At 47.3% G+C, this 57,671-nt stretch carries 48 protein-coding genes (1 of these 48 running past the window's edge); 37 read left to right on the top strand and 11 right to left on the bottom strand.

Features of this window, described 5'->3' with window-relative positions; genetic code table 11:
* Positions 1-303: the 3' portion of a VanZ family protein gene (locus AC3WRW_RS21455; RefSeq protein ID WP_492548334.1), read on the top strand. Its footprint begins 264 nt before the window's first position; only the last 303 of its 567 coding nucleotides appear in the window; its start codon lies off the left edge, out of view; it ends in the stop codon at positions 301-303.
* 67 nt (positions 304-370) lie between these two features.
* Here the strand turns inward: AC3WRW_RS21455 and AC3WRW_RS21450 are convergent, their stop codons facing one another.
* Entirely contained in the window at positions 371-1,135 is a 765-nt protein-coding gene (locus tag AC3WRW_RS21450; RefSeq protein WP_492548333.1) for an SDR family oxidoreductase, read from the bottom strand.
* Positions 1,136-1,381: 246 nt separating this feature from the next.
* Complete coding sequence (locus AC3WRW_RS21445) at positions 1,382-1,597, bottom strand: hypothetical protein (RefSeq protein WP_492548352.1); 216 nt, start codon at positions 1,595-1,597, stop codon at positions 1,382-1,384.
* Between the two features lie 218 nt (positions 1,598-1,815).
* On the opposite strand from AC3WRW_RS21445, the gene AC3WRW_RS21440 reads away from it, so the two are divergent.
* Together AC3WRW_RS21440 and AC3WRW_RS21435 are read left to right on the top strand one after the other, a co-directional pair.
* Entirely contained in the window at positions 1,816-2,454 is a 639-nt protein-coding gene (locus tag AC3WRW_RS21440) for an HD domain-containing protein (RefSeq protein ID WP_492548332.1), read from the top strand.
* Positions 2,455-2,563: 109 nt separating this feature from the next.
* Positions 2,564-3,487: a LysR family transcriptional regulator gene (locus tag AC3WRW_RS21435; protein ID WP_492548331.1), complete on the top strand. Its 924-nt coding sequence runs from the start codon at positions 2,564-2,566 to the stop codon at positions 3,485-3,487.
* Here the strand turns inward: AC3WRW_RS21435 and AC3WRW_RS21430 are convergent.
* Positions 3,471-3,890 carry a GNAT family N-acetyltransferase gene (locus AC3WRW_RS21430; protein WP_492548351.1) on the bottom strand — a complete coding sequence of 140 codons (420 nt, stop codon included), beginning with the start codon at positions 3,888-3,890 and terminating at the stop codon, positions 3,471-3,473. The two genes, AC3WRW_RS21435 and AC3WRW_RS21430, sit on opposite strands and share 17 nt — an antisense overlap.
* 275 nt (positions 3,891-4,165) lie before the next feature.
* Here AC3WRW_RS21430 and lepB point away from each other — a divergent pair, with 275 nt between their 5' ends.
* From lepB to AC3WRW_RS21405, 5 genes are all read left to right on the top strand, one after another.
* Positions 4,166-5,944 carry a signal peptidase I gene (gene lepB, locus AC3WRW_RS21425; RefSeq protein WP_492548330.1) on the top strand — a complete coding sequence of 593 codons (1,779 nt, stop codon included), beginning with the start codon at positions 4,166-4,168 and terminating at the stop codon, positions 5,942-5,944.
* Positions 5,945-5,992: 48 nt separating this feature from the next.
* Positions 5,993-6,547 carry a nucleoside/nucleotide kinase family protein gene (locus AC3WRW_RS21420; RefSeq protein WP_492548329.1) on the top strand — a complete coding sequence of 185 codons (555 nt, stop codon included), beginning with the start codon at positions 5,993-5,995 and terminating at the stop codon, positions 6,545-6,547.
* Between the two features lie 204 nt (positions 6,548-6,751).
* Positions 6,752-7,354: a histidine phosphatase family protein gene (locus AC3WRW_RS21415; RefSeq protein ID WP_492548328.1), complete on the top strand. Its 603-nt coding sequence runs from the start codon at positions 6,752-6,754 to the stop codon at positions 7,352-7,354.
* A 245-nt stretch (positions 7,355-7,599) separates the two neighbouring features.
* Complete coding sequence (locus AC3WRW_RS21410) at positions 7,600-9,213, top strand: copper amine oxidase N-terminal domain-containing protein (protein ID WP_492548327.1); 1,614 nt, start codon at positions 7,600-7,602, stop codon at positions 9,211-9,213.
* 254 nt (positions 9,214-9,467) lie between these two features.
* Positions 9,468-10,595: an NADH:flavin oxidoreductase gene (locus tag AC3WRW_RS21405; protein WP_492548326.1), complete on the top strand. Its 1,128-nt coding sequence runs from the start codon at positions 9,468-9,470 to the stop codon at positions 10,593-10,595.
* Between the two features lie 70 nt (positions 10,596-10,665).
* Here AC3WRW_RS21405 and AC3WRW_RS21400 read toward each other — a convergent pair whose 3' ends face one another.
* Positions 10,666-11,082, bottom strand: a complete 417-nt coding sequence (locus tag AC3WRW_RS21400; RefSeq protein ID WP_492548325.1) for a tautomerase family protein — start codon at positions 11,080-11,082, stop codon at positions 10,666-10,668.
* 186 nt (positions 11,083-11,268) lie between these two features.
* On the opposite strand from AC3WRW_RS21400, the gene AC3WRW_RS21395 reads away from it, so the two are divergent.
* The 4 genes from AC3WRW_RS21395 to AC3WRW_RS21380 all read left to right on the top strand — a co-directional run bounded on the left by AC3WRW_RS21395 (position 11,269) and on the right by AC3WRW_RS21380 (position 17,215).
* Entirely contained in the window at positions 11,269-11,862 is a 594-nt protein-coding gene (locus tag AC3WRW_RS21395) for a TetR/AcrR family transcriptional regulator (RefSeq protein WP_492548324.1), read from the top strand.
* Between the two features lie 77 nt (positions 11,863-11,939).
* Entirely contained in the window at positions 11,940-13,421 is a 1,482-nt protein-coding gene (locus AC3WRW_RS21390) for a copper amine oxidase N-terminal domain-containing protein (protein ID WP_492548323.1), read from the top strand.
* A gap of 161 nt (positions 13,422-13,582) precedes the next feature.
* Positions 13,583-15,121: a sulfatase family protein gene (locus tag AC3WRW_RS21385; RefSeq protein ID WP_492548322.1), complete on the top strand. Its 1,539-nt coding sequence runs from the start codon at positions 13,583-13,585 to the stop codon at positions 15,119-15,121.
* A gap of 72 nt (positions 15,122-15,193) precedes the next feature.
* Entirely contained in the window at positions 15,194-17,215 is a 2,022-nt protein-coding gene (locus AC3WRW_RS21380) for a beta-galactosidase (RefSeq protein ID WP_492548321.1), read from the top strand.
* A 73-nt stretch (positions 17,216-17,288) separates the two neighbouring features.
* Here the strand turns inward: AC3WRW_RS21380 and AC3WRW_RS21375 are convergent, their stop codons facing one another.
* Positions 17,289-18,146 (bottom strand): helix-turn-helix transcriptional regulator, encoded by an 858-nt coding sequence (locus AC3WRW_RS21375; protein ID WP_492548320.1) that lies wholly within the window; start codon positions 18,144-18,146, stop codon positions 17,289-17,291.
* 155 nt (positions 18,147-18,301) lie between these two features.
* On the opposite strand from AC3WRW_RS21375, the gene AC3WRW_RS21370 reads away from it, so the two are divergent.
* From AC3WRW_RS21370 to AC3WRW_RS21340, 7 genes are all read left to right on the top strand, one after another.
* Positions 18,302-20,533 (top strand): AraC family transcriptional regulator, encoded by a 2,232-nt coding sequence (locus tag AC3WRW_RS21370; RefSeq protein WP_492548319.1) that lies wholly within the window; start codon positions 18,302-18,304, stop codon positions 20,531-20,533.
* A 151-nt stretch (positions 20,534-20,684) separates the two neighbouring features.
* Positions 20,685-21,566: an ABC transporter permease gene (locus AC3WRW_RS21365; protein ID WP_492548318.1), complete on the top strand. Its 882-nt coding sequence runs from the start codon at positions 20,685-20,687 to the stop codon at positions 21,564-21,566.
* Between the two features lie 11 nt (positions 21,567-21,577).
* A complete protein-coding gene (locus AC3WRW_RS21360; protein WP_492548317.1) occupies positions 21,578-22,441 on the top strand; it encodes a carbohydrate ABC transporter permease in 864 nt (287 codons plus the stop codon).
* Positions 22,442-22,461: 20 nt separating this feature from the next.
* Positions 22,462-24,030 carry an extracellular solute-binding protein gene (locus tag AC3WRW_RS21355; RefSeq protein WP_492548316.1) on the top strand — a complete coding sequence of 523 codons (1,569 nt, stop codon included), beginning with the start codon at positions 22,462-22,464 and terminating at the stop codon, positions 24,028-24,030.
* A gap of 24 nt (positions 24,031-24,054) precedes the next feature.
* Positions 24,055-25,416: a sulfatase family protein gene (locus AC3WRW_RS21350; protein WP_492548315.1), complete on the top strand. Its 1,362-nt coding sequence runs from the start codon at positions 24,055-24,057 to the stop codon at positions 25,414-25,416.
* Between the two features lie 190 nt (positions 25,417-25,606).
* On the top strand, positions 25,607-27,586 hold the full coding sequence (locus AC3WRW_RS21345; RefSeq protein WP_492548314.1) for an RICIN domain-containing protein: 1,980 nt from the start codon (positions 25,607-25,609) through the stop codon (positions 27,584-27,586).
* A gap of 57 nt (positions 27,587-27,643) precedes the next feature.
* Complete coding sequence (locus AC3WRW_RS21340) at positions 27,644-30,235, top strand: LamG-like jellyroll fold domain-containing protein (protein WP_492548313.1); 2,592 nt, start codon at positions 27,644-27,646, stop codon at positions 30,233-30,235.
* A 35-nt stretch (positions 30,236-30,270) separates the two neighbouring features.
* On the opposite strand, the gene AC3WRW_RS21335 is transcribed toward AC3WRW_RS21340, so the two are convergent.
* Together AC3WRW_RS21335 and AC3WRW_RS21330 are read right to left on the bottom strand one after the other, a co-directional pair.
* Positions 30,271-31,650 carry a sensor histidine kinase gene (locus AC3WRW_RS21335; RefSeq protein ID WP_492548312.1) on the bottom strand — a complete coding sequence of 460 codons (1,380 nt, stop codon included), beginning with the start codon at positions 31,648-31,650 and terminating at the stop codon, positions 30,271-30,273.
* Complete coding sequence (locus AC3WRW_RS21330) at positions 31,643-32,290, bottom strand: response regulator transcription factor (RefSeq protein ID WP_492548311.1); 648 nt, start codon at positions 32,288-32,290, stop codon at positions 31,643-31,645. Before AC3WRW_RS21330 ends, AC3WRW_RS21335 begins: the two co-directional genes overlap by 8 nt.
* A 181-nt stretch (positions 32,291-32,471) precedes the next feature.
* On the opposite strand from AC3WRW_RS21330, the gene AC3WRW_RS21325 reads away from it, so the two are divergent.
* From AC3WRW_RS21325 to AC3WRW_RS21290, 8 genes are all read left to right on the top strand, one after another.
* Positions 32,472-34,808 carry a glycoside hydrolase gene (locus tag AC3WRW_RS21325; protein WP_492548310.1) on the top strand — a complete coding sequence of 779 codons (2,337 nt, stop codon included), beginning with the start codon at positions 32,472-32,474 and terminating at the stop codon, positions 34,806-34,808.
* Between the two features lie 260 nt (positions 34,809-35,068).
* Positions 35,069-36,037, top strand: a complete 969-nt coding sequence (locus AC3WRW_RS21320) for a formylglycine-generating enzyme family protein (RefSeq protein ID WP_492548309.1) — start codon at positions 35,069-35,071, stop codon at positions 36,035-36,037.
* Between the two features lie 42 nt (positions 36,038-36,079).
* Positions 36,080-37,885 (top strand): cache domain-containing sensor histidine kinase, encoded by a 1,806-nt coding sequence (locus tag AC3WRW_RS21315; protein WP_492548308.1) that lies wholly within the window; start codon positions 36,080-36,082, stop codon positions 37,883-37,885.
* The gene (locus tag AC3WRW_RS21310) at positions 37,882-39,513 is read left to right on the top strand and encodes a response regulator transcription factor (RefSeq protein WP_492548307.1); all 1,632 of its coding nucleotides are present in this window, start codon (positions 37,882-37,884) and stop codon (positions 39,511-39,513) included. The genes AC3WRW_RS21315 and AC3WRW_RS21310 overlap by 4 nt, the downstream gene beginning before the upstream one ends.
* Before the next feature lie 165 nt (positions 39,514-39,678).
* Complete coding sequence (locus tag AC3WRW_RS21305) at positions 39,679-41,010, top strand: ABC transporter substrate-binding protein (protein WP_492548306.1); 1,332 nt, start codon at positions 39,679-39,681, stop codon at positions 41,008-41,010.
* Positions 41,011-41,093: 83 nt separating this feature from the next.
* Positions 41,094-41,978 carry a carbohydrate ABC transporter permease gene (locus tag AC3WRW_RS21300; RefSeq protein WP_492548305.1) on the top strand — a complete coding sequence of 295 codons (885 nt, stop codon included), beginning with the start codon at positions 41,094-41,096 and terminating at the stop codon, positions 41,976-41,978.
* Between the two features lie 12 nt (positions 41,979-41,990).
* On the top strand, positions 41,991-42,881 hold the full coding sequence (locus AC3WRW_RS21295; RefSeq protein WP_492548304.1) for a carbohydrate ABC transporter permease: 891 nt from the start codon (positions 41,991-41,993) through the stop codon (positions 42,879-42,881).
* 30 nt (positions 42,882-42,911) lie between these two features.
* The gene (locus tag AC3WRW_RS21290) at positions 42,912-44,264 is read left to right on the top strand and encodes a sulfatase family protein (RefSeq protein WP_492548303.1); all 1,353 of its coding nucleotides are present in this window, start codon (positions 42,912-42,914) and stop codon (positions 44,262-44,264) included.
* A gap of 230 nt (positions 44,265-44,494) precedes the next feature.
* Here the strand turns inward: AC3WRW_RS21290 and AC3WRW_RS21285 are convergent, their stop codons facing one another.
* Both AC3WRW_RS21285 and AC3WRW_RS21280 read right to left on the bottom strand, forming a co-directional pair.
* A complete protein-coding gene (locus tag AC3WRW_RS21285) occupies positions 44,495-45,727 on the bottom strand; it encodes a dipeptidase (RefSeq protein WP_492548302.1) in 1,233 nt (410 codons plus the stop codon).
* A gap of 39 nt (positions 45,728-45,766) precedes the next feature.
* Positions 45,767-46,711 carry an alpha/beta fold hydrolase gene (locus AC3WRW_RS21280; RefSeq protein WP_492548301.1) on the bottom strand — a complete coding sequence of 315 codons (945 nt, stop codon included), beginning with the start codon at positions 46,709-46,711 and terminating at the stop codon, positions 45,767-45,769.
* Positions 46,712-46,883: 172 nt separating this feature from the next.
* Here AC3WRW_RS21280 and AC3WRW_RS21275 point away from each other — a divergent pair, with 172 nt between their 5' ends.
* The 6 genes from AC3WRW_RS21275 to AC3WRW_RS21250 all read left to right on the top strand — a co-directional run bounded on the left by AC3WRW_RS21275 (position 46,884) and on the right by AC3WRW_RS21250 (position 53,273).
* The gene (locus tag AC3WRW_RS21275; protein WP_492548300.1) at positions 46,884-47,711 is read left to right on the top strand and encodes an IclR family transcriptional regulator; all 828 of its coding nucleotides are present in this window, start codon (positions 46,884-46,886) and stop codon (positions 47,709-47,711) included.
* A gap of 28 nt (positions 47,712-47,739) precedes the next feature.
* Positions 47,740-49,395 carry an ABC transporter substrate-binding protein gene (locus tag AC3WRW_RS21270; RefSeq protein ID WP_492548299.1) on the top strand — a complete coding sequence of 552 codons (1,656 nt, stop codon included), beginning with the start codon at positions 47,740-47,742 and terminating at the stop codon, positions 49,393-49,395.
* Between the two features lie 66 nt (positions 49,396-49,461).
* Positions 49,462-50,409 (top strand): ABC transporter permease, encoded by a 948-nt coding sequence (locus tag AC3WRW_RS21265; protein WP_492548298.1) that lies wholly within the window; start codon positions 49,462-49,464, stop codon positions 50,407-50,409.
* 10 nt (positions 50,410-50,419) lie between these two features.
* Positions 50,420-51,301, top strand: coding sequence for an ABC transporter permease (locus AC3WRW_RS21260; protein ID WP_492548297.1), 882 nt, complete (start codon positions 50,420-50,422; stop codon positions 51,299-51,301).
* A gap of 20 nt (positions 51,302-51,321) precedes the next feature.
* The gene (locus AC3WRW_RS21255; RefSeq protein ID WP_492548296.1) at positions 51,322-52,305 is read left to right on the top strand and encodes an ABC transporter ATP-binding protein; all 984 of its coding nucleotides are present in this window, start codon (positions 51,322-51,324) and stop codon (positions 52,303-52,305) included.
* On the top strand, positions 52,302-53,273 hold the full coding sequence (locus tag AC3WRW_RS21250) for an ABC transporter ATP-binding protein (RefSeq protein WP_492548295.1): 972 nt from the start codon (positions 52,302-52,304) through the stop codon (positions 53,271-53,273). Before AC3WRW_RS21255 ends, AC3WRW_RS21250 begins: the two co-directional genes overlap by 4 nt.
* A 67-nt stretch (positions 53,274-53,340) precedes the next feature.
* On the opposite strand, the gene AC3WRW_RS21245 is transcribed toward AC3WRW_RS21250, so the two are convergent.
* Positions 53,341-53,601, bottom strand: coding sequence for a hypothetical protein (locus AC3WRW_RS21245; RefSeq protein WP_492548294.1), 261 nt, complete (start codon positions 53,599-53,601; stop codon positions 53,341-53,343).
* Positions 53,602-53,619: 18 nt separating this feature from the next.
* A complete protein-coding gene (locus AC3WRW_RS21240; protein WP_492548293.1) occupies positions 53,620-53,847 on the bottom strand; it encodes a hypothetical protein in 228 nt (75 codons plus the stop codon).
* A gap of 121 nt (positions 53,848-53,968) precedes the next feature.
* On the opposite strand from AC3WRW_RS21240, the gene AC3WRW_RS21235 reads away from it, so the two are divergent.
* The 4 genes from AC3WRW_RS21235 (at position 53,969) to AC3WRW_RS21220 (ending at position 57,635) form a co-directional block, all read left to right on the top strand.
* Positions 53,969-54,826, top strand: coding sequence for a hypothetical protein (locus AC3WRW_RS21235; protein ID WP_492548292.1), 858 nt, complete (start codon positions 53,969-53,971; stop codon positions 54,824-54,826).
* 64 nt (positions 54,827-54,890) lie between these two features.
* Positions 54,891-55,367 carry a nickel-responsive transcriptional regulator NikR gene (nikR, locus tag AC3WRW_RS21230; RefSeq protein ID WP_492548291.1) on the top strand — a complete coding sequence of 159 codons (477 nt, stop codon included), beginning with the start codon at positions 54,891-54,893 and terminating at the stop codon, positions 55,365-55,367.
* 23 nt (positions 55,368-55,390) lie between these two features.
* Entirely contained in the window at positions 55,391-56,590 is a 1,200-nt protein-coding gene (locus tag AC3WRW_RS21225) for a M20/M25/M40 family metallo-hydrolase (RefSeq protein ID WP_492548290.1), read from the top strand.
* A 79-nt stretch (positions 56,591-56,669) separates the two neighbouring features.
* Complete coding sequence (locus AC3WRW_RS21220) at positions 56,670-57,635, top strand: ABC transporter substrate-binding protein (protein ID WP_492548289.1); 966 nt, start codon at positions 56,670-56,672, stop codon at positions 57,633-57,635.
* Positions 57,636-57,671 lie beyond the last annotated feature (36 nt).

The raw sequence follows: 57,671 nt of genomic DNA, 5'->3' as shown, positions 1-57,671 counted from the left end.
ATTCCTTTTGGTACTTATTTGTTATTATTCAAAAAGGACAAAAGAATAATCCCCAATCTGTTGGTTATATTTTTTGTGAGTTTATTTGTTGAAATCACTCAGGGGCTTTTGGGCATCGGAACATCAGACATTGATGACATCATTTTAAATGGTTTGGGTGGATGGATTGGTATTTTAGGGTATAAGTTTTTAGCGTTAATATTACGCGATGAAAATAAAGTACGTACCGTAATCACAATCCTATCTGCTATCGGATTACCTGTTATATTCTATTTATTATTCATGGTGAGATTGAGACTCTGAATTGCTGTATAATTAAGTGAGGGTTCGAAAGCCTTGCTCTTCAGCGAGGCTTCCGAACCCGTTTTATTTACAGATGAGATCCACCGCTTGCATCAATCATTTGGCCGGTTATCCAACGACTATCCGATGAGGCGAGAAAAGCGGCAATATCGGCCACATCTTCCGGCTCCCCCCACCTTTTGAAAGTTGAAAGACCCGCGGCAGACTTTTGTCCATTCGGATCTTGGAGCGCCCCCGCATTCATCTCTGTATTAATAATGCCAGGCTGGATGGCATTCACCGTAATATTCCGGCTGCCAAGTTGTTGAGCCAACATGTGCGTAAATGTGTCGATTGCTCCTTTTGACATGCTATAGGCAAAAACACTCGGTGAAGCCACTCTTGTAACAAACGATGAGATATTGATAATGCGACCCCCATCTTTCAGACGCGGCAAAGCTTGTTGGGTAACAAAAAGCGGTGCTTTAACATTAATGTCCATGACCTCGTCAAAAGATTGCTCCGTCATCTCTTCTATTGAAATAATTTGACCGATTCCTGCGTTATTCACAAGAATATCGAACCGGTCGCTGCCTGTACGTTCCCGAAGATTTTCATCCAACGCCGTATATAAATCATGTATACCGTTAAGAGTGCTTATGTCCGCACCAATTGCGAATGCGTCCCCGCCACTTTGTTGAATGGTACGAACCACTTCCTCCGCTTCATTCCGTCTTTTTCCATAATGCACGGCGACACATGCGCCGTCCTGAGCCAGACGCAGCGCAATGCTCCGGCCGATCCCCCGGCTTGCACCTGTTACTAGAGCGACTTTCCCTTTCAAACGACTCATTCTCTCATCTCCTTGTTCTGAATTCATATCTAGTTATATCACAGGGGGACTTTTGAAATGTTGCTCTCTAAATTATGACTTAGAGATTGGCCAATTTTAGCCTCGATTGTTTAATATTCACTTATGTTAGCGTTTTCAAAAATCATCTAGAATGTTAGTGATGTGGTTAAGCAGCCATAAAAACAAGTGAAAGGAGGTTATAAAGAAAGAGCATTATGCGTTTGTACATTTACTGGCTTATTAAGATCAAATAGGAGGAAGTGCGAATGACAAGCAGAATACATGATATCTGTCCATAAGATCGCAGCCTCTTGCCGGATCCATATCATGAGAAGCATAGATGTAAACTTTGCCGTCCTCCCAGACGTGGGCAGAGGGATCAGCGGTGAATATCGTCGTAATTATGGGATTCTGTGATGTTTCCTTCAGGAAATCTGCTGGAATGCCTGTATGTCTAATCATTATGATCCTCCAGTAATTTTCGAATTTGCTTTTCTCAGCATAACTCGAATTATACGGTGGATACCATGGGGCGTTATTAAACTTTATAGGCGGATTAAATACATATTTATCATGCGTAATATCTATCGTTATTATAGAAATGATAACATTGATCAATAGTTCATCTGCGTTATACAATCAAGGTGCAAGCAAATTGAAACGCCAAGGAGGATGAAGATATGGGGAGTACTGTCGCAGATATTAAAATTCCGGACAGCAAGTTGGCGGCGGGGGCAGCCGAACTGCTTCGCGAGCACGGCAATGATTTATTATGGAACCACTCCCACCGCGTATTTTTATTTGGCGCCCTGCAAGGGCAAAATGCCGGGGTCAAATTTGATTCCGAGCTGCTTTACATCAGTGCTCTATTCCATGATTTGGGTCTGACTAAGCATTACAGCAGCCCGGACAAACGCTTTGAGGTAGATGGTGCGAATGCCGCTCGCAGCTATCTTCAGTCGCATGGGGTTTCGGCGGAGTCGATCCAATTGGTATGGGATGCAGTAGCTCTTCATACGACTATCGGCATTGCCCAGTATAAAGAGCCTGAGGTTGCGCTGATTTATTCCGGTGTCGGCTACGATGTAATGGGAGAAAATTTTGATAGCCTCACTAAGGATATTCGGCAGCAAGTTGTGACGGCATTTCCTAGAGACAACTTCAAACACAAGATATTGCCTGCATTTCTCGAAGGCTTCAAGCATAAACCGGAGACCACCTTCGGCAACATCAAGGCCGATGTGTGCGCTATGCTGATGCCGGGCTTTCAGAGAACGAACTTCTGTGATTGCGTTTTGCATTCGCCTTGGAAAGAATAATGACGAGACCGGAAAAAACATCCAAAATACCGGGTGTTTTTTCCGGTCTCGTCATGCCAATGATTGGTGTCATAAACCTGGAGATACTGCCGTTTAGGGGGACTTATAGATGGAAATTAGACAATTGGAATATTTTATGGCCGTATGCAAGGAGCTGCACTTCACCCGCGCGTCCGAGCAATTAGGGGTAACCCAGCCGACGCTAAGCCATCAGATCAAGGCATTGGAAATCGAAATGGGGGTGCCGCTATTCGACCGGATTGGGAAGAAGACCGCCTTGACAGAGGCGGGCAAAATTTTGTTCCGGCACGGCACGCAAATTTTTCAGAGCATCCAGAGCGCTATGGAGGAAATTCACGAGCTTCAGGAGGTGAAGTACGGGAAGCTGTCGATCGGTGTGTTGAAAGGGGAGCTTAACCAACTTGTATCTTCCTTGCTGTTCTCTTTTCACCAACAATACCCCAATATTCATCTTACCGTGGTTGGTAAGGATGATAGCGTAGATGGCATCATTCAAAATGAAATCGATATCGCTCTGACGATTGTCCCGATCCATGACGAGCGGCTGACAATTGTTCCTTTATATGAGGAGGAATTGTATGTGACCGTTTCACACCGACATTCCCTGGCGGATCAGCAAACGATCCGATTGGAGCAGATCAAAGATGAGCCGTTCATCCTTTTTCCGAAAAATTATCAGTGCCGCCAGCAGATTGATGCGGCCTTCAAACAGATCGATGCACCGCTTCGCCCGATTATTGAAACAGATGCGGCGGAGTCCATCCTTAATCTTGTGCTGGCGGAAGCGGGGGTATCGATTCTATCGAAAACGCTGCTGCACATGTGGGGCAATGATAAGCTCAGAATGATCAAAATTGAAAACCCGTCTGTCCGCAGGCAGATTGGGCTTATCTATCATAAAGAGAAATATATCGGCTTCGCGGCGCAGCAATTCATTCGGCTGCTAAAACAAACCATTGCCGATCAAGGTCTGGGTTCGAGCGACGGGGCTGGGATTAATTGTATTCCATAACCCAATATTTTTCGCCCGGACTACCTTCTTCAACGACTTTATTCCAGCCCTTACTCTCATAAAATTTCATCGCCGCATGATTTTCGGAAACGCACTTCAATCGGATCGGTTTTTTCATTTTTTCTATAGAGGCATGGAGCAGCAGACCCCCAACACCTTTACCGGAGAAATCGGGGTGGACGAATAAATTATGGATAAAGTTATCCGGCAAATACAGAGAAGCAAATCCGAGGATTTGATTATTCTCCTCAACTAATAAGATATACTCTTCTTCCGTATGCTTATCAAAATCCTCCAATGTCATTGCTTCTATATCCGCCCAATGAAAACTTTTACGACGGGATTCCAAATATATGTTTCTTAAAACTGGATAGTCGGATTCATTTGCTGCTCTAATATTCACATCTTCACGCTCGCTTTCTTTATATGGTTTTTTAAAAAAACGTGACAACTTGTCTGATTCATAGATGCTATTATAGACAACAAAGATGACTTGTTCAAATAACGGAGAACGATAGTTCGATAACAGATATTTTTTAATGTGTGGTAAAATCTTGTAGAAAGCTACTACGAAACGATAGAGGTGCTATGATGCTGCGGTATTTCAAGTTAGGAATCTTTCTATGTCTACTCCAGTTTTGTCTGGCTCCCGCCGTGCATGCGGATGAACCAGTTAGGGTGTTCGTCAATGAATATCAGGTCATTTATGATCAACTTCCTATAGTTGAAGAAGGAAATACACTCGTTCAATTTCGGCCTTCTTTCGAAGCGCTTGGCTTCGCCGTACAGTGGGAACAGACGAGCTTGTCCGTGACGGGCACCGCACCGAATATGAAGGTTCAAATGCAGGTGGGCAGCCGCAAAGCCTATATCAATGGAGTGGAGAAGGAACTGCCCGCTGCGCCCCGCCTCGTAAATGGCTCGACGTATGTGCCCATCCGGTTTCTGGGGGAAGCGTCAGGGGGAGACGTTACGTGGGACCCGGCTACGAATCATGTCAATATCGTGACGGATAAAAGTTACTACGTGTACCGAGAGGTGATCGCGAATAACCTCGAAAAGGTCAAATATTGGCTCGAGAACGGGGGCGGACCCAACTTTGCCAATAGAAACGACGGTATCTCTTCAATGGAGATGGCGTCATTTAACAATAATATCGAGATGGTAAAGCTTTTGCTGGATTACGGAGCTATCCCGGATATGCCCAATCCAGTTTACTCTTTTGCGCCAAATGAGATGGAAGTGGCCATATACGAGAAAAAGCCCGAGTTGGTAAAGCTATTCGTTCAGCATGGAGCCGATCCGAATAAGAAAGACCGGGAAGGCCAGACATTAGTCGAACAGGTCAAGCAGCAGTTGGATAAAGCACAAACCGAGGATGTTCCGGCTCTGAAAGCGATTCTAGCCACTCTCGAATCCGCCAAGGATCTGTCGAAAACAAATCGTTACACACGTTTTATCGCGCAGGATAATTCCATGATGCCGACCATCGCGGACGGGGAGCGGACATGGGTGGACAAGCAATATAACCAGCTTCATCCTGTTTCGAGAAACGACCTGATCGTGTTTGAAGGGCTGGACGGCAAGCTGTCGATGAAGCGGGTGATAGGGCTTCCGGGAGAAACGATTCGCATAGATCGGGAGAATGTGAATGTGAACGGCGAACGCTTAACGTCCAATATGCTTCCGGGGAACAAGATCGATCAGGCGGAGATGGCCCTAGGCATCGATCAAGTGTTCGTGATCGGCGACAATTACAATGACAGCATCGACAGTCGTTCTTCAACGGTCGGCCCTGTCACACTGAAGCAAATTGTTGGGAAAATTATTCACGTCGAGCATAAATACACCCCGAGCGAGGTAGAGCATCCGCCTCAAGGAACGAAGCAGGCGAACCCGGACCCAGCTCCGCTGGCGGACAAAACCTATAAGAGCTCACCCGCCATGACCATCGACACTTCGAAAAAGTATCAGGCTCAAGTACATACGAACAAAGGCGACTTCACCATCGAAATGTTCGCCGATACGGCGCCGAAGACGGTGAACAACTTTGTTTTTCTAGCGAGGCAAGGATTTTATAACGACGTTATTTTCCACAGGGTGATCAAGTCATTCATGATCCAGGGGGGCGACCCAACAGGCACGGGACGAGGAGGACCGGGCTATGCCTTCGAAGACGAGCTGAAGACTTCTTACACTTACGAGCCGGGGATTGTTGCGATGGCGAATGCCGGGCCGAATACGAATGGAAGCCAGTTTTTCATTTGCACGGGAGAAGACAGCCGTAATCTGGACCAATACCCGAACTACACCATATTCGGCAAGGTGACAAATGGATTTGATACAGTGCTGGCGATTGCTGATGTTCCAGTCGGGCTGCAGGACAATTATAACGAAAAAAGCAAACCGAAAGAGAATGTGGTTATTCAAGGCATCGATATCGTGGAATCTGAATAGTTCGGTTTTATTAGTGGAGCGACAGTTCCAAAGGTAGGTGTAAATATTGTGAAAAGAAGCCCACTTGTAATATCAATTGCATCTGTTTCTGGTGGAGGAAAGACAACAACAACCAAGCACTTAAGTGGTCAGTTAAACAACTCAAAGGCATTATTTTTTGATGACTACGATTTTGAGCAGTGTCCAGATGACATTTGTGAGTGGGTTGATCGAGGAGCAGATTACAATGAATGGAATCTCACCCCGTTAATTCATGATATTCAGTCACTTTATTATGACCATGCCCTACCTCTTCATTATATTTTGCTTGACTATCCTTTTGCTTATTTGAATAAAGGAATAAGCGGCTTCGTTGATTTCTCTGTATATATTGACACTCCATTGGATGTTGCAATGGCAAGACGAATACTAAGAGATTTTTCCGAAAGTCCAATTGACAATGTAAGAAAAGATTTAATGAACTATCTATCACGTGGAAGGGAAGCATATTTAGAAATGGAAAGGACAGTCAAACTCAATTCAGACATTGTGATTGATGGTTCATTACCAACTTCAATAATCGTAAATCACATACTAGACGAAATCAAAAACAGAGACAAATAAATGGGGACGGTTTAGCTTCCTTTGGAGGAAAACGATTATAGCCATTTGATACGAGAATTCTATAATGGTTTGGAGTGATTGTTTCCTTATTTTAACGGCAGATTAATTTATTTTTATCTTTCCAATCATCCAGAACAATTGTATTATCTAATTAGATGGATGGCTAATTAGATGTATATTAAAGTGTTTAAGAGGAGGGATAAAATGAGCACTGATTTTTACCTTGTTAGACACGCTATTAAAGAAAAAGATGTTGGTGATGTCTTTATCTCAGCAGAAGGTTTAGAGCAAGCCAATGTGACGGCAAGCCATTTTAATAAAATACCCCTATCTAGAATATTCAGCAGTCCACTTAACAGAGCAAAACAAACCGCTCAAATTATTGGAGATGCGACCCAAATACCAATCGTTGAGGATATTCGCTTACGAGAGCGTGCCAATTGGGGAGACATACCGGGGCAAACTTTTGAGGAGTTTGTTGATCTATGGAATCAATGCACGAGGGAAAGAGATTTTATGCCTCCTGTCGGTGATTCCGCGAGAAGGGCTGGCGATCGATTGTCTTCATGCTTAATCGAATTATCAGTTCAATTTCCACATGAAAGTATTGCAATAGTTACTCACGGCGGATTGATTACAGACTTTTTGTTAAATGAAATTTCTCATGATGAGCTGAATCGTACACGCCCGAATTTTATAACTGAACAAAGCAATTTGGTGGCAGAATGCTCTATAACTAAAATTAGATGTGATGCCAAGAAATTTAAATTGATTGAATTTGCTGAGACTTCCCATTTATATAATTAAGCTCTAACGGAGAGCGTTAGCACAATAAAGACAAATGAGGCAGACGACCATAATCGGCTGCCTTTTCTATGTCAAAGGGCAGTAACATAGATTTACGATTTAACTAACATTCCGTGTAAAAAGGAAAATTTTCCAGTGTGTCGAATACATTAACTCTGGATGTCATTTCAGTATCTATTTTAGAGAGAGGGACAGGTGAGTCTGTGAAGGAGCGGAGTTGGACAAAGAGAATTTCTGTATTATTCGTGGCATTGGTAATTATGATAAGCGGGTGCAAGTCCATTGGAGACTTCGACGTTAACAAAGCGCTGACGGAGGCTGTTATCGCGAAATCTATGGAAGGCACAGGCGAGTTCTCGCTCAATCTCATACGGGATGAAAAGGCTAAAGTTCCAGCAGAAGAACAGGCCATGCTTAAATTATTTGAAACAACGAAGCTTAAATTCGATTCGATCAAGATGGAAAGCTCCACACGGGTTTCAATTAAGGGTTTGGCGTCTATCAGCACATATAAAATCCCTTTCCAAGCTTCAGTGACGGAAGAACAAATAGTTCTGCAAATCGATGGAGGCAAAAAGCCGATCGTCTTCCAGCTTCAAGATGAAGCTTCCAACGCTTCGATGAAATCGTTCGTAACCGAGCTGCAGACGAAGTTTAGCGACGGGAAACTGTCGAACAGCATCATGTCATATTTGATCAAACAGTTACCCAACCCAAGCAAGCTGAATGTAGACAATGTGGTCGAAACGATCAACGGGGAGCAGGTATCCTTACATAAGCTGCATGGAGAAATTACAGGAAAAGAGCTGCTGCCGTTGGCAAAATCGCTCATCAAAAATATGATGAAGGATGATCAGGCGCTCAAAGAGTTGATCGGTCAGCTGTATGACGCCCTGTATCCGATGATTTCGGCGGAGTGGGAGAAGGCGCTGGCGGCGGATTCGTCTAAGAAGGAAAACTTTTCGAAAGATGCCGATGATTTAGATGAGATGGACGATATGCCAAACCTTGGCATCAGCCCGTTGAATCAATTCAAATCAACCGTGGAACCGATCATGACCGGAGTCAAAGCCGTGTTGGACGATCGCGATAGTGCAATTGAAGTGATCCACACCGAAGTGAAGCAGGTATTTGTTATTCTGCTTGTCGCCTTGGAAAGTCTTGGCCATGGGGATAAGAAGCCTTGGGAAGCCACATTTAACGAGAGTTCGTATATGAATACGGATCTTTACTTCGACAACAGCCTTAAGCTGCGGAAGTCGAACACAACCGTGATGGTTGCGCCGCAGTTAGAGGATACGCAAGGGGTCTCTGCTGTGAAGATTACGATGTCATCGGAGAACTGGAACGTGAACGGCAAAGTAAAGGCGGACGTGATTGCAACGGACGGAGGAAGTCTGGTTCTGGATCAAACGTCAAAGCCACATGATATATTGAAAAATTTCGACCAAAAATCGGCGATCTATCAACTGCTGAAACAAGATCTGAAAATAGGGAAGGTGTCATTCCCTCTATTTCTGGGCAACGGGCAGTATTTCCCTAAATCGCACCAGCCTTTTATCGAAAATGGGGTAACCATGGTGCCGACACGGTTCATCAGTGAGCGCTTAAATGCCGAAGTGGCTTGGGACTCCGTCACGCAAAACATTACGATAACCGATCCCGAGACCTCGCGGAAAATTGTTTTGCACGTTGGGAGTAATGAAGCGATCGTGGATGGCAAAAACATGGTCATGGAACAAGCGGTGTTAACAAAAGATGACCAGAGTTTTGTTCCGTTGACCTTCATCGTCACTCAGTTCGGCGGAAAGACGGAGTGGAACGAAGAAATGCGAATGATTCAGGTAACAAGGGATTAGAAGGATAGTTTAAGTCGTCAATTCATTGACGGCTTTTTTGTTACTAGAGAAAAACGTGCCGGCGGCAGTTGGCAAACGAGCAGCTGCCGTTATCCATTGAGGAGAGGCCGTATTTTTCAGCGAGGGGTATGTAAAAAGTGGTGTTTTTGCAAATAGTATGGTATAGTAAATTCATAACTGTAATAAAGTATATGACAGTTTGAATGGCAAGGCTTAGTAAACCAGAATTTATTCATAATGGAGGTAATGCGAAAATGAATAATCCTAATATCCAACCTGCCTCCAAGCTAGGACCTTTATTCGAGTCCTTCAAGCTTGGTACTTTGGAGCTAAAGAACCGGGTCGTCATGGCTCCAATGACGAGAGCCTTTTCTCCCGGAGGAGTGCCGGGTTCTGATGTGGCTGCTTATTACCGTCGCCGTGCGGAGAACGGTGTAGGGCTTATTATTACGGAGGGCACTCTGATCAACGATCCGGCTGCCACCAATAACCCGAATATTCCGAATTTCCATGGGGAGGAAGCACTGAAGGGCTGGGCTAACGTCGTCGCGGAAGTGCATGAAGCCGGCGGGCTGATTATGCCGCAGTTGTGGCATATCGGCACGGACCGTAAGGTAGGAGCCATTCCGAACCCGGAGGAGCTGCCGATTGGACCTTCAGGCCTGGATCTCGCGACCGGCGAAAAAGTCAATGAGCCGATGAGCCAGGAACGGATCTATTCCGTTGTCGCTGCTTACGCGCAAGCGGCAGCGGATGCCAAACGGATCGGCTTTGACGGGATTGAGCTTCATGGTGCCCACGGCTACTTGATCGATCAGTTTTTCTGGGAGAAAACGAACCAACGTACCGACAGCTATGGCGGAGACCTTGTGAAAAGAACCCGTTTTGCGGCTGAAATTATTGCGGCTTGCCGTCGCGCCGTAGGACCCGATTTCCCTATCCTTCTGCGGATATCTCAGTGGAAATCTAGTGATTACGAGGCGAAATTGGCAGCCAATCCGGATGAATTGGCCAAATTCCTTGCGCCGCTTGTAGAAGCGGGCGTTGATGTATTTCACTGCTCGACCCGCCGCTTCTGGGAGCCGGAGTTTGCTGGATCCGAGCTGAATTTCGCAGGCTGGGTTAAAAAATTAACCGGCAAACCTGCAATCACTGTGGGCTCTGTAGGTCTGGATAATGAGTTTATATCTTCGTTTAGAGGGGAAAATGCAGGTACGGCGAACGTGGATACCTTGACCGACAAGCTTAACAATGGTGAGTTCGATCTGGTTGCGGTCGGCCGCGCGCTGCTGGTTGATCCGGCATGGGCGGCTAAGGTTCGCGATGGCCGGCTTGACGAGCTGAAGCCTTTCACCCCTGAAGCGCTGCGTTCGCTTTCTTGATTCTGCTGTCATTCTGAAATTTGATCGGGCACTCCGGGTTAGTGGGAGTGCCCGTTTTTTTACTATCGGGTTAGGGAAGAAGCGCAGCGAATTCGGCACGCCCAAACGCCGTACCGGCGATGCCCCAGCCTCCCTCGGCCGCCTCGGTAAGAAGTACCCATGTACGCCCGGCCTGTGAGGGATCATTCGAGATTTTGGCAACAATCTCTGTAGCTTCTTTGACCAGCTGTTTCTGGCTTTCCCTATTCAATACTCCTGGAGGCGTAATAACCTGAATGCGAACTGTACGTGCGGAATCAGTGGCAGCGGTATGTACCGCAGAGGGTTCCATCCGGTGAATGTAGACTCCTGTGTTGTTTGTGTAAGCTGGGCCAGGATTTTCTACGCCTTCAGCTCGAAGTAGCGCCGAACTTAACTCTTCGGCAAGTTGTCGGTCCGTACCGACGGGAAAAAGGTTAGATGGGGCATAAACATCAATCATTGGCATTGTGTTTCCTCCTTCATGTATAAAAAGAATAATACAGACCTGTCTGTCTAGTTAATAATATTAAGGAACTGAACTACTAAAGTCAAGAAATTCCTTTTTAGAAAATTTTCGATACAACAACGCCGGTTTTACATGGCCTACTTTAATGTCTTGACCCTTATTATCTCGTTTTGATAAGATCAGGGCATGAATACAAAAAAAACGAATTCAACATCTATTAATCGATCATCGGCCAAAGAACGACTATTATGCGCTGCCAGCGAGCTGTTTTACGAAGAAGGGGTACATGTCGTTGGCATAGACCGCGTGATCGAACGTGCCGGGGTGGCGAAAGCAACTCTGTACAGTGCCTTTGGAAGCAAGGATGAGCTGATCCGAGCTTACCTCACGCGACGGCACTCGATCTGGCAGGAATATCTGAATAAACAACTTGCCGTTTACGAAACTCCCCGGGAACGTCTTCTGGGAATATTCGATTTATTGGGTAAGCTGTTTGCGTTGCCGGAATTCCGCGGGTGTGCCTTTATGAACGCCAACGCCGAGGGGCTGCCCAACAGTGCAATTGAAGAACCAACCCAAGCCTACCGCGCATCGGTTCGGTCACTATTTGTCGAGCTCGCACAAGCGGTTGGTGCCATCGAACCCGAGAATTTAGCAGAGCAGCTCATCTTGCTTTTTGACGGCGCAATGGTCGCCGCTCGGATGGATCGCAACCTCTCCGCGGCAGTTACAGCCCGCAGTGTCGCCAATACATTGATCACCTTAGCGATAGACGCTTAACTGGTAGAAGACATGTATCATTCAGATTTGATTGGACATTAAGGGGCTGCAATTTATTAATCATAGGGGGATAAGATGTGTTGTATCGGGTATGTTTGATAATCGTGCTTTCTACGGCTATGCTGCTCAAGAGCTATGCCCTAACGAGTTATGCCAGTGATGGAAAAAGCCCGGTCGGAGTAAAGATTCAATTGACCTTAAACGATGCAGCGGCTACAGTAAACGGGCAGAAAATGACGCTTTCTACACCGCCTGTACTGTTGAATAATACGACCTTGGTTCCGCTGCGTTTTATTGCTGATGCATTGAAGGCAGATTTGACATGGAATACGGAGGACCAATCTATCGTTCTTAAGTATGCAGATCATGTGATAAAACTGTCCATTAATAGCAGTATTGTCCGTATCGATAATCAAAGTAAGACGTTGGAGCAGCCAGCCGTCATAATGAATAGTACGACTTTAGTGCCATTGAGATTTATTGCTGAAAGTTTGAACCAAACGGTTGCTTTCAATAATGAAACGAAATCCATCCTCATTACGACACCCCATCCGAGAAATGCTGAGATTCGTGTCGACAATTTAAATACGGCTTCGGATATGGGATTCACATACAATTTCTTTATTCAACAGCCAAATATGAATGTGATCAGCATGGCCTCCGATCATCACAATCAGATCTACATTTTGGAACAGGATGCAGCTTCGGAGATGAGCTTTGCCCTTCGTGTCTATAATGAAGCGACGGGTGAAACGAAAGTGGTATACAGCAGTTTCGATCAGAGCTTTAATTTTGACTATACGGATTCGAAGACTGGCAAGCAGCATTTTAACGCTAGTGCGCTCTCACCGCGCAAACTTGTCTATGATTCTAATTTGGATAAGCTTTATTTATTGGCTACCAATGGTTTTATATCTGATAACAGCGTGTCTACCGTAATTTATGAGCTTGCCCCAAATGTTCGAATGATGACATATACGATCGGGCACGTGACTTTTGATCCGGGCAACTTCATGGTGACGCCAGATGGCCAGAATTTTTACTTCAGCGATATCTACCATCATACGATATATACCGCCGAATCAGGTCAACAAGCAAAAGTATTCATGCCTTTTACTCCGGATAAGGAGAATGTGAAACTGGCAGCTGTTGCGAATGAGGGTAAAATGTTCGTCTTAGATGTTACCAAGCGAGCGATTTTTGAGCTGCAGGAATCCGGAAATCTAAGGTATGCAGCTCCAGTAGATATAAAGGAAGAAATTCTGCGGGTATATGAGGATAACGGAACTTTCTACGTTGAAGGGAAGCAGCAGATTTGGGAAGTAAAGATCACTGGTGAAACCCGTCCTTATGTTGGTTTAAAAGATATTAGTGCCTATAACACAGGCCTATATCTTCCGAAAACCAATACGTACGACACATATGCTTATGCTAATATGGGGGCTGCGTTTGGGTTGATGCTATCATTTAACGTTTTTGCAATCAATGAACACGGCAATGTGGTGATGTACGACGGGGCGTACCACCTGCTGAGAAGAATTAATCTTTATGCGCAATAGCAGAATGTAAAAGGGTAAAAGGAGTTAAGCGGCTTGTATTTGCTTAACTCCTTTTGTTTTTAGCTATACGAGAATCTAACATTGTGATATCAATTCATAACATAATGCTATTTTCACCTTATATGAAATCCAGATATGATCATCATATGGAGGCGAGAAAAGTGAATAAACCTAACATTTTGTTGATAACAAGCGATCAGCAGCACTGGAATACGATCGGAGCCTTTAACAAGGAAATTTCCACGCCTAATCTGGATCGTCTTGTTCGGGAAGGTACAACGTTCGACAAGGCCTATTGCCCGAATCCTACCTGCACGCCGACGAGAGCGTCAATCATTACAGGCATGCACCCTAGTCAGCATGGAGCTTGGACCCTCGGGACGAAGCTGCTGGAAGACCGCCATGTCGTTACCGAGGATTTCCGGCAGGGTGGGTATCAATCCGCGTTAATCGGAAAGGCCCATTTCCAACCGCTACTTTCCACGGAGGAATATCCGTCCTTGGAAGCCTATCCAATCATGCAAGATTTGGAATTCTGGAAAAACTATAAGGACCGGTTCTATGGTTTTGACCATGTGGAGCTAGCAAGAAATCATACCAACGAAGCGCACGTCGGACAACATTATGCACTTTGGCTGGAGGAGAAGGGATGCGCCAACTGGCGCGATTACTTCTTGCCGCCGACAGGAACGATGGATAAATCGACAGCTTATAAATGGCCGATTCCTGAAGAGTTTCATTATAACGCTTGGATCGCTGAACGCTCCAACGCTATGTTGGAGAAATACAAGGAGAGCGGGGAAAGCTTTTTCCTTTGGAGCAGCTTTTTCGATCCTCATCCGGAATATTTGGCTCCTGAACCGTGGGATGCGATGTATGATCCGTCCCAACTGACGATTCCAACCATGACACCGGGAGAACACGGCAAGAACCCTCCGCACTTTGGACTCACCCAGCAAGAGGACCCGGATTTCACTTATTTGGAGGAACCTGGCGGGCATTATATCCATGGTTACCATTCTCATCTATACTACGGATATGGGGATCGTTTCTACCTGACGGATGAGCATAAAGCCAAGCAGGTCGCTGTGTACTACGGCATGATTAGCTTGATGGACAAATATATCGGCAAAATATTGGATAAGCTTGATGCTCTTGGTTTGGCCGATAATACGATCATCGTCTTTACAACCGATCACGGGCATTTCTTCGGTCAGCACGGACTGCAAGCGAAGGGCGGATTCCATTACGAAGACCTGATCAAATTGCCGTTTATCGTACGTTATCCGGGCCAGGTACCGGAGGGCAAGGTGAGCTCCGCTATACAGTCATTGGTTGATCTGGCGCCAACGTTCCTGTCGTTCTGCGGCATCACGATTCCAAATACGATGACAGGCGTAGACCAACGTGACGTATGGACGGGTAGCAAGGAGCGGGCCAGAGACCATGCGATTTGCGAATTCCATCATCAGCCCACAACGATTCACCAAAAAACGTACGTAGATCATAGATATAAAATTACGGTTTATTATAACCAAACTTACGGTGAGATTTTTGATTTGCAAGAGGATCCTGAAGAAATAAATAATTTATGGGACCAAAAGGAATACGCCGCTTTGAAAACAGAACTGCTGCTCAAATATGTTTGGGCCGAGCTTGGCAAAGAACCGATGCCGATGCCTAGAATTTGGGGAGCATAACATTATTCTATGTTTTGGAAGGGTTGAAGAGAGTTGACTAAGAAGTATCTTTCGACTACAAGGATAGCTAAAATGCTGCACGGAGCCGACTATAATCCTGACCAATGGCTTCATCATCCGGAAATCCTGGAAGAGGATGTCCGCCTGATGAAGCTTGCCAAATGCAATGTCATGTCAGTAGGCATTTTTTCATGGGCTTTACTGGAGCCTGAAGAAGGTAAATATGGCTTCGAGTGGCTGGATGGGGTGCTGGATCGTCTGGCGGCGAACGGAATCAGCGTATTTTTGGCCACGCCTAGTGGGGCAAGACCTGCATGGATGTCCGCACAGTATCCTGAAGTGCTTAGGGTAGGCGCAAACCGTGTCCGCAATTTGCATGGCGTTCGCCACAATCATTGCTACACTTCGCCTGTTTACCGTGACAAGGTGTACCAAATGAACAGTAGATTAGCGGAGCGGTACGCTAATCACCCCGCTGTCATCGGTTGGCACATATCGAATGAATATGGCGGGGAATGTCATTGTGACTATTGTCAGCAAGCCTTCATCAAGTGGCTGCAAGCCCGTTACAGCTCGCTGGATGCGCTGAACGAGGCATGGTGGACTTATTTCTGGAGCCATCAGTATTCGAGCTGGGATCAAATTGAATCGCCTGCCCCTCATGGTGAAACGCAGGTACATGGGCAAAATCTAGACTGGAAACGTTTCGTTACGGATCAAACCGTTGATTTTTGCCGACATGAAATTGAGCCGTTGCGCGCAGTGAACCCGCTGCTGCCAGTGACGACAAATTTCATGGAAGCATACGAAGGGCTGAATTACTGGAAGTTTGCCAGCCTGCTGGACTTTATTTCTTGGGATTCGTATCCTACCTGGCACGATGAGCGGCAAGAACAAGAGCAGGCAGCTTGGGCAGGGCTGAACCATGATCTGTTTAGATCCTTGAAACAAGGCCAGCCTTTCTTGCTGATGGAAAGTACGCCGAGTTTGACTAACTGGCAGAATGTCAGCAAGTTGAAGCGGCCCGGCATGCACCTGCTTTCTTCCCTTCAGGCGGTTGCTCACGGCTCGGATTCCGTGCAATATTTCCAATGGAGAAAAAGCCGGGGATCAAGCGAGAAGTTTCACGGCGCCGTGGTGGATCACGCCGGGCATGAGCATACACGTGTTTTTCAAGACGTTACAGCTGTTGGCGATATGCTCGAGAAGCTGGATGAACTTGTAGGGACAACGGTTTCTCCGGAGGTTGCGATTATTTTCGATACGGAGAACCGCTGGGCGGTGAAAGATTCCCAAGGTCCCCGGAACATCGGTGTCGGATACGAAGAGACGGTCAGAGCGCATTACCAGCCTTTCTGGGACCGCGGAATTTCCGTGAATGTGATCGATATGGACAGCGATTTTACAGGCTACAAGCTGTTAATTGCTCCGATGCTGTACATGCTTCGCCCAGGTGTTGCACAGCGTATCGAGGATTTTGTAAGTCAGGGCGGAACGTTCCTGTGTACATACTGGTCTGGTATCGTGGATGAACATGATCTTTGCTTTCTAGGCGGGTTTCCCGGTCCGCTGCGGAACTTGCTCGGTATCTGGTCGGAAGAAACGGAGGGTCTCCACGACCAGGATCGCAACGGTGTTGCGATGCAAGCAGGCAATGAGCTCGGCTTCGAAGGAACCTTTGAAGTGAAGCAGATCTGCGACCTGATCCATCTGGAAACAGCGGAGATGCTGGCGGCATATACAGATGATTTCTATGCAGGTCGTCCTGCATTGACGGTCAACCAATTCGGCGAAGGGTTTGCTTATTATGTGGCTGCACGTACCGATGGCCACTTCTTGGCCAATCTCTATGATGCGATCAGACGGCAAGCGAACATCAAACGTGTAGTGGAATCCGATTTACCGGTTGGAGTTACGGCGCAAATGCGTACAGATGGGATTCATGAGTATGTATTTCTGTTGAACTTTACGAACAAGGAGCAGCAAATCGAGCTTGATGCAAGGCTTTACCAAGATTTAGTGGAGCCAGCGGATTTGGCGGGATCTATCGCAATCCCCATGTATGGCACCCGGATTTTAAAAAGAAAAGCATGATCCATACATTCCCGGCCTTTTGGATAAAGAGGACCGGGAATGCTTCATTTGAGAGGTAAGAGTGTTTCATAAGCTAGTGAGTTCTATTCCGGTATTCACTGGGAGAGCAGCCGACCTTTTTTTTGAACGCACGGGAAAATAGATACGGATCCGGATAACCTACAGACAGGGCAATTTCCCCGATGGGCAGCGCGCTTTCGTGCAGCAATTGTTTGGCCCTTCCGATTCTTAGCTGCAGCAAGTATTGTTGCGGTGATATGCCGGCTTGTTGTGCGAATAGAGAAGAAAAATAGGAACGATGTATATTAAACATGCTGGCCACAGCATCTATACGCAGAGTTTCTGTATAATGCAAGTCAAAAAAACAGACCGCTTGTTGAACCCACCCTTCTGCGGGTGCTTGAGCGCCAGCCTCTATAGGGGCTGCATCCAGTTCGAGCTGTGTCATTAGGCGGTAAAAGGAAGACATCAAACTCAGACTGTGCAGTTTCATCCGACTATCGTTCCAAATCAATTGCTCCACATCACCCAACAATTGAAGGGCCGTTTCATCCAGTGCGGCACTGCGGTAAGGTTTGTTGAAGGTAAGTCCTACCATTTGCAAAAGCCTTCTTACTTGTGGTCCTTCCAAGTTTATCCAAACCATTTGCAATTCTTCATTGGAGCGTATTCGATATTCATAAGTAAAATGGGGAAACAGGCAAAAGATATCGCCGGCTTCCAACTCGGCGTTCTCCTCCCCGTAAGTTAACTGCAGCCGTCCGCTAATGATGAAATGAAAGCCAAAATTCTCAATTTGTTTGGGACCGATCTGATAGTTCGGCTTCGCCAAGTTCCGGCCGGCCCTTACAAACCAGAATCCTCCTGTTCTTTCGAATTCAGAAGGGATATGATGCCATAATTCGGCAAATTCCATCGCATACTCTTTCATCGCTTTGCTCCTAGTAGATTAATACCTCTATTATGTCATCGTTGCTTGCTTGAAACAATTACCGGTATGCCGGGCATAGATAAATGCTTTCGATGAGTTGATTTTGCTTGTTTTGTGATTTAAACTTTCAATGTAAGAGATGAGGAGGGAATTGATTGAAAGGGTTTACAAATAAGTTGTTTTTTAATCGCTCCTTGTTTCGAAAGCAGTTACTTTCGTATTTTATTACCGTTCTTATCCCGACGCTTATGATTTTGTCGATCTATTCGTATACGCTTGGCGAGGATCTGACAAACGAACTTAAACAATCTGCAGACAATAACGCACAAAGCGTTACGAAAAGTATAGACGATCTGATGGAACAAATGAGCTACTTTTCCTTACAATTATCCTTTTTACCGGATATGAACCGGATGCTGAAAAATCCGTCTGCCTTCACGGTATACGATTATTATCAGCTAAAGGAGCAATTGCGCAATCAAATCGTTTCTAACCAATTATTTTCCTCCGTTTATATTTTCAGTGCGTTGAATGAGAGATTTATGACATCCGGAGAAGGACTTTATGATGCAGATTCCTTTTATGACAAGACTGTTTTGGAGCAAATCCGCTCGCATAGCAAGGAGTCATTCTGGTATCAGGTTCGGGATGAGTATATCACCTTTTACAAAGCCATTCCGATTACAGAAACGAAGCCGCTTGGGATATTGGTCATTAACATAGAGAAAAAGCTGTTTTTAAACGCCATCTATCATCTAAACAACAGCGGTGAACAGAATGTTTTCATCGTTGACAGCAATGCGCATGTGATCTCCACCGGGAATGGCGATACGAACGCGGCAATTGATCGTTTTATGGCGGATAAGGCAGAAGCATCCAAAGATAAGATGCAGAAGATCCGTATCGATAAACAAACGTTTTTTGCGAATATTCAACCTGTCAGCGGAATTGGATGGAAGGTTGTCAGCTTGATTCCGTATGATCTCTATAAAGAGCGATTGTTCGATAAAATGTCCAAAATATTGATGATGGTGCTTGTCGTCTTTGTAATTGGACTTGCTATTGCGTATACGTTTGCAGTGAAGATGTACAATCCGTGGAAGAAAATGCTCGAAGTATTATTTGGCGGCGGAGGCAGCAAGCCATTCTCTAAGGATGAATTTCTTATGGTGAGCGGGGCGATCAGCTCCATGATGGATACGATCAAACAAAATGAGCCGGTCATGAAGGATCACCTGATTTCCGATATTTTACGCAACAATGTTTCAGATAAAGAGAGTATTACCGCCAGGTTTGAACAGGTCGGCATTTCATTTGCGGAGCCTTACTATGCGGTAATTGTTGCTGTATTTGATGTGATGCGCTCCGAAGATGCGGAAAATCCGCAGCACAAGCTGATCATTTACAGTATGGTTTCAGAGACGCTGAAGAAATATATGCCCGTGGAAGGGACAATTCTGGATCGCAATAAGCTTGGTTTCATTGTTAATTTGCCTCAAAATGGTATGGATGACGCCTTGAGAGAGCAGATTTATCAATGCTATGCGGAGATGAACGCTGTCGCTCAAGAGCAGCTGAATATCTCGCTTCAATTGGTCGTCAGCCATGTAGGAACTGCTGATCAACTGCATACGGCTTATGAGCAGACTCGGCGCATGCTGAATTATAAGGCGGTTATCAACCGCAACGATGTGGTAATGATGCAGGATCACAAGAATGAATGGAAATTCGTTTACCCGCTGTCCCTGCAGAAGCAGCTCATCCATGCCGTCACCTCAATGAACAGGGACAAGGCTTTTCAATGTGTGAGCGACCTGTTCGAGCAATATATCTATAAATCCAAATATCCGCTGGAAAAGCTGCAAGGGATGATCGTTGTCTTATTAAGCTCTGTTTTTAATGAACTGTTGAAGGATGGACATGACATTGGCCGCTTGCATGAGGAAGTAGATATTTTCAAATTGAATGAATGTCAGAATAATGATGAGCTCTATCAATTTATGATTACAAACATCAGCAAAGTGATCGAATTCCTTGAAGGTCAGCAGGACAAGCAAGTGATGAACTTGTATGTCACGAAGGCCATCAGTTTTATGGAGAATCACTATACAAGAAATATCTCGATCTCGGAAATTGCAGATGGCATCGGAATCAGCAGCGGACATTTAAGTCGAATATTTAAACTCGAGATGGGGAAATCTATGCTTGAGTATTTAAGCGAGCACCGTATCAAGCAGAGTAAAGAGCTTTTGAATAGCTGTAACGATTCCTTGCAAGAGATCAGCCAAGCTGTAGGCTATAACGATGTACACAGCTATATCCGTTTTTTCAAGAAGTATGAGGGGATGACACCCGGCGATTACCGTAAAAGCTTGAAAAAAATCTGATATTTATGTGATATTTCTAACATTCAAGGTGTTAATATCATAAAATCCTCATGATGATTACAAACTGAGGATTTTTTTTTGTCCCTTTCCAAGCTACCATGAAAGCGTACACAACAGGTGTAACCAACATGAAGGAAAGGAGGAGTACTTTTTGAATAACCAGATAGCCAAGCACAAATATTACTACTTGCTTCTTATGCCCGGCATTATCTACTTCTTACTATTTAAGTATGTTCCCATGGGCGGTGTAGTGATTGCATTCCAAGATTTTAAAATTTCCGGCAGTATCTTCACAAACGCGTGGGTGGGGTTAAAGTGGTTTCGTATTCTGTTCGACTCTCCCGATTTTTGGGTTGCATTAAGAAACACAGTTATTATCAGTTTTCTAAAATTAGTGTTTAACTTTCCAGCGCCAATCGTTTTGGCACTATTGTTAAATGAACTGATGAATGGTGTGTTCAAACGAATTGTTCAAACGATCGTTTATTTCCCGCACTTTGTTTCCTGGGTTGTCTTGGGCAGCATTTTGTTGTCTGTTTTCTCAGTAGATACAGGAGTAACAAAGCTGCTTGGGTTATCGACTTCCCCTTTTATGGATCCAAGCTTATTCCGAGGTTTCCTTGTAGGCTCAGAGATGTGGAAGGAGGTCGGATGGGGGACTGTTATTTATTTGGCAGCCATCGCCGGCATTAATCCTGAATTATACGAAGCGGCAAAGATGGATGGGGCCAACCGGTTTCAAATGGTTCGTTATATTACAATCCCGAGTATTGTTTCAACGATTGTCGTTTTACTTATTTTGCGTACGGGTCAAATCTTGAATGTTGGATTCGATCAAGTATTCATCTTATACAATCCGCTTGTATATGACGTTTCCGACATTTTAGACACCTATGTATACCGGGTTGGTTTAACATCGGGAAGATATTCAATTGCCGCCGCTGCAGGTTTGTTCCAATCCGTAGTAGGATTAATTCTTCTCTTATTTACGAACTGGCTTGCTAAACGAATGGGCGAACAAGGAATATGGTGAGGATGAGTGCAATGATAAAGAAAAGTTGGGGCGAACGTGTTTTCGAAAGCGTCAATGTGCTGTTTCTGGTGCTGCTTTGTATCGCAACGTTCTATCCGTTATGGCATGAAATATCAATTTCCTTTAGTACGGCGGCTGGTGCAGCTAAAGGCGGTCTATTCTGGGGGCCAAGAGGGTTCACGATAGAATCCTACACAAGCGTATTGTCATCGAGCTTTATCTGGCTAGCTTATCGGAACAGTATTATTGTTGCTGCTTTGGGAACTGCCATTCATGTATTGTTTACGGCTACAACAGCTTATGCGTTAAATAAGAGGACGCTTCCAGGCGTGAAATCGATGACGTTCCTTATGATTTTCACAATGATTTTTAGTGGCGGTATGGTTCCAACTTATTTGCTTGTCAAAAGTCTAGGTTTAATTGACTCGTTATGGGCGCTGATGCTTCCGGGTATGATCTCCGCATTCAATGTCATCATTATGCAAAGCTTCATGCGGTCCATCCCTGATGAAGTCGAGGAGTCGGCCGTCATGGACGGCGCTAACCCGCTGCGGATATTTTTTACCATCATTTTACCTCTCTGTAAACCGGTCATCGCAACAGTTGCTTTATGGGAATGTGTTGCGTTATGGAACAATTTTATGCAGGCACTAATCTATCTGAATAACAAATCGCTATTCACACTGCCCCTTCTGCTGAAAGAAATTCTGGCCGGGCAGCAAATGGCGATTGCGACTGGGGAGTATACGGACATTTCGGCTCAGTCCGCCGTGGCTGCGACGGTTGTTGTATCTATTGTTCCAATTCTTGCTGTTTATCCTTTCTTGCAGAAGTATTTCATGAAAGGTTCTATGCTAGGTGCTGTTAAATCATAAAAATATGAGGGGGCAATTCCATGAAACGTATGAATAAGGCAATTTCTGTTGTATGTGTAACTTGCTTGGTGAGTATGATTGCTGCTGGCTGCAGTACCCAAGATGCGAATAACACAAAAACGACCCCGGATAATGGGAAAAAGCCTCCGGTAGCCTTTAATATGTTTTTCAATCTGGGCATTCCGGAATATCCGGATAATGGTGGCGAGGCCAAAGCGAAAATTATTCAACAAATGGAGAAAGCCGGAATTCATAATGTAGATTATAAAGTAAACCTGCTATCGGGCGATGAATATAAAACGAAGCTGAACCTCATGGTATCGGCAGGAGATATTCCGGATTACTTCAGTGTCGATACGAATATATTAGCCCAGTACGCCAGTCAAGGACTGATAAGACCCATCGATGATTTGCTGGCTAAAGCGCCGCATTTGATGAAAATGATTCCGAAAGAACGTTGGGAAGGCGTTAAGTATGACGGCAAAACTTACGCGATTCCTTTTGCCGTAAGACCGGAATCATTTAATTCTCCCAATACCGTCGGGTTGACAGTTCGGCAAGACTGGTTGGACAATCTCGGTCTGAAAGCGCCCACAACACTGGATGAGCTTCACGATGTACTGAAAGCTTTTACGAAGAACGATCCCGATAAGAATGGACAAAATGACACATATGGACTAGGCGGCAACAAAATGTCTATGTTCAACAGTATTTTTGGAGCGTTCGGCATCGCTGTTGTATCTCCTACGATTGCAGCAACTTCAGGTCCTGTATATTGGACTGAAAAAGACGGGAAGATTGTAAAAAGCTTTGTAACGCCTGAAGCGAAGCAAGCTCTGGCTGTTCTTCAACAGTGGTACAAGGAAGGATTGATCGATCCTGAGTTCGCCGTCATGGAACAGAAGGCTGCAGAGGCGAGAATCGCTAATTCCAAGGTGGGCATGTTTGAAGGCGATGCATTTGGCGTAAAAGGCAGCTCGTATTTGGATGCATTATTAAAAACGGTTCCAAACGCAAGCTTGAAACTAATCAATCCACCAAAGGGACCTAACGGCAAGCTGGGAATGCCGGAAGTCAATCCGTATGCGGGCGGCGGAATGCGGGCAATTAGCGCTAAAGCTAAAGATCCGGATAGATTGATCCAAATGCTGGATTGGTCGGTCAGCGATGATCCGAATGGCGGCGTTGATCTGCTCACGTATGGCGAAGAGAATGTGGATTACACGTTAGACAAGGCGAAGAATAAGATTACACAGTCGACGACTTACACGAATTTATACAAAAAAGGATTCTCCAACCCGGTTCGATTCGTACAAGTAACGGATCGACGGTGGGCAGATGAGCCAATCCGGGCAGCACTTGAAGTCTCTTCGCAGAATTTAATTAAGAATGCGCTATGGAAGTCGGTGCCGGCAGAGATTGACTACCCGGATTTGGAAAAGAAATTGTGGACGGAATACTTTATTAAAATTGTAACCGGGGTATGGTCCATTGATAAGTTCGATGAATTTGTTCAGAAATATTACCAACAAGGCGGACAAAAGATTGAACAGCAAGCCAACGAGGAATGGAAGAAAACTAAAAAATAATCGTGAGGCAGATGAGGCAGTCCAATGAGAACAACGAAAAAAAAGAATGTGATCGTATTCTTTACGGATCAACAGCGCTTTGACACAACAGGCGTTCATGGCAATCCGCTTGAACTGACACCTAATTTCGACCGTATGGCGATGGAAGGGACGCATATCTATAATTCCTATACTTGCCAGCCGGTATGCGGACCTGCCAGATCTTCGCTGCAGACGGGGAAATACGCGACGGCAACAGGCTGCTATATCAACGGTATTCCGCTGCAGCAAGATGAGAAGACGCTGGCCCATTATTTTAATGAAGCCGGCTACAAAACGGGATATATCGGGAAGTGGCATTTAGCTTCACAAGAACCGGTGCCGGAGAACCAAAGAGGAGGTTATCAATACTGGTTAGCCTCCAATGTGCTTGAATTTTCTTCGGATGCGTACGATACGGTTATGTATGATAACGATAATAAACCGGTGAAGCTTCCAGGGTATAGAGTAGATGCTCAGACAGATGCCGCGATCCGTTACATTGATCGGCATAAAGATGAACCTTTCTTTCTCTTCCTGTCTTATCTTGAACCGCATCATCAAAATCATTCCGATAACTATCCGGCTCCTCGGGGCTACGAAGGGCGCTACAGTGGCAGTCAATTTGTGCCTGGCGATCTTGCGTCATTGGGAGGCACAGCCCACGCGCATCTTGGTGGATATTACGGCATGGTCAAACGTCTCGACGAGGCGCTGGGCCGCTTGATGGACAGCTTGATCAGTCTCGGTCTGGAGGAAGATACGATGATCATGTTCACTTCCGATCATGGCTGTCACTTTAAGACGAGAAACAGTGAATATAAGAGATCCTGTCATGACAGCTCCATTCGTGTGCCGACAGCCTTTACAGGCGGGTGCTTCAAGTCCGGCGGCCGACTGCAGGAGATGATTTCTCTGGTCGATCTTCCTCCGACCTTACTGGATGCGGCAGGAATTCCGGTTCCGGACTCTATGCAAGGCCGGTCTATTCTTCCTCTGCTGCGTGGCGACAGGGAAGGATGGCCAGAGGAAGTACTCGTACAAATCAGCGAGTCGCAAGTTGGCCGTGCGATTCGGACACATCGCTGGAAATACAGTGTAAGGGCGCCAGGTCCGAATGTGAGCCACGATGCAGGGGCGCAAACGTATGGGGAAGACTTTCTCTACGATCTGCAGTCCGATCCGCATGAGTTAAACAATTTGATCGGGGTTGAGGCCTTTCATCAAGTCGCCTCAGAATTGAGAATGCGTTTAATTCGCCGCATGCAGGAGGCTGGAGAAACCGTTCCTACGATACTATCTGCTTCCGTTATACCAAACTCCGGCGCGAGAAGAGTATCCGTCAGCGAGCTTCGCAAGAAACTATAGGAAAGTTCGTTTCATCGCAGCTAGTCTAATCATGTTTAACGAATGATTAGGCTAGCGATTATTAAGGAAATAAATGTAAGCGCTTTATTAATGATTTGGAAAGGATGTGATAGTCGAAGACAGCAGCATCTAACCCAGTAGCGACTTGCCGTGAGTTTTGTTTGATAAAATGGATAAGGGGATGATTGTAGTGTTAAACAAGCAAGTATGGCAGGATTCAAGAAAATGGTTAACCGCTCTAATGGCTTTCGTACTCCTTTTAACGACGTTCGGCATAGCCCAGCCCGCTAAAGCGGCCTCGAAAGATATTGTGAATAATTCCATTTGGTATGATACGGATGGGCATGAGATTTGGGCGCAGGGCGGCTGGATGATGCAAGAAGGGGGAACCTTTTATTGGTACGGACTCGATTACTCGGTTGCTGGCGCCAATAAAGTGAACCTGTATACATCGCCGGATCTGGTAACTTGGACGAATCATGGCAATGTTGTCGATTTTAGCGGCTTTGCCGATCCATCCGGCAACGGGTATTCGGGCACGGATTGGGTTGGAAGACCCGTCGTAGCCTATAATAGCTTAAAATCTCAGTATGTTATGCTAATCGAGTGGAACAGCACGGCTAACCTCCAAAACAAGGTTAGAAAAGGATTAACTTACTTAACAAGCTCTTCGGCTGGAGGACCGTTTGTTTTCAATAACAACGATCCGCATCCAAGCGGCTATACGATGGGAGATTTAGGCTCCATTTTTACTGATGACGATGGCAGTACGTATATTACGTTTACTAGCGACACTTGGGGAATTAATACTTCCGTTCGAATTAGCAAGTTAGCTCCGGACTATTTAAGTATTGTGGAGGATACGAAAGTGCTGGGGGCAAGCTTCGGCTATAAAGAAGCATCGACTTTGATTAAACGTGGATCGACGTATTGGCTGGTTGCCTCAGCCACTAACGGTTGGAAGTCAAGCCAGTCATTCTGCGCATCGGCTGCAAGCTTATCCGGCACCTGGTCGACATCCGATGTTTGCGCTACGAGCTCAAGTACAACAGACTCCTTCGATACGCAGGTGGATCAAATTTTGCCCATTCAAGGTACAGCGGGATTGATGTACGTGTATCTCGGGGATCGTTGGAGCAATAAGCCGAATGGCAGCACAGGCGTTGGAAGAAACGATTGGTACCCGTTCACCTTTGATAGCGCAGGAGTGCCTAGGATTAACGGTTATGGAAGCTGGTCGATCGATGCTGCGGCAGGAACGTGGAGCCAGAGTCCGCCAAGTATCGTTGGCGTAAATATTGACGTTGCCAAGACGTACATAATCACCAATGTAAATAGCGGCAAAGCTTTAAGGATTGCCGGCAACTCAACTGCGGGCGGTGCATCTGCTGTACAGAATACGTATGCGGGCGCCGTAAGTGAATCGTGGAAGTTCTACGATACAGGCGACGGCTACTATAAGATTCAGAACGTCAACAGCGGCCAGTTTTTAAATATTAGCGGAGCCTCAATGGCTGATGGCGCACAAGTGATTCAATATACATCTTCGGCTTCTCCGAATCAACAGTGGCAGATTATTGCCGACGGCAACGGCCTGTATAAACTTAAGAACCGCAACAGCGGCAAGCTGATGGATATTAGCGGTGCTTCCACAGCCGACAATGCCAACGCCGTTCAATCGACGGCTTCGAGCGCAGCGAGTCAGAAGTGGAGCATTGGCGAAATAGCAACCAATCTGGATGCTGCCAAGACCTATTCGATTACCAACCGTTGGTCAGGCAAAGCGCTTGGGATTGTCGGAGATTCGACAGCGGACAGCGCCATGGCCGAGCAGCGCACCTGGGCCGGCACGGCGGGTCAAACTTGGCAGTTCGTCTACACGGGCGATGGTTATTATAAAATCAAAAATGCGAACAGCGGAAAATTTATTAATATTTCAGGAGCGTCAACCGCCGATGGCGCGCAAGTGATTCAGTACACCGGCACATCGAATATTAACCAGCAATGGCAGCTGATTGGCGTAGGCGGAGGGTATTATAAAATCAAGAATCGCAACAGCGGCAAAGTGTTGAGTCTTGGCGGCGGCTCGAATGCCGATGGCGCACTCATCGTTCAAGATTCAGATGCGAATATGTGGTCTCAAAATTTCAAGTTTGATATCCTGCCGTAGCTTAATTTCATGTATGTTTTATGCATTGCCAAAAATCCATTCATGAGGTGAGGGCTTATGAGGTCAAGAACTGTAGCAAAACGCTTTACATGTCTATTAAGCACATGTGTTTTGGCAAGTATGCTGGTCCCTGCGGCTGCTGTTCACGCATCGGCGAATCCAGAGATTGTTCTGGATGCCAATACTTCGGCCGCCAATGTGTCCCCTTTACTTCTTGGTGCTAACCAACGATTTAATTTAAATGGCAGGGGCATGTTTGATTCCGTTAACAAGGTAGTGTACGCAGATTTCTACGCCAACTATACGAATTCCGGCATTAAAACGATGCGTTATCCTGGTGGCACAGTCGGCAACTTATTTAAGTGGCAGCGCGCTGTAGGAAACGGAAATGGCACCAATCCCGATAGCGGGCTCCCTCAGCTTCACGGAATGGATATGACCTCTCAATCTGTAGATTTCAATTTAGATCAAGCGCTGAAATTTGCAGAGAATACCAGGACTGAACTCAGCTATATGTACGGCATAGGAAATGGAGATCCTGCCGATGCAGCTAATCTGGTGCAATATCTCAATGGTACCGATAGCAATAATCCTTATGTGCAATTAAGAATCAGCAATGGGCATTCCGCTCCTTATCAGGTTAAGTATTTTGAGATCGGAAATGAATCTGGACCAGGTCCTCAAAATTATTGGTTGGATGGAATTCCTAATTATAACGATTACCGGACTGCTTATATCAATGGAAGTACGGTTTCATTTACCAAACAACCTGTCGTGCTCAAAACGGATTGGACTTCGTTAAAAAAAGGCAGCTATACAAGTACGGGCATGCCGGGTCAACAAGTATATGCTGCTTATGGAGCCCCAACTACTTCGGGAACTGATACGCTCTATATTAGCGGTACGGCTTGGACGAGAGTAAGTTCCTTTGCAGGCAGCGGATCAACTGATACCGTGTACCAAATCAATTACAATAGCGGTCTGATTACGTTCGGGGACGGAGTTCATGGTAAAGTTCCACCGGCGGGCGCAACCATTTCGATTTCTTATAGCGCTTATCATCAAGGCTTTAAAGATTATGTAACCGCTATGAAAAGTGTCGACCCCTCGATTAAGATTTTCAGCAATTTTTCTGATAATCAAACGATCCAGGCTTTCCGTGATGCAAACGTATCCTATGACGGCATGGTCATGCATCCTTATACCAAAGTAACGAGCGTAAGCAGTTTGACGGATTTATACTCGCAGTCAATGGTCGCCGCCGGCTACTCGTCGAATTGGGTCATCGGCTTGCAGAATAAGCTGAAAGCCGAACCGCTCTCTGGCGGCATGGCTTACCCGTCCGAATATGGTTTCTCCGGCCTAGACACCAGTGCCGCTAATTATGCCAGTTACTCAAACTACCTCAAAGGGCTGGGAGCTGCGCTCTATACCGGGAAGACCCTGATGAACTATATGCAAAATGGCGTGCAGATTGCCGACAGACACAGCCTGATCGATACCTGGGATGAAAATGATTCTCTTGGTCTGGGTAATATGGCAATATTTAACAATAACAACCAGCTTGGAAACACATACAATTTTACTCCGAGCGTAACCGCCGAGCTGTACAAATTGCTCTCCAACATGACAGGAAAGACAGCGTTAAATGCACCGACTATTGCTAATATGCCAACCTACTTCGGCAGTCAAAACGCTTTAAATGCACTGGCTACAAAAAATGCCAACGGTGATTTATTTTTACTTGTCTTAAATGAGGATCCTTCACGCAGTTTTACTACAAATATCAGTATCGCCAACTATCAGCCAGGATCGACAGCTGCGGTCTGGAAGCTGGGCGAAAACAATGCGCTTGGCGATTTCAATCAGAAAGACCAGGCTCCTAACGTTCTTAATCTAATCTCTACGCTTTCAGTGCCAGGGAATACGTTTAGTTATACATTTCCCGCACACACCATGACTGCAATCAAGTTGAGCGGCAATGTGACTCCACCCTTCGTTGATTCAGGAACCGCGAAATACAAGATGGATGAAACATCGGGGACGACTGCATCCGATGCTTCGGGCAACAATCACACAGCTACGCTCATATCTTCGGGCGGAACTGCAAGTTGGGGTTCCAATGGCAAGGTGAATGGAGCGCTGCATTTGACTCCGGCAGGCACAAGCACGTATGGAGCTTACTATGCAAGCATTCCGAACTTTTTTGATCCCGCAGCTACTGATTTCTCCTTTGCAGCTTGGGTCAAACTTGATCAAGACTCCGGCGCTGGTACCAATCAAACTATCTTCAGTCAGGAAGGCGCTACAGGCCGAAGCATGCTATATCGGGATGCAAGCACAGGCCAGTTAAGATCATATTTGGGCGGTGTAACGACAACAACTGCCGGAGTCGTTCCAACCGGCATATGGACTCATGCAGCTCTCGTCAAAAGTGGTAGCACGATCAAACTATATATCAATGGCGTTCTTGATAAAACGGCTGCGGTAACGGTCGAATCAGCAACAGGCAGCTTCCGGTTGGGCGCGCACAAATCGCCTTCAAGCACTAGTGCGAACTGGAATGGCTTGCTCGATGAAGTGCTAATGACGAAATCGGCTTTAACGGATGCACAGATTCAAAATGTGTATAACGGGTTGAATCCGTAAAAGGCTTAGCAGAGCATTTAGAGGGAGACTTTCCCTTATAAGACAGGCAGAACGAAGTAAAACGTAACGATGCCATCCTGCACAGATAGGCCAAAGGAGGCTTTATGCTGCTGTAGGATGGTTCGGGTTATGGATAAACCGAGTCCAGTGCCGCTGAATTTTTTGCTGCGGGAGCTTTCCAGCACATAGAAAGGTTCCCACACACGCTCCCACTCGGCTTCGTTTGCATGATTCGTAGGATTCGAGATTTGGAAGTGTAAGGCATTCTCCTTGGTTTCGACTTTTATGTTTACGCAGCCGCCGCTCGTATAGGTCATCGCATTGGTTATCCAGTTGTTCAGCACCGATTCCAGCTTTCTCCGGTCGGCCATGACCCGGCTATCATCGGTCAAATTCATGTCCAAGTGCAGTTCGATGTTTTGCTGACGAAAAGCGTTGTGATAGGTAGCCGTCGTTTCAGCAAGAAGGCTTTTGAAATCCACAGGTTCAAATAAATAGGTTTCCTCTTGCAGCCTGGACAGCTCCAGCAGCCGGTCGATCAATCCGGCCATCTCTTCGCTCTGCTTCCGAATGACGGCTGAATAGGTGCCATCGTCCAGGCCGTCTTGCAGCCCAGAGGCGTAAGCGTGAATTAACGCTAACGGCGTTTTCAGCTCATGCGATATATCCGAAATAAAATGCCGGAGATTGGCATTTTTCGCCTCCAAGGAATGATGAGCTTCCTTCAGGTTGTCACTCATTTGGTTAATGCTCCGAGCCAGAGATTCGATCTCATCGCCGGTCCGAATATCCGTCTTACTGAAAGTTAAATTGGAAATCGCCTCTGCAGTCTGAACCAGTTCCGCTAGTGGCTTTACAATTCGTTTCGTATAAAGCACAGCCAATAGGATAAGCAGCAAAAACATGCCTATCCATAGATACGCATTGAAGCGATTCACGATCTGTATCGTTTCCGCTGAGTGGGAAACCGACTCGCCTACAGCAAATACAGAGTCCCCCATAGTCACAAAATTGACGAGAAAGCTGGACTTCAGTTTGGTTTGATCGAAGATTTTATTAACCCGTCCCCCCTCACGGAGGATGACAACGTTCTCCTCGGTCAACCAAAACTTGCTTAGGGTGATGCCTTTGCGGTTTAGCTGCAGCAGCAAGCTGCTATTCAAATCATCGACGGACTCCGACAATGAGCTGAAAACAATCGTAACTTGATTGTGGCTCTCAATTGCGTCAATATTTCCGGCCAATGTCTTAGAATCCATCTGCTTGAGCTCTGTGACCAGCTCGTCCAGCTTGTTTTTTTTCTCATACAAAAAGTATTTGGGGAGTAAATAAGTGTTAACGGCGAACGAAAGGATAAACACAACGCACAACGTAAGGGTGATCTGTACAATTAGCTTCCGAGTCAGTCTACTCATGACGATCCTCCAGGCTATAGCCCATCCCTCGATACGTTACGATTCTGTGCTCGCCAATCTTCTCTCTTAACCGGTGAATATGTGTGTCAACCGTCCGTTCCTCTCCGAAATAGTCGAATCCCCATACGTGATCCAGCAGCATTTTGCGGGTTACGATGTGCCCTTTGTTCGCTATTAGATATTTCATCAATTCGAATTCCTTATTCGTTGCAAGGACGTCTTTCCCGGCGCGATAAATCTTCTGGGCTTCCATATCCACAGTCAAATCGCCAATTATCGTTTTAGAAGTAAGGTTAAGCAATTTTTTCGCCCGTAAAAGTAAAATTCGCGGATCAAACGGCTTGCGCAAATAATCGTCCGCCCCCGACTGCAGCGCAAGAAACTCGTCGTCCGCGCCTCCTTTGGCTGTCAGTAGAAGCACCTTAGTCCGGCTAGTTTTCTTCATTTCTTGGCAGACCTCAATGCCGCTGCGGTTTGGCATCATCCAATCCAATATCGCCAAGTCCACTTTATGGTTATAGAAGAGGTCGATCGCTTCTTCGCCGTCTTGAGCGAGCAGCACGTTAAATCCTTCTTTTACGAAATAGGCTTTTAATATCTGCAGCATAAGCGTCTCATCGTCTGCAAGCAGCAAGTTCATACCGAACCCTCCTTCCTACGTGGCTGTAACGATATCATTCATTTGTTACATCAGTATGACAGAATCTTAAATTACTATTCAAGTTGGACTAGTTTGTTGAATTACATACTTCGTCACATTGCTGTAACATTGCTCTTCTACAATGCATTCGAACGATGATCATTGCATTGGAGGATAAAACATGAAAAAACAATTGGCTACGCTTTGCGTTACAAGCATGCTAAGTCTCGCCATGACGGGATGCTGGGGCGGCGAGGATGCGCAGCTTTTACCAACCATTGATTTGCAGCCGACAGAAACGATAGCGGCGAAAGCCGCGGCGGAGCAGTTCGAATTTGAAGTGGATCCGGAAACATTTACGCTGGTTCTTATCAGAGACGGTGTCCGAATCCCGGCATCGGAACCCCTCCCCAAAGCGGAGGTGACGAATCTGGTGAAGACCAAGGACTCGGTCAAATGGACCTATCCGAATAAAGTCAACGTGAGTATCGAAAAGAAAAGCGATTATCTTGACATCCGTATCGTATCTATCGGAGCTGAGCAGTTCCAGTGGCCTTCCATCAAATCGGATAGCTACATACTGCCTTTCGGAGAAGGCAAGCGCATTCCAGCGAACGACGCGAGCTGGCGTGAATTTCTGAAAGATCAGACCCTGAGTTGGAGCGAGTCGTTCTCCATGGACTTTTTTGCTCTTAGCAAGAATCAGTCATCCCTTGTCTATGTGGTAACGAACAAGTTCAATAATGAAGTCCACTTCGATGCGTCGCCGGATGTCGCCTTTCAATTTTCACACCAATTCCCTTCCATTAACTCGGATAAAAGCTACGGATTCCGCATCTATATCGCGAAAAATGATCCGCAAAATGTCGTGCAGCCCTATAAGAACTATGTGGCGGAGCAAGGTAAAATCGTCACCCTGGAGGAGAAAGCCAAGCTCAATCCGAATATCAGGAAGCTGTACGGAGCGCCTCAAATTTACTTATGGAGCGAATCGATTCTTACGGATTCCGATGTCAAATGGCCTCAGCTGCGCACGCTGCTTCCGACAGGGCTTGGACCATGGCTCATTAAGATTCTTGCGAGTACAACGGATGGAAGCAAAGAGCTCGAACAGGTGCTGAAGCAAATTTCCAAACAGGACTATATGGACAAATATCAGAAGAAAGTCGTGTTGAACGCGCTGAATCAGGCCTTGAAAATGCGTGAATTGTACACGCCCACCCTGTTCCCTAACCCTGGCGATGAAGCCCGCAAGCTCATTGAGACGGGGATTGACAAGTTAAGCGAGGAAAAGCTGTATGACTTGAACAAGCTGCTGCTTAAAAGCATATTGAAGGATGCCGTTAAAGAAATACCCGATTGGGGGCAAACCGATTCGACGCAGCTAATTAAAGAGATGCGAGAAGCAGGTATCGAAAATGCTTGGTTGGGCCTTCCTAACTGGTCTAGCGGCTTGATGAATCCCCACATGGTAAATGAGGGAAGCAAGGACGGCTATCTTATTGCTCCTTATGACTCCTATCATTCCATCCATGAAAAAGCGGACCCTTCCTGGAATACAGCGTCCTTCCCGGATCCTTCTCTGTATGAGAAGGCAACGGTAGCCCGGAAAGATGGGACGAAGATCGCCGGATTTCTGCAGCGCGGTCGAAAGCTGAACCCAACGCTTGCTATGCCAAGCGTCAAACAGCGTGTGTCCGGCATTCTGCAGGACGGAATCGGTTTTAACTCCTGGTTCGTGGACTGCGATGCCACGGGAGAAATCTATGATGATTTCTCCCCCACGCATCCGACTACGCAGCAGCAGGATTTGAAAGCACGCTTGGAACGGCTGGACTATTTTGCGAAGGAGAAAAAGATGGTCGTCGGCTCTGAGGGCGGCAACGACTTTGCCAGCAGCGTGATTGCGTTCGCGCAAGGGATTGAAAGTCCGGTTATTGCCTGGGGCGATCCTGATATGCGGGACAAGAAGGATAGCCCCTATTATGTAGGAGGCTACTACGCGGCGGATGGTATTCCCCAGCGCTATGGCAAGCCAGTGCCGCTCAAATCGTTGTACGAGAAAGTTTACACCGACCCGGTCTACTCGCTTCCTTTATATAAACTGATCTATAACGATACCATTATTACGACGAATCACTGGGAATGGGGCAGCTATAAGATTAAGGGCGAAGAGGCCGATCGGATGCTCTATGAGCTGCTGTATAATGTTCCCCCGCTCTATCATTTGGACCGACAAACATGGGAGAAGGATAAAGCGAGCATGCTTGATTTTCTAAACGTATGGTCCCCTTTCCATCGGGAGGCTGTTAAGCGAGAAATGAGCGGGTTCTCCATCCTTACGGAGGATCGCCTTGTTCAAAGCGCGCAATATGGAGACGACATGAAAGTCATCGTTAACTTTTCTGATAAACAGGTCACTGTGGCCGGTGAAGTTATCCCTTCCCAATCTGCTGTTCTCTATGAAAATAAGCAGCGTAAAGTTTTTAACGCGGCGGCAAATGCAAAGCTGCTGTGATTGCCTAACATAGATGTCGTTGGCCTGTGCCTTGATGGTACGGGCTTTCGTCACTTAAATCCAAAATGATATAAATTAACCGAGTGAATCTGAGTTTTATGAGGATAACGCTTATATCATATGAAATAATAGGCTTGAAAATTGAAATGATCATTTATCACGAAATACTTTATTCCGTTTTGGTTTAAAATGGGTTATTATCTAGATGATAGCTCATAGGATTACAGAAGTAAAAAGTTCACTTGAGAAGGAGAGGCCTTATGATGACTGATTCTAATGAAAAACCGTCTTGCTGCTCTGTTTCGAGAAATCAAGCCCTTACCTTCGCTCCATTTAAAAAGCAAGAGCAGCACGCTGCTGCAATAAAGCCGCTTGCTAAGCACAATATGTTTTTTTTGCAGGGCGGAGAATTCCTCATGGGTACCGATGATCAGGAGGGCTTTCCTGCGGATGGGGAAGGGCCTGTCCGATCTGTAACCGTCAGCCCGTTTTATATAGATCCGTGTACAGTAACGAATCTCGAGTTCAAGAACTTTGTAGACGCAACAGGCCATGTAACGGAAGCTGAAAAGTTCGGATGGTCGTACGTGTTTCATCTGTTTGTGCCTGAAAACGGTGTCAAGATTCTAGGCTCCCCTGCGCAGACTCCCTGGTGGCTGGCGGTTGAAGGTGCTTTTTGGCATACTCCGGAAGGTCCGGGATCCGGGATTGAAGATAGACTGGATCACCCGGTCACTCATGTCTCATGGCATGATGCGCAGGCTTACTGCGAGTGGGCGGGGAAAAGGCTGCCTACAGAAGCGGAGTGGGAGTTTGCCGCAAGAGGAGGCTTGGTTCAAAAAAGATATCCTTGGGGGGACATGCTCAAACCGGAAGGCAAGCACATGTGCAATATATGGCAGGGGAAATTCCCGGAAAAGAACAACGCGAGCGACGGATTTATGGGAACGGCGCCTGTGAAGTCTTTTGAACCGAATGGGTACGGCTTGTATCAAGCTTCAGGAAACGTTTGGGAATGGTGCTCGGATTGGTTTCATCCGACCTTTCACGTGAAGGGTCCAAAGGTAAATCCCGTAGGCCCAAACAGCGGGACAAACCGTGTGATGCGCGGCGGCTCCTACTTGTGTCACAAATCTTACTGCAATCGCTACCGCGTCGCAGCGAGAAGCCAAAATACGCCCGACAGTTCGGCGGGACACATGGGATTCCGCTGCGCAGCAGACGCTTAGAAATGATACGCACAACATAACGGCAGGAATGGGAGGGGAATCATGTTCAAACGGATGTTCATTAAGCGCAGCAGCGTACAGCATCGGATGTTGATTGCCTTTCTTGCGTTGGTCGTTGTGCCGTTAAGCATTTTTAGTTATCTTTCGCTTACGATTTCGAGCAATACCATCGAGAAACAGGCCGCGGAAGCGAAGCTGAAATCGCTCAGTTTAATTTCGCAGAAGCTAGGGATCATGGCATCGGATCTGACGGCGATTTCCAATATTTATTTTTCAAATGAAGAGCTTCGATCTTTGCTGCAAAGTCCGGCGGACGATCATGCGTATCAGGAGCGTTTGCAGCGGCAGTTTTTGACCAAGTTGATCGTCACTTACCGGTATGCTTATACATGGCTTGATTACTACACTTCCATCTTCGGATTTAACAATGTGGAGCTCCATACATTTTATAATGGACCCAAGATTGGGATTACGTCCTTTCGAAATGACGCCTGGTTTCAGGAGGCGGTCAAAGAGAACGGGGGAATCGTCTGGGAAACCAATCCTTCGCCCAGCCTCGGCCCGACTATTAACGAACAATACTATGTGTCGGCAGTTCGTTTGTTGAAGGATTTTGAGAGCAATTCGATTTTGGGACTTCTAATGATTAACGTCGGGGAAAGCTTCCTCTATAAGCAGTATGCCGATACGGTCAGCGGCGACGAAGAAATTCTGATCTTTGACCGCCATGGCCGGATCGTTTCCGCCAAAGATAAAAGCCGCCTGGGCGAGACGTTGACGCAAGCCTCCTATTTTTCGAGCTTTCAAGGAGATGAAGGGCATTTTAAAGTGAAAATGAAGGATAAACCGATGCTTGTGACCTACCATAAGGTTAGCAGCACGGATTGGACCATCGTCTCTTATACGCCGCTGAATACGCTGCTGGAAAATGTGACCAGATCCAAGTGGATTACGCTTGTTGTGTTCGCATGCCTCATGCTCCTTTCGGTCTTTCTGTCCTATATCATTGCCAGCCGGCTGTCGATTCCGATTCGCAAGCTCTACGCCAGCATGAAGCGGGTTGAGATGGGGGACTTGAGCGAACGGACGAGTATTCGAAGCAATGACGAGATCGGGGAGCTTGCAGGGAAGTTCAATCAGATGTTGGAGCGCATTGAAGAGCTGAGAGATCAGGTATTTGTCGAGCAGGATTTAAAGCGAAAGTTCGAGATGCAAAATTTGCAATCGCAGATTAATACGCATTTTTTATACAACACGCTTGCCTCTATTCGCTCTTTACTGCTGACGGAATCCAGAGAGAAGGTTGATCAAGTCATCGTCTCGCTGGTCAAGCTGCTCCGGAAATCGCTTTCGGACGAAAGCGAGTATATTACCGTTGCCGAAGAGCTGGACAACCTGCAAAATTACGTCAATATCCAAATGGCGCGCCAGTATGACAAGCTTCAGGTGCGCTTTCAGATTGATGAGCGGATAGGCTCTTGCCGGACGCTGAAATTGCTGCTGCAGCCGTTAGTGGAGAATGCGATTTTCCACGGCATCGAGCCGAAAGAAGGACCTGGTATAGTCCGAATCGACGCCTGGGAGGAAGATGGCGAAATTAAACTGCAGATTACGGATAATGGCGTCGGCATTGCTTTATCGCAGGAGGGAGGGGCAAGCGGCGTTAGTTTGACGGAGTGGGTACTCGCCTCGGCTGGGGGGATGGGGCTGCGCAACGTGCAGAATCGAATAAAAGCGCATTTCGGGGAAAAGTACGGCTTGCAAGTGCTGCATACGGATGAGCAGGGAACCAGCATTCTGTTGAATTGGCCGGTCTTTATGCGTGTAGAGGAGTTGAGGCGAAAATGAATGTCGTACTCGTTGATGACGAAGCGCAAATCCGTCGTTGGCTGGAAATATTGCTGAACCAAACGGGGCTTTCCTTTCACTTGGCTGCTGCTTGCAGCAACGGCAAGGAAGCGCTGGAAATTTGCCGAACTTGCGAGATTGACGTAGTCATTACGGATATCAAAATGCCGGTGATGGACGGCATCGCACTTATTCGCAGCTTGAAGGAGGAGCGCCCTTCTATTGTGAGCTTCATTCTAAGCTCATACAGTGAATTCAGCTATGCCTCCGAGGCGATTAAGGCAGGGGCTCATGACTACTTGCTGAAGGCGGAAATCACGCCGGACGATCTGCGCAATGCGCTGCTCAAGGCGCAAGAATTGATTGAGAAGGAGCGGATGCGCCAGCAGGAGGTGTTCAGTCTTAAGAGCGAATTGAACGTCAATCAATATGCGCTGCGTTCCCTGTTTTTCCGTGATCTGCTGCGCGGTGCGAGTATGCTTCAGACTGAATTTGAGGAAAAAATGCGGCTATTTCGCATTCCGCTTCGCAATAAGCACGTGATGATGATGGTGATTCGCAGCGACGAGCATGCCCAGGTGAAATCACGCGCAAAGATCAGCGAGCCGGAACTGCTCGATTCCGCAGTCATCAATATCATTGATGAAACGCTTCGCATCGAAACGGATACCGGCTGTTGTTTCGTAGCGGAAGAGCATTATTATATGGCATTGTACAATTACGGCCAAGGGGGAGAAAAGTCGCTTCGTGAAACGACACTGCGCTGCGCGTCTCGCATTTCGGGCAACTTGCAGGAGCTGCTGGGGTTATCGGTCTCTATTGGCATCGGCCTCAGTATGCCCGATCTCCAGCTTGCATCCTTGAGCAAGCAGTTCGAAGAGGTGAAACAGGCGCTCGGGCATAAGCAATTTTATGCGCGTCGAAGCATCGCTTGGTGCATGGATGAAGGCAAGCCGGCTTGCGGCGATCCGGAGGAGCGCCAACATCATTTGGAAGATGTGTCCGAGCTGCTGGACCGCGATCAGTTTGATCGTGTTGTCCCTTATCTCCGTACCGTCATGTCGGAGGTAGGGCAATCCATGAAATGGCGAGAGAAAGAGCTGAAAGCGTTTTGCATCGAAGCGGTGTTCTTGCTGCAGCGAACCGTGCGCCGGTTAAAAGCAGCAGCCGGCCTCACGGTGCAACCGCAGGAAGCCGAGAGACCGCATGAGGTTATTGCAGCCTTGCCGACCTTTGAACACGTGAGCTGCTGGCTGCTTGCGCGCGCTGAGCAAGCCATTCAAGAAGCGTACCATTCCCAATATCCGTACAATGATGCGATCCGCAAAGTGTGCGATTATGTCAGAGCCCATTATGCGGAAGGGGTTTCCCTGCAGGAAGCTGCGGATCATGTCCACCTGAACCGCAACTATTTGAGCGAGCTGTTTAAGAAAGAATCCGGCGTCAGCTTCAACGACTTTTTGACGAATGTGCGAATTGAGAAGGCGAAAGAACTGATTATAGAAGGCAAGACGCCTATCGGCCAGCTTTGCGATAAGGTTGGCTATCCGGATGGCAGCTATTTATCGAAAGTTTTTAAAAAGGTTACAGGGATGACCCCGCTCGAATTTAAGCGACATAAGGGGTAATCGCAGCAGATCCTTCTTCGTCATTAGGAGTAGAAGGGTCTTTTTCGTATACGAAAACATGACCAAAGATGCCGAATAAAAGAACAAAAATCAGGAGATCGCTTGCCTATAATAAGGGTACGGCAGCAAGGCAAGCCGAAAAAATAGTTAAAAGGCGGGAAATGTGTGAAACCACGGGGGAAAATGGTAGTAAGCGCGACAACGCTCAGTCTTATGGTAATGCTGACAGCTTGCGGATCAGCTACGAACTCTGCAACAGGCTCGGCTGCACCGACCGGAGGGCAAAGCGGCAAGCAGGTTGAAATCTCTTTTGCGAACTGGATATCCGTCGAGGACGGCACCAAGGAAGCCTATAACCAGCTGATTGCCGAGTTTGAGAAGACGCATCCCAATATTAAAGTGAAATCGATCGGCATTCCGTTTGCCCAATTCAAGGATCAGGTGCTTGTCAGCTCGTCAGGCGGCAATCCGCCGGATGTCACGATGTCCAACCAAAATTTCACGCCGGCGTTTGTCGGTGCCAAAATCGTCGAGCCGCTGAACGATCTGCTGGGCGCTGATATGTCGAATGACATCGTTGACGGCAGCAAAGCCGGTGTGACTTATGAGAACAAACTGATGGCAATGCCTTGGGCACCGCATCCGAGCGCGCTGTTCTGGAACAAAACGCTTTTCAAAAAAGCGGGACTTGATCCGGAGAAGCCGCCGGCAACGTGGGATGAGATGATTCAGGATGCTAAGAAAATCGCCGCTCTCGGCAAAGATGAGAAAGGCACTCCCATTTATGGCATGGGTGAAAATGGCGCTTCCGACTCCTATACCGGGAACATGCTGCTTCGAATCGCTTATTCGTACGGCGGGAAGTTTGTCGATGCGCAAGGCAATATTGTTTACGATCAAGGGACGGGTTTGAAGGATGCGCTTTCCTACCTGAAGGATATGATTGGCAGCAAAGTTTCGCCAAAAGGCGCCATGATGTCCGATCTGCGTCCGATGTTTGCAACCGGAGCACTGGGCATGCTGATAGACGGAGACTTTGGACGTACGAACTTCCGCAATATGAGCGGCAAAGGCGCGGAATTTGATAAAGAATGGGGCGTTACAACTGTGCCTGTCGGCAAAACGGGCAAAAGCGAAACGTTCTTCACCGAGCATCAGCTGATCGTGTCGGCCGGCGGCAAGAACAAGAAAGAAGCGGCGGAATTTGTGAAATTCCTCGTATCGAAAGAGGCGATGGGCATTTACCACAAGCTGAACGGCGTCATGTCCTCCCGCAAATCGGTCGCAGCGCTGCCTGAAATGAATGAAGACAATTACTCGAAAGTGTTTAACGAACAAATGAAATCGGCTTCGCCGCTTCCGGCTGTGAATCCGAAATTCGATAATGCGATGAAAACCTCGACCGATATGATCGTGATCGTCACCGAAGGCGGCAAAACGCCGGACGAAGCGATTTCCACGGTTGTGCCCAAAATTAAAGAGCTGTACAAAAAGTAGAGATCGGAATCAGGCGGAGGCGTGACTGCGCTTCCCCTTTTTTTTATGCCAAAAGCACCCGAAACAGGATGGAGGGAGAGAAAGTGAATCTAACCCGGAACCACAAAAACATCATCTTTGCAACCGTACTGCTTCTGCCTTCTATCGCTTTGCTGGCGCTGACGATTATCAGTCCGCTCATCAAGTCGGTCCTCATGAGCTTTACCGATTATTCGCTGCTCTCGCCGGATAAGCAATGGAACCATTTTGCGAATTACACAGAGCTGCTTCGTTCTTCGGAATTTTATCATTCCCTGAAAGTCACGCTGAATTACGTTGTTGTTACCGTTGTTTTCGATTTGGTACTCGGCATGGCGCTCGCGGTTGTCTTGAACCGGAATATCAAATTCCGCGGTTTTTTCCGGAGCATTATTATGATTCCTTGGGCGATTCCGACAATCGTTACGGCGCTCATCTTTATGTGGATTTATCAAGGAGATTACGGCGTCCTGAACTACACGCTGGTTCATCTCGGGATCGTCAAAGAGAACATCAACTGGCTTCATTCCACAAGCGCAGCGCTGCCGAGCATTATTGTCGTGGCCGTATTCCGTCAAACGCCGCTGGTAGCCGTTATGCTGCTAGCCGGGCTGCAAGGCATTTCGGCAAGCTTATATGAAGCCGCACGAATCGACGGAGCCGGCAGTTGGCGGATTTTTACCCGCATTACACTGCCTATGCTTAAGCCGGTCATCAGCAGCGTAACCTTGATTATGATTGTCAATAACTTTCAAATGTTCACGTTATTCTTTACTTTAACGAATGGCGGACCTGCGAACAGCACGACCTCGCTGGCCATCATGACGTATTTGACGGCATTCTCCAAATATGAAATGGGCAAAGCTTCGGCTATTGGCGTGATTTGGCTGGTTCTCTTGTTTGTATTCTCAATGGTATTCACGCGTCTGATGAATCGGGACGAAAGATAGGGGGTATGCGGCGTGAATGTAACATCCAAATCTGTGCCTATCGCAAACGCGTCCAGCGCACACAAAACGAAATCCAAAACACGAAGCAGCGAGACGGGCAGCTATCTGTTTCTCGCGGCGATTCTTCTGTTCCTGTTGTTTCCGGTTTACTGGATCATCGTGACTTCCTTGCATTCGAATGCGGAGCTGCTGCAGCTTCCGCCGAAGTGGTTTCCGCTTCATCCTTCTTTTGCAAGCTATATCGAAATTTTGAAATCATCGGTGTTTCTCACCTTTTATAAAAACACATTGCTTGTCGCTTCAGGCGCAACGATCGTTTGTATCTTCGTGTCCATTTTTGCCGGTTATGCCTTGTCCCGGTTCAGATTTAAAGGAAGCAATTTATTGACGCTGCTGTTTCTGTCTGCGCAAATGTTCCCGACGGTAACGCTGGTTATCGGTCTTTATTCCCAATATCAGTCGCTGCATTTACTCAACACGCATTATGTGCTGATTCTGGCTTCAACGTCCACATCGCTGCCGTTCAGCATTATGCTGATGCGAACTTTCTTCAACGGGATCTCCAAAGAACTGGAGGAAGCGGCGGAAATTGACGGCGCCTCCCGTTTCAAAACGCTGTTCACCGTCATCGTCCCGCTCTCCAAGCCGGGTATTATGGCGATTGCCATTTACACGTTTCTTATCGCGTGGGACGACTTTCTGTTCGGGATGACGCTGGTCAGCGACATTGGCAAAAGAACGCTGAGTCCGGGGTTGTCGCTGACGTATCTCGGCGAGTATTCTGCGAACTGGTCAGGAGCGACGGCAGCAGCGGCTGCAGCGACAATTCCTTTGCTTATCGTATTTATGTTCCTGCAGCGTTATATGGTTGAAGGATTAACCGCCGGCGGCGTAAAAGAATAATTCGATTGGCTGGATAGAAGGAGGAGCAAAATGGAAACCAAGAAACGACCGAATGTCATTGTCTTTTTCACAGACCAACAGCGTTGGGATACCTCGGGCCTGCATGGCAATCCACTCGGCTTGATGCCGAATTTCGACCGCATGGCGCTGGAGGGGGCGCATTTCACGCATTCCTTTACGTGCCAGCCGGTGTGCGGACCGGCAAGATCGTGCCTGCAGACCGGCAAATATGCGACAACAACGGGCTGCTATATCAATGGAATTCCGCTGCCGGAAGGGGAGCGGACGCTAGCGGACTATTTCAATGAAGCGGGCTACCGCACCGGCTATATCGGAAAGTGGCATCTGGCGCACGAGGAGCCGGTGCCGGCTTCCAAGCGCGGCGGGTACCAAGAGTGGCTGGCTGCCGATGTGTTGGAATTTTGCTCCGATGCGTATAACACGGTTCTCTATAATAATGACGGGCAAGCCGTCAAGCTTCCCGGTTACCGTGTCGATGCGATGACGGATGCGGCCATACGGTTTATTGACTGCCATCAGGAAAATCCTTTCTTCCTCTTCGTCTCGTATTTGGAGCCGCACCATCAGAATCACCGCGACGACTACCCGGCGCCGGACGGCTACGCCGAGCGGTACAGGGGCGGGTGGATTCCGCAGGATTTGGCAGCGCTTGGGGGCACGACGCATGAGCATATCGCCGGCTATTACGGCATGGTCAAGCGGCTGGACGAAGCGTTCGGCCGGGTGCAGGACGCGCTCAAATCGCTGCAGCTTAGCGACAATACGATCGTGCTCTTCACATCGGATCACGGCAATCATTTCAAGACGCGCAACGGGGAATACAAGCGCTCCGGCCATGACGCCTCGATTCGCGTCCCGACGGCGATGACCGGTCCCGGCTTCTTCGGCGGCCGGCAGGTGCGCGAGCTGGTCAGCTTGATCGACCTGCCTCCGACGCTGCTGGATGCAGCCGGCATCCCGGTTCCGGCCGAGATGCAGGGGCGCTCGATGCTGCCGTTGGTACGCGGCACGGCGGAGGCATGGCCGGAGGAAGCGTACGTGCAGATCAGCGAATCGGAGGTCGGCCGCGCGGTGAGAACGAAGCGCTGGAAGTATGGCGTGTCGGCGCCTCAGAAGCATGCCTTCAACGATGCGGGCTCCGATCTCTATGAGGAGAGCTACTTGTACGATTTGGTCTCCGACCCGTACGAGCTGCGCAATCTCATTGGCGTCGCTTCGCATCGCGAAGTCGCCGACGCCATGAAGGCAAGGCTGCTTCGGCGTATGGCGGAAGCCGGCGAGAAGACGGTCCCGGAGATTGTGCCGGCACCGGTCATTGACTCGGGGCAGCGGTGGGTGGACCGGGAGGACGTGCAAGCCTAGCGCGCTATGCAAACAAAATGAAACCGTTCTTTGGTAAATGGAGGTAGCACCCATCCACTTACGAAAGGAACGGTTTCTTTGTACATTCGATATACCTTGAACCAACTTACACTGCCAATGGAGTTGGAGGAAGACATTCCTCTAAATCCAATACGACGCGGAACGTTCATTCATCGAAACAGCGGAAGTTCAGGGCTTTATTCCAGTCCAAGGCTCCAGCTGTTTGTCTGCTATTTGAACTGCGGCCCGTGACCTTGAAGTCTAGGATTGCACCATACTTCCTCCAGAACGCGCATCGTGTTGCCGCCGATGACTTTCGCGATGTCCTGATCGGAGTAGCCGTGTTTCACGAGCCAGCGCACGATATTTGGAAAGCAATCGCCCGGGTTTTCCAAGCCTTGTACATAGTCGACTTTTTCGTAAGGCATATTGCCTTTGGAAGCGGAAAGCGACAGCGCCTCGGACAGCGCTTTATGAATGCCGACATGGTCGCCGAACAGGGTATCCGGACCGAAGGTCACGTGATCGATGCCTACAAGATTAACGCAATATTCGAAATGCTCCATGAAGGATTCGATATTATGCCGTGGGTGGTTCTGAGTGATCGTAGTATGCGGCGCAGCTTCGATGGCGACGACGCCACCTTTGGCCGCACATGCTTTAATAACGTCGTCCGGCTTAAGACGGTTTGTGTTCCACAACGCGCGGGCGCCGGCATGCGTGATAAAGATTGGCTTATCGCTCGCTTCAATCGTGTCCAAAGAAGTCTGGTCGTTGGAGTGGGATACGTCGATGGCGATGCCGAGCTTATTCATCCGCTGCACAGCCTGTTTGCCGAACGCGGTTAAGCCTCCGCTTGCTTCTTTCAGGCCCATGCCGAGCGAATTGCCTTCGCTGTAAGCAATTCCCATGCAGCGCACGCCGAATCCGTACAGAATGTCCAGGCGATCCAGCTCATTTTCGATCATGCTAGCCCCTTCGATGGAAGCAACGAACGAGATTTGGCCGTTTTGTTTGGCACGGCGGATATCATCCGTCGTCAAGCCCATGATGACCATATCTTGATGGGCGATATCGCTCAGTCGCATGCCGAGGTCATAAATAATATCGTCCCACTTCCATCCTCCGCGGGAAGTAATCATGGCGGTGCCGTTCATCAAATTGTCGAACACGCAATCCAGCCCGGAGCGGGACAAGCCCTCGTAACCGGTGAAATCGCGGCCCCAGCGGCGGAATTCCAGGAATTCATTCAAATTAGCCGGTGCTTTAAACGTATGCTCGTGCAAGGAAATGACGATGTTTTCTTCTAATAAACGTTTCACGCGCGCTTCCTCATCTGTTGTAACGGGAACGATATATTCCGGGAAGAGCGTCGTTTCTTTAACGAGCTCGAAGCTTTTGAAATCAACGCCTGGCTCAAGATATTGATAGGATTGGTAACCGCGATAATTTTTCTTATTCATGATGGGAACACGCCTTTCGGTTAAGTTTAAGTTTATTGTTTATTGGTAGGTAGGGACAACTTCGCGCAAAAATTTGCGGACTTCGGCTTGGAATTTCTCACGCTCTTCGTTTTGTGGAGAATGGCCGCTATGATCAAAGACGACTAACCGGCTGTTCGGGATTTCACGGGCAATCTCCTCGGAAGCTTCGAGTGGCGTGATCCAATCATGGCGCCCGCACAACACAAGCGTTGGCACCTGAATCGTTTTTAAGCGATCAACGATATTAAAATGAGGCTGATTCCGGGAGAACGCCCAGTTATGAGTTTCGTAACGGAAAATGATCGAATTCAGATGGTTGTCCAAATCGGCTTGCGTAAATTTAACCCAATATAGCGGCAATATGGCCGAATACATCGCCCGAAAATCATCATTGTCTTTCGCCTGCCCATTAAACAATCGGTCCAGTATCTCCTGCGTAATGCCGGGAAGTCCGCTCTTTATCGCGCGATCATGCGCCGTATAGCGGTAAGCATTGGATGCCGCTGTGTCGCGAAGAATGATGCCTGCCACATTTTGCGGATATCTCAGTGCATATTCAAGAGCTAAATAGCCTCCGTAAGAACCTCCGGCAATCACGATTTTGCCAAGTCCCAATTCGCTGCGCAGCGCTTCGGTATCGGCAATGAACTGCTCGTGACTGTACGGCTCGGCTCCTTCAGATTCGCCATTTCCCCGTTGGTCATAGGAAACTACCCGATAACCGTCAGCAGTGAAGGCGCCGAATACGGCGGCATCGCCTCGTCTGGAACCTAAGCCTGGCCCTCCATGCAGCGTGACGATTGCGGGGCCTTCGCCCTGATCTTCGATATGAAGGGTAACGCCGTTGATCTTCATCGTTTTGTGCATGCTTCTGACATCCTCTCTGTTGCCATTTTGATTTGACTGAATAAAACATGTTTTATTAATATTTATAAAATAGCAAACATTGGCACGAATAACCACAGTTTTTTTTCGTCCGAATCGATATTTTTTGGAATTCAAACAAATTTTCTGAATAATTTTAAAAACCGTTTGACTAAATCAAATATTAACATATACAATCAAATACATATTCGCTTTACCGCATGAATGCACTACTTTAGAGAGAAATTCAGATTTTGAGGAGGGCTTGCAGTTGAAGGAAGTTGTACCTGCTGATAATGAGCGTAAAGGAGTGAATGAATCCCGGTACGCGATCGAATCTGTCATGAAAACATTGCAGGTATTGTTTTCGTTTTGTAAACCGCCTTACCGTTTTGCAATTGGTGAATTGGAAGGTTTAACGGGTTTATCGAAGAATCAGATTTTTCGCAGTTTGAAATCACTGGAGGAGTTTGGGTTGCTGCGTATGGAACCCGGCGGACAATATGTGGTAACTGCGATGGCCTACAACCTGGCACTCGCTGCTGAATCAGATATTCCGTTGGAAGAATTGGCGCAGCCCATTATGGAGCAGCTTCAGCAAGTGACAGGCGAGACCGTCAATCTCTGCTGTTTGTCCGAAGGACAGTCGATCATCATCGCCCGTCGACACAGCAAGCAGGGGGTGCGGTTGATCTCCCGCCTTGGCCAGCGCACACCGCTTCATGCCGGTGCTTGCCCGAAGGCTATGTTGGCTTTTCTATCTCCTGAAGAGCAGCAGAAGGTGCTTGACATGCTGCCTCATTATCAGAAGATGGCGGAAAACACGGTGACCGATCCCGACCAATTGCGTATCGAACTGGATCAAATCCGAAAAAGAGGCTACAGCATCAGCTATGAAGATTATGAAGAGGGAGCAAACGGGGTAGGCGCTCCGATATTCGGCAAAAATGGCAAGGTCATTGGCGCCATTAGCGCTGGAGGGCCGTCACATCGGGTAGGTGTCGATCTGATTCATCAGTTTGGCGATCTAACGGTCGAAGCGGCTGAAAAGATTTCTCGGTCTCTTGGTTATTTCCGCGAACAGAGTAATCATCTTTGATTTCATTCTATTTAGGGGGTCTGTACAGATGCAAAAACGTAAAATGTGGTTAACAACTTGCGCCTGTTTGATGGCGACAGTGGTGGCGCTTTCCGGCTGCAGCATTAAGCCGGATGTGGATTCAGGTTCGACTAGTTCGGCACCTGCAGGCAATCAGACGACTACAGCGAGCAGCCAGCCGGCGGACGTAGTTTCGAACGTTACGCTTAACATGGCAACGAATGCGGAACCGAATTTTAATCCATGGTTTCCCACCGGCTTTGCCGAGTCCCAGCCCATTACGGAAATTTTGTATGATGGCTTAACCAAATGGGGGACAGACTATCAACCAGCGCCCGCTTTAGCAACGGACTGGAAGCCAGCCGACGATGGAATGAGCTGGACGTTCAATCTTCGCAAAGATGTCAAATGGAGTGACGGTCAGCCGTTTTCGGCCGATGACGTGGCGTACACGTTTAACGAGATTGTTTTGAAGAAAGAGCTGGGAGCCAGCAACTCCTCCAACTTCGTTGACGTGGACAAGGTTGTTGTCGTTAATCCGACTCAGGTGCAAATCATGCTGAAGAAGCCGTGGTCGTCTCTGCCTAACTACTTGGCGTGGTATGCAAAAATATTGCCGAAGCATATTTTCGAAGGACAGGACCCATGGAAATTAACTTCTTTTAATAAAGAGAAACCAGTCGGCACAGGCCCATTCAAGTTTGTGAAATATTCGGCGGGGCAATTCGTGGAATTGGAACGAAATCCGGATTACTACGGCGGCGGAGCCAAATTCACTAAAATCATCTTCAATATTATTCCAGACAGCAATACGCAAATCGCTCAGCTTCTTTCCGGCACGTTATCGATGATCAATGTCACCGATCCGAACCTGATGGAGAAATTGAAATCGAATTCGAATTTGAACGTCAATGAACTGATCGATAACAACTACTACTGGGTTGCACTGGATCAGTCGCAAGAGCGGTTCCGCGATGTGAAGGTTCGCCAAGCGCTGCTCTACGCGATCGACCGGGAGTCGATTATCAAAGGCGTATTGAAAGGTTACGGAAGCGTTGCTACCGGTCCGATTGCTCCGATTCAGGAGAAATATTACAACAAAAATGTGAAAACATACGGATTTGATCCGGAGAAGGCGAAAGCGCTGTTAAAAGAAGCGGGCTACGCGCCAAATGCCGAAGGTTTCATGCAAAAGGATGGTAAAGTGCTCGAAATCGATATGCCGGCAGGTCAATACGGGGTGCTTGTGCAAGCTTCTCAGCTGGTGCAGCAATACTGGCAAAAAATCGGCGTGAAGGTCAATCTTCAAGTCATCGACTGGAATACATATGTACAGAAAGTGGTTAGCAACCGTCAATATGACGCAACGGTTTGCTGGTGGCGCGCTCCGGTTGACCCGGATGTGTTGGCTTACTATCATAGCAACTCAGCCGGTAAAGGAAATAACATTCCGGGCTACAAAAACCCGGCGCTTGATCAACTGCTTGAAGATGGCCGGAAAGCGAAAACGACTGAAGAGCGAGTGAAAATTTATAATGACGTGCAGGCAATGACGGCGGAGGAACTTCCTTACCTTTATTTGTGGTATCCGACACTGGCTGTAGCGACGCAGAAGAACCTGACTGTGCCGAAAACGACGTTTATCGTGGCGGAAGATCACATTAGTGAATGGACCATTAAGTAATCATTATTTCTCACGTGGGGCGGAGCGCAATCTCCGCCTACGGGGATATAAGGAAGGAGTTATCTGATGTCCCGATTTATCGTATTACGGATCTGCCAAGGATTTCTCACGCTATTTCTCGTATCGGTCCTGACCTTCTTCCTGATCAATTTGGCGCCTGGTGGACCATCGGCCATTATGAATTTCGAATCGACCGAGCAGCAGCGGGAAGCTTTAACCAAGCAGCTAGGACTGGATAAGCCGGTCGTTCAGAGGTATGCTGAGTGGCTCGGAGGCGTCGTTCAGGGCGATCTCGGAAGATCGCTTGATTCCCAGCAGCCGGTATCGAAGCTGTTATCGGAACGGTTTCCGAACACAGTGCTGTTGTCCGCCGCAACTTTAATTTTCACCTTAATTATCGGCATTCCTCTGGGCGTCCTTGCCGCTGTCAAAAGGGGAAGCTGGCTGGACCGGGCGATTACGTTCATGTCCACGGTCGGCATGGCCATTCCTGAATTTTGGCTGGGCATCCTTCTCATCATTATATTTGCCGTTGTTTATCATATCCTTCCTCCTTCGGGGATGGTTACAGCCGGCAGCGTGTTCGCCTGGGGCGACTTATTCAAGCATATGATTATGCCGATGTTGACGCTATCCATTCTCATGCTGCCTAATATTGTCCGTTTCACCCGGTCGGCGATGGTCGATGTCATCGGTCTGGACTTTATCCGGACGGCAAGAGCGAAGGGCTTAAAAAGTTTTCGCGTATTCTTCAAGCATGCTTTACGCAACGCGCTCATTCCGATTGTGGCCATCATTGGTCTGATTATTCCGATTCTTCTCGGAGGGTCTGTGGTCGTGGAAAATGTTTTTGGCTGGCCCGGCATGGGACGTTTGGCCGTGCAGGCAGCCACCAATCGCGATTACACCGTGGTGATGGGGGTCACCATGATGGTAGGAACGATTGTCATTATAACCAATATTGTGACGGATCTTCTTTATTCCGTTCTCGATCCGAGAATCCGCTATGAATAAACCTGCCCTTATGCAAGATCAACAATGGATAGGTGCCTCCGCATCCTCCCCCGGAATCGCGAAGAGCATCCTAAAGACGATCGCCCGTTTGTCGCCTGTCGGGAAACTGGCATTGTTTTATTTGATTATTATTCATCTGTTTATTGTGGTAGGTCCATGGTTTTTGGGTCATTCTCCGACGGACACCGATCCGCTTCAAGTTACGCAGCCTGCCAGCGCTCAGCATTGGCTGGGGACGGACGAGCTTGGCCGGGATGAGCTGGCGAGAGTCGTCTCCGGCGGCCAAATCACGCTGCTGGTCGGTCTCTCCGCTATGGCGCTGGCGGTCGTGCTCGGCGGATTGTTGGGCTCGATCGCCGGATTTTTCGGAGGGACGGCGGAATATATCATTATGCGCATTGTAGACATGATGCTATCGATCCCGTCGTTCTTTCTTATTTTGATTGAAATTACTTCGTTCGGGAATAAACCGCCGGTCGTCATTCTTGCAGTAGGCTTGACCTATTGGCCGCAAATGGCGCGGATCGTGCATGCCGAAGTGCTGAAATGGAGAAATAGCTCCTTAGTCGAAGCCGAAACGACGCTAGGCGCAGGGCCGTGGCGCATTTTGTTCAGGCACGTGATTCCCCAAACGTTCTCATCCATCATCGTGCTGGCTACTCTTGGTATCGGTTGGGCGATTTTGGCCGAATCCGGGCTGTCATACCTGGGGCTGGGCATTCAGCCGCCACTGGCTTCATGGGGGAATATGCTGCAGCATTCCCAGAACTACATCTGGACCGCACCGGAATTAGCAGTTTATCCGGGGGTACTTATCTTGGTCACCGTACTGGCTTACAGCTTGTTGGGTGAATCGCTGAGGGACGTTCTGGATCCCAAACTAAAGCGTTAACGCCGGAAAGGGAGCTACTCATGGCGAAGAACTTATTAGAAATCCGCAATCTGAAGACATATTTTCACACCAAAAACGCGATCATCCGCGCTGTGGACGGCGTCGATCTTGATGTGGCCGAGGGACAGATCGTCTGCATCGTCGGCGAGTCGGGCAGTGGAAAGAGCATCACCTCTTTATCCATCATGCAGCTGCTCTCCAAGCCGGTGGGACGCATCGTCCAGGGAGAGATCCGGTTTGAGGGCCAGGATTTGACGAAGCTGTCGGAAAAGGAAATGACGAATATTCGCGGGGATCGAATTTCGATGATCTTTCAAGAACCGATGACATCGCTCAACCCCGTCATGAAAGTAGGCGAACAAATCGCTGAGGTGCTGCTGCGCCACAGATCCGTCTCCAAGGCTGCAGCGCGAGAGAAGGCGGTGGAGATGCTGCGGTTTGTCGGCGTTCCGCGGGCCGAGCAGATCGTAAAGGAATATCCGCACCAACTGTCGGGCGGCATGCGCCAACGGGTCATGATCGCGATGGCGATGATTTGCGAGCCGAAGCTGCTGATCGCGGACGAGCCAACGACGGCTCTGGATGTCACCATCCAAATACAGGTACTCGAATTGATGAGACAAATGCGCGATGAGCTGAACACGTCCATCATTTTGATTACGCATGATCTGGGCGTTGTTGCTGAAATGGCCGACCATGTGGTCGTCATGTATGCCGGCCAAGTGGTGGAAAGCGCTTCTGCAGACGCTATCTTCGATGCGCCGACGCACCCCTATACCCAGGCTTTGCTTGCCTCCATACCTTCGTTGGAGGATGAGCGGGAAACGCTGTATTCAATTCCCGGGACGGTGCCCAGCGCCGGCGCATTCCCCCCAGGCTGCCGTTTCGCAGATCGGTGTTCCCAGGCACAGCCATCCTGTAAACAAGCAATGCCCGAACTGCGAGAAATAACATCAGGACATTTCGTGCGCTGCGATCTTATTCGGAACGGAGGCAAGCCATGAGCGAGCATCTGCTGGAAGTCAAGGATTTGAAGAAATATTTCCCGATCAAAAGGGGCTTTTTTCGTCACACGGTAGGCCATGTCAAAGCGGTGGACGGCGTCTCGTTTACCGTCAATACCGGCGAAACGCTCGGCATTGTCGGCGAATCAGGCTGCGGCAAATCCACGATGGGCCGCATGGTCATGCGGGTCCTGGAGCCTACGGACGGCAGCATCGTATTCAACGGCCAAAATATTACAGATATGAGCCCGAACAGCTTGAGGAAGCTGCGCAAAGACTTTCAAATGATTTTCCAGGACCCGTACTCTTCGCTGAATCAGAAAATGACGATTCGTGATCTCATCGCAGAACCGTTTCATATTCATGGGGTTCAGTTGTCCAAGTCCGAGGTCGACAACGAAGTTGTCAAGCTGCTTGAAACTGTGGGATTGCGCGCAATGGACCGGTTCCGGCATCCCCATGAATTCTCGGGAGGGCAGCGGCAGCGGATCGGGATCGCCCGTGCATTAGCGCTCAATCCCCGGCTTATTGTGGCGGACGAAGCGGTATCCGCGCTGGATGTTTCTATCCAATCGCAGATATTGAATCTGATGACCGACTTGAGGCGGCAGTACAATTTATCGTACATTTTTATTTCGCACAATCTTGCGGTGGTGAAGCATATTAGCGACCGGGTTGGCGTTATGTACTTGGGGAACTTGGTGGAGATCGCCTCCAAGCAGAGTCTGTTTCAGAAGCCCTTGCATCCTTATACGGAGGCGCTGCTGTCTGCAGCTCCACAGCCCAAGCGCAACGTTTCGCGCGATCGGATCGTGCTTCAGGGGGATGTGCCGAGTCCGGCTAACCCGCCGCAAGGCTGTCCGTTTCATACCCGCTGTCCCAAAGCTTTTGATCGCTGCAGGCAAGAGCGGCCGGCGCTGAAGGAAGTTGCTGCGGGGCATCAGGCGGCTTGCTTTTTATATGAGTAAAATATAAGCATTCACCATGAAGCTGTCGAGGAGGGATCCCGGCAGCTTCAGTAATTTACCTGACTGTTTAAGGTGTTTTAGATTCTTTAGGAGGAATTATCTGGGCATCTTCGGGTTTTGCTAATACTATAAACCATTTATCTCCAGTCAATCTTGTGGAAAAAGGTACATTTTCGTATATATTTCCATTTTGAGTATAGTTAACGAAAAACGTATAATTTGCATCATCAATTTTTTGGGATTTTGTTATACGAAAATCGGATATTTTTACCGAATTAATGCTATTGGAAAAATTTTGTTTATTGGGTAAATTTGTTGCATCAAGCATTTGATATGCTTCATCTATCTATTTTTCTGATACTGCGGTTAAGTAACTATTAACTACATTTTCAGCTTGAACTTTTTGAGTGATGGTCTGGTTAGTGTGTTGATCTTCACTTCTTTTCATAGACTCGTTACAACCGGTTATACAAAATACGATAAAAATTAATAAGAACATATATCCAGTTCTAAATTTTTTCATGATAGTAATAACCACTGTAAGTAATGTGAAGATAAGCAAGGTCTTTTTCATAGCGTCATCTCCCTTTTTTTGCCAAATTATGAATTGTTAAATTATACATGTATTTGATATGATATACAATACGGAGCTTGCCGCGGTGCAGCTCCTTTTTGCATTGACGTAAAGGGCACACTTGCTGAACAACCAGCTCCTTCCCGACCTAAGTCCAGTAAAAGAAGCGACGATAGTCGGAAGTGGAAAGTCAAGACTTCGGGTAATCTTGAAAAAGCCGGTGTTTATTTTACATAACAATATGGAAGAGGAGATATTAAAAGTGAATGAAATACATAATGCGCTAGCTGAGATTATTGAATCAGGTCCGCAAGCTAATCCTGCCTTGAGTACGGTCATCCATGATTATGCTAAATACCATGCTGTACTCGTTATTCTGGGTGGGCTCTTGGTGATCATTTTTGCATGGTTAAGCATCAGATTCTGGGCAAAATTCAGAAGAATATCTAAGGTAAGCGGGACCAAATGGAATTTTGAAAAAAAGGTATATTTTTCTTTTGGAATGATGAGCTGTTTTGTTGCTTTATTGATGACTTTAATTGTAGTGGCGAACGCTACGAATACATTTAATCCGATGCACGGGTTTTCTTTGTTTGTTGATTCGTTTGTCATATCGGATGGAGTAACATACAAAGATGAATTACGCTATGCTTTTAATGAATGGATAAAGTCAGGCAATGCAAATATCCCTGCAATTATTCAGCAGAAGATTCATGAACGTATTGAGTTTCATACTACAAAAGCGATGGTTTGTGGGGCTCTGCTGATCCTATTTGTGGCACTTGGTGTATATCTTTGGAACGCATTAATAAAAAGGACTAGGGAAGTTGATTCAAAATGGAGATATAAAGAAAAGGCATACGTTACGCTTGGAACTGCTACGGTTGCCCTTTCTCTCTTATTGATGGTGATGGTTGTAGCAAATATTCAAGGGGCATTTACACCGTTGACCGCCTTTTTGGTAGGTTTGTTCGGATAGTTATTTGATAAAAAATCACATTATGATACATTAGAATAACATCGTGTCATATGGAGGAATAACCATGTCTGAAAAAGAAGCCTTAACCCGTTTTGGTGTGTCCATGCCTAAATATTTAGTAGAGCAGCTGGATGGAATGATATCCAAACAAGGCTATGAAAACCGTTCAGAAGCATTACGGGATCTAGTTAGAAAGGCGCTGCTCGAACCGGATCTTTTAGTAAAATCTCAGAACGTGGCAGGAACGATTGTCATGGTCTACGATCATCATGCCACGGATTTGCCTACCTTATTGGCGGAAATTCAACATGATTACCATCATGAGATTATTTCAACCATGCACATCCATTTGAATCACAATCAATGCCTGGAAATCATCGTTGTGCGTGGATTGTTAGATAAAATACAGCAGCTTCATCAAACCATTCAAGTGCAAAAAGGGGTCGTATACGCTCAACTATCAGTTACGCACATTGATCAAGATGCGGATGCGAACCATCATAATCACCATCACCATGACCATCATCATAGCCATGAGTAAGATTACGCAGGATCAATAGTGATATGGATATTTCAGAAGCGGTATCTTTTGGTTTAGTGACTTTACAGGAATTAATCAAAATTGATACAACGGCAGGTGCTAAGCGTGAAACGTTGGCAGCTCAATTCTTGTTAAAACAAGCTGAGCAAATCGGCATTTCCACAAGATTAGTGGAGCCTCATTCGGGAATGGGATCGATTATTTCTGTGCTCCCCGGTAAAACGGATGAATCTCTGCTTCTGCTTTCCCATTTGGATACGGCTCCGCCGGGTGCAAGGAGTGAATGGAAGTACGCTCCATTCTCGGGAGAACGGGTTAATGTGGAGATTTGGGGGCGCGGTGCAATAGATTGTAAAGGATTAGCAGCTGCTTGGTGGGCTGTGCTTTTTCTGTTAAAAGATTATCCGCTGGCCAAAGGAATTGTCATGGTAGCTGCATCCGGGGAAGAGCTGCAATCGGAGTGGGGGGCAAGATGGATCCGTGACAATTGTCCTGAGATACGAACTTGCCGCGCGGCTTTGAATGAAGGCGGAGGTTGGAGTATAAGGCTCGGAAGTAAATCTTTCGTCACGTGCCAGACGGGGGAGAAAGGGTTCTTGAAGCTCCGATTACCCAAAAGAATACGCACGAACACCCCTGATACATTACTGATTTCAGCCCCATTGCCTGAAAGCTGCAAACGGTTTTTGCAACTGGCAGGGGGAACCAGCGGCCTGATTGCCGGCCTCACTGGGAGTGCAGGTGGACGCTTGCTGACCCAATGGTTGCAAAAATCCAGTCCGTATGGCGTTGATCCTGCGGAAATGTTTTATCATGTGTGCCGTTCAACGGCAAATCAGGATTATCAGGAATGGACATGCAGTGTTTTGCCAGGTGCGTCTGCTACAGAAATAGTCGGAAAAATAGCGAAGCGCATGAACGTGCATCCTAGCGAGATCCAAGTTATTGAACAAATCGAACCTTCAGAATCGTCACTTGAAAATGAGCTGTTCAGCTTGATTAAACAATCACATAAGGCGGCTGTACTGCCTATCATCACGCCAGGTCGTTCCGATAGCGTCTGGTTTCGCCAATTGGGTATCCCCGTCTACGGATGGTTCCCTGGGGTTGAGGCAAGCCAAACCATACGGATGCATCGTCCGAATGAGCGAATCTCGGTAGCCTCTTTCCAAGCTGCCGTACATTCGTTGTTTCATTTGGTGAAAGCATATACAGGTTCATAAGAATGGCAGCATAGAGGAGGGGCAAATGGCACACCAACTTACAAGGAAAAAGATAGGGTTCAGTCGGAGAAGCTGCAAATTGCTTTTGCTGGTGGCATCCCTATTTATTCTTATGGGACATACTTCTTGCGAGGAAGTTAAGTATCGTCCCGGAAATAAACCGACACCTATAACCATTCAATTGGACGGATACCCCTCCGCACGTTATGCTGTATTATTTGCGGCACAATCCCAAGGTTACTTGGAGAAAGAGGGCTTGAAGGTTACATTCGCGGCTTCAGCGAATCCGATCCAGCCGCTATTGGAAGATAAAGCTGAGTTTGCGCTAAGCAGTCAACCTCAAATCATAACGGAAATAAATCGCGGCAGCGGCCTTGTTTCCATTGCTGCCTTATATAAGGGGCATTTAAAGCAAATCATCGCCAGCGGGAATGGCGGTGTCGCACGTCCCAAAAATCTTGAAGGCAAAAAAATCGGCATCTCAAATTTGCCTATCGATACAGACATAGTTAAGTCTATGGTACAAAATGACGGTGGCGATCCATCGACCATCCAATTTGTAGAGGTACCGGATGCCGACTTTTCCAGACAGTTATTCGCTGGTACATTAGATGCTGTATTTAGCGATTGGTATAGGGACAAGCTTTTTTTTGAAGAACGCAGTTTAACCGTCACTCATTTCGATCCTGCTGATTACGGTGTCCCGCTTATTGACTCCATTGATCTGGCGACAACATCCAAATATGAAAGTCAAAATAAAGAACAGATTAAACGGCTGTTGCGCGCTCTGGAAATGGGAAGAGACTACTTGTTGGCTAATCCGGATCGAGCGGTTGAAGCCGTGGTAAAAAATCAAGACCCTGAGTACCCTTTAACCCCTGATTTACAATCCAGATATTTGAAAAATCTACTAGACGGAATGAAGGCTGCCCCGTATGGCAGCCAAGATTTGGATCTTTGGACGAAACTGGCAGATTGGATGAAAGAAAAAGGGATCATCGGTGAAAAATTCAATCCCAAGAAGGCTTTTATTATTTTCAAATAGCGGCAAATGATGAGAAGAGGGTCCATTTATGGATCC

This window comes from Paenibacillus sp. FW126-R14, assembly GCF_058789495.1.
This window is presented reverse-complemented; position numbering and strand designations above follow the sequence as displayed.

Coding starts and splice junctions, on each gene's coding strand:
- AC3WRW_RS21310 (WP_492548307.1), top strand. CDS start 37,882: ATGAATGTCGTACTCGTTGATGACGAAGCGCAAATCCGTCGTTGGCTG.
- AC3WRW_RS21250 (WP_492548295.1), top strand. CDS start 52,302: ATGAGCGAGCATCTGCTGGAAGTCAAGGATTTGAAGAAATATTTCCCG.
- AC3WRW_RS21375 (WP_492548320.1), bottom strand. CDS start 18,146: ATGAAAGAGTATGCGATGGAATTTGCCGAATTATGGCATCATATCCCT.
- AC3WRW_RS21395 (WP_492548324.1), top strand. CDS start 11,269: ATGAATACAAAAAAAACGAATTCAACATCTATTAATCGATCATCGGCC.
- AC3WRW_RS21225 (WP_492548290.1), top strand. CDS start 55,391: ATGGATATTTCAGAAGCGGTATCTTTTGGTTTAGTGACTTTACAGGAA.
- AC3WRW_RS21270 (WP_492548299.1), top strand. CDS start 47,740: ATGCAAAAACGTAAAATGTGGTTAACAACTTGCGCCTGTTTGATGGCG.
- nikR (WP_492548291.1), top strand. CDS start 54,891: ATGTCTGAAAAAGAAGCCTTAACCCGTTTTGGTGTGTCCATGCCTAAA.
- AC3WRW_RS21400 (WP_492548325.1), bottom strand. CDS start 11,082: ATGCCAATGATTGATGTTTATGCCCCATCTAACCTTTTTCCCGTCGGT.
- AC3WRW_RS21435 (WP_492548331.1), top strand. CDS start 2,564: ATGGAAATTAGACAATTGGAATATTTTATGGCCGTATGCAAGGAGCTG.
- AC3WRW_RS21360 (WP_492548317.1), top strand. CDS start 21,578: ATGATAAAGAAAAGTTGGGGCGAACGTGTTTTCGAAAGCGTCAATGTG.
- AC3WRW_RS21265 (WP_492548298.1), top strand. CDS start 49,462: ATGTCCCGATTTATCGTATTACGGATCTGCCAAGGATTTCTCACGCTA.
- AC3WRW_RS21330 (WP_492548311.1), bottom strand. CDS start 32,290: ATGAACTTGCTGCTTGCAGACGATGAGACGCTTATGCTGCAGATATTA.
- AC3WRW_RS21315 (WP_492548308.1), top strand. CDS start 36,080: ATGTTCAAACGGATGTTCATTAAGCGCAGCAGCGTACAGCATCGGATG.
- AC3WRW_RS21355 (WP_492548316.1), top strand. CDS start 22,462: ATGAAACGTATGAATAAGGCAATTTCTGTTGTATGTGTAACTTGCTTG.
- AC3WRW_RS21245 (WP_492548294.1), bottom strand. CDS start 53,601: ATGCTTGATGCAACAAATTTACCCAATAAACAAAATTTTTCCAATAGC.
- AC3WRW_RS21380 (WP_492548321.1), top strand. CDS start 15,194: ATGCTGCACGGAGCCGACTATAATCCTGACCAATGGCTTCATCATCCG.
- AC3WRW_RS21325 (WP_492548310.1), top strand. CDS start 32,472: ATGAAAAAACAATTGGCTACGCTTTGCGTTACAAGCATGCTAAGTCTC.
- AC3WRW_RS21445 (WP_492548352.1), bottom strand. CDS start 1,597: ATGATTAGACATACAGGCATTCCAGCAGATTTCCTGAAGGAAACATCA.
- AC3WRW_RS21290 (WP_492548303.1), top strand. CDS start 42,912: ATGGAAACCAAGAAACGACCGAATGTCATTGTCTTTTTCACAGACCAA.
- AC3WRW_RS21320 (WP_492548309.1), top strand. CDS start 35,069: ATGATGACTGATTCTAATGAAAAACCGTCTTGCTGCTCTGTTTCGAGA.
- AC3WRW_RS21255 (WP_492548296.1), top strand. CDS start 51,322: ATGGCGAAGAACTTATTAGAAATCCGCAATCTGAAGACATATTTTCAC.
- AC3WRW_RS21415 (WP_492548328.1), top strand. CDS start 6,752: ATGAGCACTGATTTTTACCTTGTTAGACACGCTATTAAAGAAAAAGAT.
- AC3WRW_RS21450 (WP_492548333.1), bottom strand. CDS start 1,135: ATGAGTCGTTTGAAAGGGAAAGTCGCTCTAGTAACAGGTGCAAGCCGG.
- AC3WRW_RS21350 (WP_492548315.1), top strand. CDS start 24,055: ATGAGAACAACGAAAAAAAAGAATGTGATCGTATTCTTTACGGATCAA.
- AC3WRW_RS21440 (WP_492548332.1), top strand. CDS start 1,816: ATGGGGAGTACTGTCGCAGATATTAAAATTCCGGACAGCAAGTTGGCG.
- AC3WRW_RS21240 (WP_492548293.1), bottom strand. CDS start 53,847: ATGAAAAAGACCTTGCTTATCTTCACATTACTTACAGTGGTTATTACT.
- AC3WRW_RS21405 (WP_492548326.1), top strand. CDS start 9,468: ATGAATAATCCTAATATCCAACCTGCCTCCAAGCTAGGACCTTTATTC.
- AC3WRW_RS21260 (WP_492548297.1), top strand. CDS start 50,420: ATGCAAGATCAACAATGGATAGGTGCCTCCGCATCCTCCCCCGGAATC.
- AC3WRW_RS21285 (WP_492548302.1), bottom strand. CDS start 45,727: ATGAATAAGAAAAATTATCGCGGTTACCAATCCTATCAATATCTTGAG.
- AC3WRW_RS21340 (WP_492548313.1), top strand. CDS start 27,644: ATGAGGTCAAGAACTGTAGCAAAACGCTTTACATGTCTATTAAGCACA.
- AC3WRW_RS21335 (WP_492548312.1), bottom strand. CDS start 31,650: ATGAGTAGACTGACTCGGAAGCTAATTGTACAGATCACCCTTACGTTG.